The following is a 55,746-nucleotide window of genomic DNA, read 5'->3' as shown; positions in this document are numbered from 1 at the left end:
TAAACCCGGTGAACGAGCTCAGCCACAGCCTTGTAAAAGACTGGTGGAATCACACTATCTACCGAGACTTGCGCAAACATGGAGCGTGCAAGCGGCGGGTCTTCAAAAACGGGGATATTGTTTTCTTCCGCAATCTCGCGGATTTTCAATGCGATAAGGTCCTGACCCTTGGCGACGACGACAGGTGCGTCGCCTTCTTCGCGAACATAACGCAGCGCCACCGCAAAGTGTGTCGGGTTGGCGATGACGAGTGTGGCGCGCGGCACATTGTTGATCATGCGGCGGCGGGCACGGTCGCGGGCGATGGAGCGCTGGCGGGATTTGACCACGGGGTCGCCCTGCGACTGCTTGTATTCTTCCTTCACCTCATGCTTCGTCATCTTCAGCTGGCTGAACCAGTGGTGGCGCGTCCACAAAACGTCGACGGCGGCAAGCAGCGCGGTCGAAAGCAGAATAACGACCATCATCTTTTTGACGATCTCGACGACGCGGACGAAAATCACCTGCGGATCGGAGAACATCAGATCGATGAGGCTGTAAAAATCGCCACGCAGGGCAAGGAACATGATGACCGAAACGATCATGATCTTGAATACGGATTTGCCAAATTCAACGAAGCCCTGCTTGCTATAGATGCGCGTGAAGCCCTTCGCCGGCGAGACGCGCGACCATTGCGGACGCACCCGCTCAAGCACCGGCGACGGCAGGTTCTGGAAAAACGACGAGGCAAGCCCGAAGACGATGAACATGATCATCGCCGGCATGAGCAGATAGGCCATCGAGGTGCCGAGAAAATACAATAGCGACAGGGCATCCGGCCGGGTGCTGAGGTCCCACTGTTCCGGCTGGCCAAACAGGTCCTTCAATGTGACGCCAAGACGACCGGCGCCATCGGGCAGGAAGAAGACCAGGTAACAATAAAAGGCAAGCGAGGAGGCAAAGATCGGCACTTCGCGGGAAAAGGGAAGATTGCCCTTTTCCGCCGCATCGCGGAGTTTTTTCTCCGTCGGGGCTTCTGTTTTACTGTCCTTGTCCTGATCGTCTGCCAAGGCACGTCTCCGGGATCAAAAAAAGGCCCGCCGATCCCGGCAGGCCGTCATCCCCGAAACTAGCGTCCGTGACCGGCCATCGCAATGGCCGCTTCCGCCGTAAGGGCGGGTTATCAACCGGCTTCCGCTCAAGCGGCGGCCGGTTGTTCCTCCGCGGAAGCTTCCTTCAGCTGGATCTGGCCAGAATTGGCCAGCCGGATCGCTTCCTGCGCGACGGCGCGGCGTGCGATTGCCACTTCGCGGGTGTTGATCGAGGCCTGCGGCACCGCAAGGTCCGATTCGATCATGCGGCGCTGGCGCGGGCTGATGCTGGAGAGCACGCATTCCTTGATTTCCATCGTGGCGCCGCGCAGCGCCATCGTCAGAACATCGGCCGAGACATCGTTGAGCAGCAGGACGCGGCTGCGCTGCGGCATGAACATGAGGTCGTCGAAGAGGAAGATCTTCGGCTTGACCTTGTTTGCGGCTTCCTTGCTGAGCGTCTCGAGCGAGCTGAGCAACGTATCGACCTGCGGCTTGTCCAGTTCGTTCATCAGATCGGCAACCTTCGTGGAACCGCCGGCATTACGCTCGGCCTCGATTTCGTTGATGAGGTTGACCACACGCTTCTCGATGATCTGGGCAGCCGTCGGGCTGACTTCCTTCATATTGACGGTACGGTTCATGATATCGGCGCGCTGCTCTTCCGGAATGGTCAGGAGAACCTTAGCGCCGAAGGAAGAAGGCAGCATGGAGAGGATATAGGCGATGGTCTGCGGATGTTCGCGCAGCAGGAACTTGCCGACGAATTCCGGCTCAGCTTCCTGCAGGCGGTCCCAGATCGACGCTTCATAGGCCTGGAAGGCCGCGCGACGGCCAAGAAGGCTGTCCACCTCTTCAGGGGTGAGGCCCTCTTCGAGAATGCTCTCGATTGCCTTGGCATTGTCCATGAGGCCCGTTCCCTCGGTGAACAGGTCTTCGAATTCGGCGACTATCTGGGCAAGCTCATCGGGAGGAATGACACGCAGGGTCTGGGCCGAGGAAATGATCATCTGCAATTCGTGCTGCGTGAAAAATTTCAGCAGCTTGCCGGCGACGCCCTTGCCCATGGCAAGAAGCACCGCGGCCGCCTTGTCGGCCTGAGACAACGGTTTCCCTGCCAGGGGGTTACCGAAATCCTCGAAGTCCATCATGGTCTTTCCTCTCCGTCCCCACAGGGATCAGGCTTTCTTTGTACTCAGTACTTCAATCAATTTTACGCCGAAGCGCGTATCGTCGTCTTCCAGAACCGTTATTTCACCGCGCGCAATACGGCGGCCATTCACCATGATCTCGACCGGCTCGCCGATCTTGCGATCAAGCGCGATCGTTGCGCCCTCTTCAAGGCTCATCAGCCCCGAAACGAGCATTCTGCTGGTGCCAAGCACGATCTGGACATCGATCGGGATGTCCATGATCATTTCCATGTTTTCGGACAATCCGCTGCCAAGCGGCGCCTTAACGCCCGCAACCTGCGGGGCGGCGGCAAAATCATCCATCCCAAAATCGGCCGTTCCGCCACCGAAAGCGGAAAGGTCGGTATCCGTCGAGACCTCGTCCGTGCTGCCGAAATCGCCGAAGTCGCCGAAATCGGAGAGCGAACCTTCCGCATCCGTCTTGAGGACGCCACGCAGATCGCCGATAGCCTGGTCGAGGTCGCCGCCGTCTTCAAACGACGGCAACGCCGCATCATCGGTCACAGGTGTTTTCTTCGTAGCCATGCGCTGATTATTCCCTTTGAAACTTGCGTCAGCCTGCCCAGAACCCGAAAAGGCCAGGCAGGATTTAACCCATCAAATGTCGTAAGATCTCGTCGTCCGTGCTGACATTGTTCTTCACCCGAACCATGTAGCGGTCGCCGGACTTGCCGAATTCGCAATTGTAGAGCTTGGAACCGTTGGCGCTGACCTCGACGCCGATATCGTCCTGCTTCAGAGCCTGGAACGGGATGACATCACCGGCCACCAGCTTGGAAATCGTCCTGAGCGTCAGTGTTTCAAGCTTGATGCGCGCCTCGAGCGTGACCTGCGACCGCTTCACCTGCTCCGAGATCATCTCCATCCATTCCTCCTGCTTCTTCAGCGCCTGGGCTGAAGCCTTGGGGGCAACGATGGAGGTCTTGAGCAGGGGGCGCTGCGGCACGATCAGCGAGAATTCCGAGGATACCTTGCCGATAACGATCTTCATGCGGATGGTCACGCCGTAGAGGCCAGCGATCATCTCGTCGAAGGCGCTCTTTCCGTTGGAATTGAAGGGCGGCTCAATGGTCGCTTCAAAACCGCCCGGCGCGTTGACGCCGGAGCGCAGGACGCCTGCGATGCGGCCAAGAACCATGGCCGCGAGGTCGAGCTCGATATGGGACAGGCTGCGCTCGTCCGGTTCGCCGATCATGTCCGGCGACGCGCCCAGCATGCGCTCCATGAGCGCGATGACGAAGCCGTTGCCGACCGTCATCATGAAATTGGGGCACCAGTTGCGCAGGGAACAATCGGCAACCGCGACATTGCGCCCGACATTGGCGATCAGGTCGGTCATCAGTCCCGATTCGGAGCCGACATATTCGACGTCGATTGCGATGCCGGTCTCGCTGTGGAAGATATCAGGCAGGAATTCGCTGTAGAGATGGCCGATATCGGAACCGATCTTGGCGATTGTCTTGCGGTCGGACAGCCCTCCCGTCAATTTTGCGAGAAGGGCGGTGTCGATGGCGGGTGCTTGTTGCGCTGCAGCTTTTGCCATCGTCATGCCGCCTTGTTTTCGCCGCCGGGGTTCATCATCTCCTGTTCGACGGCGTCAATCGACGGCCGCTCGTAGTTGGAGATGGTCTTGCGGCCGTATTCGAGCGCGACCTGCGGCACCGAGCCGTTCATGTAGGCGATCAGCGTCTGCTTGACGATGATGTACAGGCGGTGCTGCTTGGTGCGGACGATCTTGACCTGGGACGCCAGCGGGTTGCAGATCGAATAGGACAGGATGATGCCGAGCATGGTGCCGACGAGTGCAGCACCGATCAGGCCGCCCAGCACTTCCGGCGATTCGTTGATCTTGCCCATGGCCTTGATGACGCCGAGAACCGCCGCGACGATACCGATGGCGGGGAAAGAATCGCCCATGGTGGTGATCGCGTGGTAAGGTTTCAGCTTGTCGTTCAGGATGGTCTCGATTTCCTCATCCATCAGCGCCTCGATTTCGTGGCTGCGGGCGTTGCCGATGATGATGAGGCGGACATAGTCACAGATGAACGAGGTCAGTTCCTTGTTTTTCAGAACCGAGGGCGCGCTCTGGAAGATCGAGGATTCTTCCGGATTGTCGATATGGGCCTCGATCTCGTTGCGCGATTTCGTGCGCAGATCGCGCATCAGCGAATAAAGCACGCCGAGCACGTCGAGATAGTTTCGCTCCTTCGGGACCGAATGCTTGAAGGCCTCGCCGAGCGCCTTGCCCGAGTCCTTCACGACCTTCATGGGGTTCGCCATGATGAAGCCGCCGAGACCGGCGCCGCCAATGATCATCAATTCGAACGGCTGAACAAGCACGTCCAGATGACCGCCCATCGCCATATAGCCGCCGATGATGCAGCCGAAGGTGATTATAAGTCCAATTACAATATTCATTGATCGACCACGCCCGAACAGTGTTCCATGCCCCCATGTCTAAAAAATGTGGCTTGCGTGAACCTGTCCGCAAAGCCTCTCCCGCGCTGCCGCCTCCAGCCAGTTTCGCACAAGCAAGCCACGGCACTATGCCGGCAAAGGCGGACGTGCGCCTTGAGATCGGGATCAAACGAGAGCGGCGGTTCAGTGACTTCCACCTACACCAGCTACAGACTGATCAGTCAGGATATCGGCAAATCGCTTGAGCGTGTGTCGGAGCAGCCCGACGTGGCGCGCGAGACCGAATATTACCGCGCGAAGATCGGCGATGTGAAATCCATCGACGACTTCATGGCCGATACGCGCCTTTACAATTACGCGCTGAAGGCCCACGGGCTCGAGGATATGGCCTATGCGAAGGCCTTCATCCGCAAGGTGCTGACGGAAGGCACCTCGGACAAGGACGCCTTCGCCAACAAGCTCTCCGACAGCCGTTATGCGGATTTTGCGAAGTCGCTGGATTTTGCCGGCCTGGGGGCCGCGGCGACCTCCACCGAGGCCGCCAAATCGGGCGTCATCGGCAAATACACCCGCCAGACGCTGGAACAGGAAGCGGGCGACGACAATAACGGCGTCCGGCTTGCCCTTTATTTCGAACGCAAGGCGTCAACCATTACATCCGGCCTCGACTTTCTGGCGGACGATGCGCTCGCGCAGGTGTTTCGCACGGCCTACAACCTTCCCGACGAGTTTGCAGCCGCCGATGTCGACAAACAGGCGGCGCTCATCGAAAAAGCCATCGATATCAATGATCTGCAGGATCCCGAAAAGGTCGGCAAGCTGCTCGAGCGTTTCACCATCATGTGGGAAATGCAGAACCCCTCCACGACCTATGATCCTCTTGCCGTTTTCGGCTCCTCCAGCGGCTACGGCATTTCCCCGGACCTGCTGATCTCCATCAACTCCCTGAAACTCGGAGGCAAATGATATGCAATCCGGACTATACGTCGCCCTGTCCTCGCAGATCGCGCTGGAGCGCCGTCTCACCACCATTTCCGACAATATGGCGAATGTGAACACGGTCGGCTTCCGCGGCTCCGAAGTGAAATTCGACGAAATGGTCGCCAAGAACCACAATGACATGAATGCCAGGGTGGCTTTCGTTTCGCAGGGCAACGACTATCTTTCCACCCGTCAGGGCGCTTTCGAGCAGACCGGCAACTCCTTCGATTTCGCCATCAAGGGCGACGCCTGGTTTTCGCTGGATACGCCCGATGGCCAGATTCTGACCCGCGACGGCCGCTTCACCATGCGTCCGGACGGCGCGCTCATCTCCTCGAACGGTTATCCCGTTCTCGATGCCGGCGGCGGTCCGATACAGCTCAATCCGAATGGCGGCCCGATCACCGTCGGTCTCGATGGCGCCATCCGGCAGAACGAAAACATCGTCGCCACCCTCGGCATCTTCCAGGCGGATTTCTCGCAAGGGTTCCTGCGTCATCCCAATAGCGGCGTGAAGCCGGTGGCCCAGCCGGTTCCGGTGATCAACAATCATGAAGTCGGCGTCGTTCAGGGTTATCTCGAACAGTCGAACGTCAACGGCATTTCCCAGATGACCCAGCTCATTCAGGTCAACCGCGCCTTTGAAAGCATCTCCTCGCTGATGCGCGATACCGAATCGACCTTCGGCGAAGGCATCAAGACGCTTGGCGGCGCGCGTTGAGGAACTGAGTAATGACAATGCCGGAATCCATGCTCTCGGCTGACGCCATTTCACCGAAGCTCGCACAGCTCGCCAGCTTGGCCGGGCATTATGCCGATCCGGAGTTTTCGGTGGCGCATGGCGGGCATGTCCGCACCATCGCCGCCGGGCACTATACGGTTTCCGGCCTGTCACGGCATGTGCGGCTCGGAGAATTCGTCGCCCATCGCAGCGCGACCGGCATTCATCTCGGCGAAGTCGTGCGCGTGGAGCCGGACATCTGCTATGTCTGCCCCATCGAGCCCGGCGAGCCGATCGGCATTCACGACACCGTCATCCGCAAGGGCGCCTTCCGCGTCTCGCCCGACGATAGCTGGTGCGGCCGCACCATCAATGCGCTCGGCGAACCGATCGACGGCCAGGGGCCGCTGGCATCAGGCATCGAGCGCCGTTCGATTTCCAACAATGCGCCGCCCTCAATGACGCGCAAAAGGGTGGAGACGCCTTTCAAGACCGGTGTGCGGGCAATCGATATCTTCTCGCCGCTTTGCCTCGGCCAGCGCCTCGGCATTTTCGCCGGTTCCGGTGTGGGCAAATCCACGCTGCTGTCGATGCTCGCCAAGGCAGACGCCTTCGACAAGGTGGTGATTGCTCTTGTCGGCGAACGCGGCCGTGAAGTGCGCGAATTCATCGAAGACACGATGGGCGAGAATATGAGCAAGTCCATCGCCGTTGTCGCGACGAGCGATGAAAGCCCGATGCTGCGCAAGATGGCGCCGCTTTCCGCCGTCACCATCGCCGAGCATTTTCGCGATCAGGGCGACAATGTCCTCTTGATCATCGACAGCGTGACGCGCTTTGCCCATGCCATCCGCGAAGTGGCGGTCGCTTCGGGCGAGCCGCCGGTGGCGCGCGGCTATCCGGCCTCGGTCTTCACCGAACTGCCGCGCCTTCTGGAGCGGGCAGGACCGGGCGCGGAAGGCACCGGCACCATCACCGCTATCGTCTCCATTCTGGTGGATGGCGACAATCACAACGACCCGATTGCCGATTCGACGCGCGGTATTCTCGATGGCCATATCGTGCTTGACCGCAGCCTTGCCGAAGAAGGCCGTTACCCGCCGATCAATCCGCTCGCCTCGATCTCGCGTCTCGCCAAGAAGGCCTGGACACCGGATCAGGAAAAGCTGGTGTCGCGCCTCAAGGCGCTGGTGCATCGCTTCGAGGAAACGCGCGATCTTCGCCTCATCGGCGGTTATCGGCCCGGCACCGATCCTGATCTCGACATGGCGGTGAAGCAGGTTCCGATCATCTACGAAACGTTAAAGCAGCTGCCGAACGAACCGGCGGCGCAGGATGCCTATGCTGATCTGGCGACCGCCTTGCGGAGCGGCGCGCAGAACGGTCAGCCGCAGGTAACTCCCAGAGCGAGAGGCTGACCCGTGAAGAAAAAACGGACCAACGATAGCCATGATGAAGACGTGCTGCCCAAGCCCGCTTTCTTCACGCCTGACCGTATTCTCGCATGGACAGGCATTACGCTTGCTGCCGCAGCAGCCTTCTTTCCCTGGTACGTTTTCTTCAACGAAGAAAAGTTCGGCATGAAAGTGGCGGGCGGCGACCGCACCCGCGATCTGCCCCATACCGGCCCGCGGGAAGTCTTCAGCGTTTCGCCGATGGCCATGACCAATCGCAACAAGGAAGACACCCCGCCGCCGGCGGAGTTGCCCGACATGCTGACGACGGCGACCGTGAACGCAGGCGGCAAGGAAAAGCAGAACAATCTGGCAGCCGGAATCGAGGACCAACCGTTCCCCGGCCAGACCTCCTTCCGTCTGCTGCATGTTTCCAACGGGCGCGCCCTGATCGAGGACGGTTCGGGCATGTATATGGTGAGGGTCGGTTCGACCCTGCCGGACAATGCGTTGCTGACGAAGATCGAACAGCGCAACGGCGAATGGCTGATAGAGACGTCTTCCGGCAAGACCTATCGTCCTGAAAAATAAAAGATTTTTCTCTGGTTCAAAAGGCGCGCCGCATCTGCCGGCGCGCCTTTTTTGTTTTTGGCAGGCCGCATCCATATCGGCGTCTTGCGCCGTTCCACGCCTTCTCCCCTCTCCGCAAGTCTGACGCAAGATTAGCCCCGTAGGTTCGGGCCATACGAGATGGAGAAGTCTATGCAACCGATTCAACTGTTCGATCTGGCATCCCGCCAAGCGGAATGGCTGAGCGTGCGGCAGGAAGTCGTGGCGACCAACATCGCCAACGCCAACACACCCAAGTTCCGCGCCAAGGATGTCAGCCCTTTCGAAGCGGTCATGCAGGCCACCAGCCAGCAGGTCGGCATGGCGAGGACCAACCCTGCCCACTTCGGCGAGAGCACACTCAGCGACAATATCGCGGTGCGCGACAACCCGGTCAATAACGAGATCGGCATGCAGGAATCGGGCAATTCGGTCGCGCTTGCGGAAGAAATGACCAAGACCGGCGAGATCAAGCGGCAGTACGAGCTGAACGCCAATCTCGTCAAATCCTTCCATCGCATGATGCTGATGACGGTTAAGAGGTAAGCCATGGATCCCTTGAGTGCGGCGAGCAAGATTGCCGGCAGCGGCCTGGAAGTGCAGTCCACACGACTGCGCATCGTCTCCGAAAACATCGCCAACGCCCGATCGACCGGCGACACCCCCGGCGCCGACCCCTATCGCCGCAAGACCATCACTTTCGGTTCAGAGCTGGACCGCGTCAGCGGCGTGGAACGCGTGACGGTGAAAAAGCTCGGCGTCGACCGTGGCGATTTCGTCAACGAGTACGATCCCGGCAACCCGGCCGCCGACAGCAACGGCATGGTGAAGATGCCGAACGTCAACATCCTGATCGAAATGGCGGACATGCGCGAAGCAAACCGCAGCTACGACGCCAATCTTCAGGTCATCCGCCAGACACGCGACCTCGTCGCCTCCACAATCGACCTTCTGAAGGCATCGCAATGATCGACGGTATCAAACAAGTCAGTTCCCTTTCGCTCACCCGCGGCGCAAGCGGCATTTCCTCGCTGACGGAAAGCGTTTTCGGCAGCGAGCAGACGACGCCCGCCCAGCAGACGGGCGCAAGCTTCGCCAGCGTTCTCGGCAATATCTCGGTGGATGCGATGAACAATCTGAAGAAGGCGGAAGTCGCTTCCTTCGAAGGCATTCAGGGCAAGGCGAATACGCGTGAAGTGGTCGATGCCATGCTTTCGGCCGAACAGTCGCTGCAAACCGCCATCGCGCTCCGAGACAAGATCGTGTCGGCCTATCTCGACATTACCAAGATGCAGATCTAGCCCAGCAGGAATATTGACATGAGAGCTCTTGCCATCGCTGCCACCGGTATGGACGCCCAGCAGACCAATCTGGAAGTCATCGCCAACAACATCGCCAATATCAACACCACCGGTTACAAGCGCGCGCGTGCGGAGTTCACCGATCTTCTTTACCAGACCGAGCGCATGCAGGGCGTGCCGAACCGCGCCAACCAGGCGATCGTGCCCGAAGGCGCCAATATCGGCCTCGGCGTGCAGACCTCGGCCGTGCGCAACATCCACACCCAGGGCAACCTGATCGAGACCGGCAACAAGCTGGACGTGGCGATCATCGGCCAGGGCTGGTTCCAGATCGAGGCGGCGGACGGTTCGACGCTCTACAGCCGCGCCGGCGCCTTCAACAAGAATGCTGACGGCAATCTCGTGACGATCGATGGCTATAACGTCATTCCGAACATCAATATCCCGACCGATGCGCAGGACATCACCGTTACCCGCACGGGCCAGGTGACCGCCCGTATCGGCAATGCCACGGAATTCACCGAACTCGGCCAGCTCACCATCGCCAACTTTGCCAACGAAGCCGGCCTGAAGCCGCTCGGCGACAACCTCTTTGCCCAGACGCCGGCCTCCGGCGACGCCGTCATCGGCGTGCCCGACGATCCGAGCTATGGCTACATCAAGCAATCCTACCTCGAAGGCTCGAACGTCGACGCCGTCAAGGAAATCACCGACCTCATCACGGCGCAGCGCGCCTACGAGATGAATTCCAAGGTCATCACCACCGCTGACGAAATGGCTTCGATTGTCAGCAAGAACCTGAAGTAAGAACGGAAAGGCAGGCGAACATGAGGTTTGGCCGGAAACATAGCAGCAGCAGAACGGCGCTCGTCCGTATATGCCTTGCGTCTGCCTTTTCACTGGGCGCCCTGACGCCCGCTCTTGCCCAGGCGCCGATGGCGCTGGTTCCCACCCGCACGATCTATCCGGGCGAGACTATCACGCCCGAACAGGTGAAGCCGGTGGAAGTGACCAATCCCAATATTTCCTCGGGTTATGCGAGCGATATCAGCGAAGTGGAAGGCATGATCTCCAAGCAGACCCTGCTTCCCGGACGCACGATCCCCGTTGCCGCCCTGCGCGAACCCTCGCTTGTGGTGCGCGGCACCAGCGTCAAACTCGTCTTCACCATCGGCAACATGACGCTGATGGCTTCGGGAACGCCGATGACCGACGGCTCGCTCGGCGAAATCGTGCGGGTGCGCAACATCGATTCCGGCGTCATCGTCAACGGCACGGTCATGAAGGACGGAACCATTCAGGTGATGGCGAAATGAGAGCGCTTCGTATCCTGGCCGCGGCCATTCTGTTTTCGGCCCAGCCCTTCCTTTCCGTTCCGGCAGCGCACGCGGATACATCCCGCATCAAGGATATTGCATCGCTGCAGGCGGGGCGTGACAACCAGCTGATCGGTTACGGTCTCGTGGTCGGCCTGCAGGGCACGGGCGACAGCCTGCGCTCCTCGCCGTTTACCGAGCAATCCATGCGCGCGATGCTGCAGAATCTCGGCATAACCACGCAGGGCGGCCAGTCGAACGCCAAGAACATCGCCGCCGTGATGGTGACGACCAATCTGCCGCCCTTCGCCAGCCCCGGCAGCCGTGTCGACGTGACGGTCAGCTCGCTGGGCGACGCCTCGTCGCTGCGCGGCGGCACGCTCATCATGACCTCCCTTTCCGGCGCGGACGGGCAGATTTACGCAGTCGCCCAAGGGGCGCTGATCGTCAACGGCTTTTCCGCCCAGGGCGATGCCGCGACGCTGACGCAGGGCGTCACGACCTCTGCCCGCGTGCCAAACGGCGCGATCATCGAGCGGGAGCTGCCGTCCAAGTTCAAGGATTCGGTCAATCTGGTCCTTCAATTGCGCAATCCCGATTTTTCGACAGCGGTGCGCGTCGCCGATGTCGTCAACGCCTTTGCGCGCGCCCGTTATGGCGATCCCATCGCCGAGCCGCGCGATTCGCAGGAAATCGCGGTGCAGAAGCCCCGTGTCGCGGATCTGACCCGGCTGATGGCGGAAATCGAAAACCTGACCGTAGAAACGGATACGCCGGCCAAGGTCGTCATCAACGAGCGCACCGGCACGATCGTCATCGGCGCGGATGTGCGCATCTCCCGCGTCGCCGTCAGCTACGGAACGCTGACCGTGCAGGTAACGGAAACGCCGCAGGTCATCCAGCCGGCGCCCTTCTCACGCGGCCAGACGGCCGTTCAGCCGCAGACGGATATCATGGCATTGCAGGAAGGCAGCAAGGTTGCCATCGTCGAAGGGCCTGACCTTCGCACGCTGGTTGCCGGTCTCAACAGCATCGGGCTCAAGGCGGACGGTATCATCGCCATTCTGCAAGGCATCAAATCCGCCGGCGCCCTTCAGGCGGAGCTTGTGCTGCAATGATGGAAACTCGGAAGAACAACTCTTTCCCGAACGGCCTTGTCCGCTTCGCGGCCGTCGCCTCGCTGCTTTTCCTGCTTCCCGCTGCTGGCGCGGAAAGCCAGCAGAACGTGGTTTCGGAACTCAGCACGCAGGATGAAATCCAGAAATTCTGCACCAACATCGCCGATGCGGCCCGCGACCAGCGCTATCTGCTGCAAAAGCAGGAGCTGGAAAAGCTGCAGTCCGACGTCAATGAGCGCATTGCCGTGCTGGAAGACCGCAAGGCGGAATATGAGGACTGGCTGGCCCGCCGCGAACATTTCCTCAATCAGGCGAAAAGCAATCTCGTCGATATCTACAAGACGATGAAGGCCGATGCCGCCGCGCCGCAGCTCGAAAAGATGCATGTGGAAATAGCGGCCGCCATCATCATGCAGCTGCCCCCGCGCCAGTCGGGCCTCATCCTCAGCGAGATGGATGCGCAGAAGGCCGCCGTCGTCGCCGGCATCATGTCGCAGGCAACCGATAAAAACACTTCGAAGGATCCTTCATGAGCACGCGTCGTCTTCCGGCCCTCCTCCTGCCGCTCGCCTTGCTTGCCGGCTGCCAGAACAACCAGACCCTGAAGGAAATCGGCAACGCACCCGCGATGAGCCCGATCGGCAGCGGCCTGCAATTCAGCCAGACGCCGCAGATGGGCATGTATCCGAAGCAGCCGAAGCACATGGCGAGCGGCTATTCGCTGTGGAGCGACAGCCAGGGCGCCCTGTTCAAGGATCTGCGCGCGCTCAACATCGGCGACATCCTGACCGTCAACATCCAGATCAACGACAAGGCCGACTTCGACAACGAGACCGAGCGCAACCGCACCAATTCCAGTGGGCTGAACTGGAAGGCCAAAGCTCAGATTCTGGGATGGACGCCGGATGCGGATTCCAGCATCAATTACGGTTCCGACACCGACACCCAGGCAAAGGGCAAGACCAAGCGTTCTGAAAAGCTGACGCTGCTGGTGGCCGCCGTGGTGACCGGCATTCTGGAAAACGGCAACCTCATCATCAGCGGTTCGCAGGAAGTGCGCGTCAACCACGAAATCCGCATCCTCAATGTCGGCGGTATCGTCAGGCCGCAGGATGTGGATGCACAGAACATGATCTCCTACGAGCGCATCGCCGAAGCGCGCATCTCCTATGGCGGTCGCGGACGTCTGACGGAAGTGCAGCAGCCCCCGGTCGGGCAACAGGTCGTCGACCTGTTCTCGCCGCTCTGACCTCGGCACACGGGAACGGGACTGACCCATGGAAAACGAACAGGCTGAGGGCAAGAAAAAATCCTCCCCTCTGGTCATGACCATCGCAGGCGTTGCGATCCTCACCCTGCTCGGCGCGGGCGGCGGCTGGCTGGTGGGCGGCATGATCGCGCCGAAGATCGCCGGCGCGGAGGCGCATGCCCCGGCTGCCGCCGGCGGACACGGCGAGAAAAAGGAAGAGGGCATCGAGAAAATCTCGGCCGAGGCCAACGGCATCGTCCAGCTCGATCCCATTACCACCAACCTCGCCTATCCCTCGACGAACTGGGTGCGGCTGGAAGTGGCGCTGATGTTCAAGGGGCCGGTCGAGGTGGGTCTCGCGGAAGAAATCCACCAGGACATCATGGCCTATGTCCGTACCGTCTCCCTTCAGCAGCTGGAAGGGCCGCGCGGCTTTCAATATCTTAAGGATGACATTCAGGAACGAGTTGACCTGCGCTCTCAAGGGCGCGTATCCAAGGTCATGTTCCGGACCTTTGTCATCGAATGATTCGATTTCTTGTAACCATCGCCGTCCTCCTTGCCTTGCCGGGTCTTGCCAGTGCCCAGCAATTCCCGTCCGATCTGTTCAACACGCAGATAGACGGCTCCGTCGCGGCATGGATCATCCGCACCTTCGGCCTGCTGACGGTTCTCTCGGTCGCGCCGGGCATCCTGATCATGGTCACGAGCTTTCCGCGCTTCGTGATCGCCTTTTCGATCCTCAGATCCGGCATGGGACTGGCTTCGACCCCGTCCAACATGATCCTGCTGTCGATGGCGATGTTCATGACCTTCTACGTCATGTCGCCCACCTTCGACAAAGCCTGGACCGACGGCGTGCAACCGCTTCTGCAGAACCAGATCAACGAACAGCAGGCCGTGCAGCGCATCGCCGAGCCCTTCCGCACCTTCATGAACGCCAATACGCGTGACAAGGATCTGAAGCTTTTCGTGGACATCGCCCGCGAGCGCGGCCAGGAAGTGATGACCGACAATGTCGTCGACTACCGCGTGCTGGTTCCCGCCTTCATGCTGTCGGAAATCCGGCGCGGTTTCGAGATCGGTTTTCTCATCATCCTGCCGTTTCTGGTCATCGATCTGATCGTCGCAACCATCACCATGGCGATGGGCATGATGATGCTACCGCCGACCTCGATTTCGCTGCCGTTCAAGATCCTGTTCTTCGTGCTGATCGACGGCTGGAACCTGCTGGTCGGCAGTCTCGTCAGATCGTTCAACTGACGGCCTCTGTGCCTGATTGACACCCGTTAACCCTGTTTTTTAACCCCGCGTGCCCAGCTACGCGGGTTTTGCGCGTTTTTACGTTTTGGTTACCAGTTTTTATGGCGACTTGGTAACTATATTTTTCAATAAAAAAATTACCATTTACCTAAATCAAAAAGTAACTATAAGTATTTTCCAATATTTCTTGGCGCTCAAATTAATAATTGGGCAATTTTTCGCTGCGAGTTTCTTTCTACACGCAGCGGGTTTGGTTTCTGAAACTAAGCATTTCCGAACCGAGTGGCATGAAGCCGAAACGTTGCGACCGGTAATACCAAACCCGGTATGTCCCCACTCCAGTATCTCGTAAAAACAAGGGACACATTTATTATGGCAAGCATTCTCACCAACACCAACGCAATGGCCGCTCTCTCGACCCTGCGTTCCATTGCTTCCGACCTGTCGACCACGCAGGACCGCATTTCTTCCGGCCTGAAGGTTGGTTCGGCTTCGGACAACGCTGCTTACTGGTCGATCGCGACCACCATGCGCTCCGACAACAAGGCTCTCGGTGCAGTATCTGACGCACTGGGCATGGGCGCTGCCAAGGTTGACACCGCATCTGCCGGTATGGACGCCGCCATCAAGGTTGTCACCGACATCAAGGCAAAGGTCGTTGCCGCCAAGGAACAGGGCGTTGACAAGGCCAAGGTTCAGGAAGAAGTCACGCAGCTGCTCGACCAGCTGAAGTCGATCGGCACGAGCGCGTCTTTCAACGGTGAAAACTGGCTCGTTTCCAGCGCCAACGCCACCAAGACGGTTGTTTCCGGCTTCGTTCGTGACGCCAGCGGCAACGTCAGTGTCAAGACGACGGACTACGCTCTCGACGCCAACTCCATGCTTTACACGGAAGCTACGCCCGGCACGATCGACGCCAACTCCGGCATCCTGAACGCCACCGGTGCGACGACGACTGTCGGCGCCAAGACCTACACCCAGATCTCCGTTCTCGACATGAACGTCACCACCGACGATCTCGACAACGCCCTCTACTCCGTTGAAACCGCTCTGACGAAGATGACCAGCGCCGGCGCCAAGCTCGGTTCGCTGTCTGCACGTATCGACCTGCAGACCGACTTCGCCGACAAGCTGTCCGACACCATCGAAAAGGGTGTTGGCCGCCTCGTCGACGCCGACATGAACGAAGAGTCCACCAAGCTGAAGGCTCTGCAGACGCAGCAGCAGCTGGCAATTCAGGCTCTGTCGATCGCCAACAGCGACTCGCAGAACATCCTGTCGCTCTTCCGCTAAGAGCTGAGCTTCTCATAGCCCTTCGGGGCTGGGGGACCCATTTTCTTCCCACATGCATTCGGGGGCTGACCAAATGCATATCCGGGCAGAAAGCATAAAGGTTCGATAGGCTGAATCGAACCGAATGCACCAGACAGGCCGCATCCCGAATAAGGATGCGGCCTTATCTTTTTTTTAAATATTTCGGGATACGCGCGCGCACGCGCGAGAGTTGTAATTTTGAATTTTCATAATGCTGATTTTCTTTTCCCGCTTATCAATTCATTAACCAAACTGGCGTTACCTAAGCTCATCGAAACGGCGAGCTAACGTTAAAAATCAGCCAGTTAGCAGGCATGATGCTGTGCGCCGTTCCCGGTGAAACCGGAATGTCCCTTCTTTAATCAGCCATTCAAGGGGCACACTACCATGACGAGCATTATTACCAATGTCGCAGCAATGTCTGCGCTCCAGACTCTGCGCACCATCGGCCAGAACATGGAATCCACCCAGGCACGCGTTTCCTCCGGCCTCCGCGTTGGCGAAGCTGCTGACAATGCTGCCTACTGGTCGATCGCGACCACCATGCGCTCCGACAACATGGCGCTTTCCTCGGTTTCCGACGCTCTCGGCCTCGGCGCTGCCAAGGTAGACACCGCTTCTGCCGGCATGGAATCGGCAATCGAAGTCGTTAAGGAAATCAAGGCAAAGCTGGTCACGGCAACTGAAGAAGGCGTCGACCGCACCAAGGTTCAGGAAGAAATCGATCAGCTGCAGAACCAGCTCGTATCGATCGCACAGGGCGCATCCTTCTACGGCGAAAACTGGCTCGTAGGCGCGTCGACCCTCGGCGCTACCACGCCCGGCACGGACCCGGACAAGTCGGTCGTTGCTGGCTTCGTTCGCTCCACCGGCGGTGCCGTTAACGTCACGACCACGAAATACGCCCTCGACAGCACCGCTACCGGCAACACTCTTTTCGGTTCGGTTGACTCCGCAGGCGTTCCCGATACGACCGGCATTCTCGGCACGACCGGAACGTTCACGACCGTCGCCGCCCAGTCCGTCTACACGCTGGACATCACCCAGTATGCAGCCGCAGACCGCGCCACCAACATGGCCGAAGCACTGACGCTGGTTGAAAACTCCCTGAAGGCAATGACGAGCGCCGCAGCCAAGCTCGGCTCGCTCTCCATGCGTATCGGCCTGCAGGAAGACTTCGCTTCCAAGCTGTCCGACTCCATCGACAAGGGCATCGGCCGCCTCGTGGACGCTGACATGAACGAAGAGTCCACCCGCCTCAAGGCCCTGCAGACCCAGCAGCAGCTCGGCGTTCAGGCTCTCTCGATCGCCAACAGCAACTCCGAAAGCATCCTGTCGCTCTTCCGTTAATCGAAGACCGAAAGCGAAAAAATCAACCGCGCCGAAAGGCGCGGTTTTTGTTTGTGCAATTGACTGCAAAATTTAGAAATTTCTTGATTAAGACTTCATTAACCAAATCACCGCTAAATCAGGCCATCGAAACGACTCGTTAACCAAGACGAAAAAGAGGTTAACAGGCATCACGCCGCGTTGTCGTTTCCGGCGATCCCGGAATGTCCCTTCCCATTTAGCCAGCTCAGAGGGGCAATTATGACAAGTATTCTGACAAACACCGCCGCCATGTCGGCGCTTCAGACACTGCGTGCGATCAGCGGCCAGCTCGAAGAGACACAATCCAGAGTTTCTTCCGGGCTGCGCGTTAAAACGGCTTCCGACAACGCCGCTTACTGGTCGATCGCGACCACCATGCGTTCGGACAACATGGCCCTTTCCGCGGTTCAGGATGCACTGGGACTGGGTGCTGCGAAGATCGATGTCGCTTATTCCGCAATGGAAAGCGCCGTCGAAGTCGTGAAAGAAATCAAATCGAAAATCGTCGCGGCAACTGAAGAGGGCGTCGACAAGACGAAGATCCAGGAAGAAATCGACCAGCTGAAAAAGCAGCTGGAATCGATTGCGCAGGGCGCATCTTTCAGCGGCGAAAACTGGTTGCTGGGCACCGGCGCAAAGACCGTCGTTTCCGGCTTTGTCCGTGACGGCAGCGGTTCCGTCAACGTTACGAAAACCGATTATACCCTTGTTGACACGACGACCGCGACGGAAACACCCAATGTGATTTTTGGCCTGACCGGCACGCCCGCAACGCTCGATACCACAAAAGGCATCATCGGAGAGGCCGGCGTAGCCTCGGGCATTTCCGTATGGGACATCGATCTCAAGCTTTTCGATAGCGCAACGCCGCCGACCTACACCATCGGCAATCTTCTCACCGATGTCGAAACCGCGTTTCAGTCGCTCAGCAGCGCATCTTCCGCGCTCGGCTCCATCAAGATGCGCATCGGGCTGCAGGAAGATTTCATCTCCAAGCTTACCGACTCCATCGACAGCGGCATCGGCCGCCTGGTGGATGCGGACATGAACGAAGAATCAACCCGCCTCAAGGCATTGCAGACACAGCAGCAGCTGGGCATCCAGTCGCTTTCCATCGCCAATACCAGTTCCGAAAATATCCTGTCGCTATTCCGTCAGTAAGCGGCGCCCGATGGCTACGGGCGGTTTCGTCCCGCTCTGGCAGCAACAGAATATTCGGATATGGAAACCGCGCTTCGCAAGGGGCGCGGTTTTCCATTTGCCGCGAAATGCGTGGCGCGCGCATGCATCAACCGCTGCAGGCGACCGGTTGAACAACCGCGTAAACATTTGAAACTTTGGAAAGAAATGGTGCTGCTAGAGAGATTTGAACTCTCGGCCTCTCCCTTACCAAGGGAGTGCTCTACCCCTGAGCTATAGCAGCATCCGGTGCCGAAGCGTTTGCTTCAGCATCAAGCGTGGCGGCCTATTGCCATAGGTTTTTGACGAGCGCAAGTCGCAAAACGATATTCTTCATCAAGCGGGGCAAAAAAGCGTGCCCCCTGTTGAAAAATACATTTTTCAGATATTGCTGAATCTATGAACGGACATCATGACAAACAGGCAAAGGCAGCGGTTTCCGCCGGCTCTTCCGCGGAAGCATCCGCCCCGGTGGCCGATGGCAAGCCGCAGGCGGGGCCTGGCGAAAAGGCGCGGCAGCGTGAGGCGGAGCGCAAGGCGCGGGCGGCCAAGAAGCTTCGTGAAAATCTTTTGAAGCGCAAACAGCAGGTTCGTGCGCGCCGTGCAGGCGAAGAGGACGAGACGATTGGCCTGCCTGCCGCAAAAACGGACGAATCATCCTCATAGAGAATTCACCAAGCATAAATTGAAACGCCGCGGAAATTCGTCTAAGGACGCGCCTTTCCGCAAGGCACGATAAAGAAAGGCGGGCACAGGCCCGTAGGGACGCATGGATCGCATCAGAATTACGGGTGGCAATAAGCTAAACGGCATCATTCCCATCTCCGGCGCCAAAAACGCCGCCTTGCCGTTGATGATCGCATCGCTTCTGACCAGCGACACGCTGACGCTCGAAAACGTGCCGCATCTGGCGGACGTGGAGCAGCTCATTCGCATTCTCGGCAATCATGGCGTCGATATTTCCGTCAATGGCCGCCGCGAAAGCCAGGGCGAGGCCTATTCCCGCACCGTGCACTTCACCTGCCGCACCATTGTCGATACCACCGCCCCTTACGAGCTGGTGTCCAAGATGCGCGCAAGCTTCTGGGTCATCGGCCCGCTTCTGGCGCGTGAGGGCCGCGCCCGCGTTTCCCTGCCCGGCGGCTGCGCCATCGGCACGCGCCCGGTCGATCTGTTTATCGAGGGCCTCGAAGCGCTCGGCGCAACGATGGAGATCGATGGCGGCTACATCAACGCCACGGCACCCAAGGGCGGCCTGATCGGTGCGGTTTACACCTTCCCGAAGGTTTCCGTCGGCGCGACACATGTGATGCTGATGGCTGCAAGCCTTGCCCGCGGCACCACCGTCATCCACAACGCAGCCCGCGAGCCGGAAGTGGTCGACCTGGCGCAATGCCTGATCGCCATGGGCGCGAAGATCGAAGGCGCCGGCACCTCCACCATCACCATCGAAGGCGTGACCTCTCTCTCCGGCGCGCGCCACCGCGTTCTGCCGGATCGTATCGAAACCGGCACCTATGCCATGGCAGTGGCAATGACCGGCGGTGATGTGGTGCTGGAAGGCACGCGCGCAGCGCTGCTCGACAACGCACTCGATACGCTCAGGCTCGCAGGCGCCACGATCAGCGAGACGGAAACCGGCCTTCGCGTCGTGCGCAACGGCAACGGCATCCAGCCGGTCGATATCGTCACCGAGCCCTTCCCCGGCTTCCCCACCGATCTGCAGGCGCAGTTCATGGCGCTGATGACCCGTTCGCAGGGTGTTTCGCATATCACCGAAACCATCTTTGAAAACCGCTTCATGCATGTGCAGGAACTCGCCCGTCTCGGTGCGAAGATTTCGCTTTCCGGCCAGATGGCACGCATCGAGGGTGTCTCCCGCCTGAAGGGCGCGCCTGTCATGGCGACCGATCTGCGCGCTTCCGTATCGCTGGTCATTGCCGGCCTCGTGGCGGAAGGCGAGACCATGGTTTCGCGCGTCTACCACCTCGATCGCGGCTTCGAACGCCTTGAGGAAAAGCTCACCCGCTGCGGTGCGCTGGTCGAACGCGTCAGCGATTGATCCTGTCTTCGCCGCTCATCCGTTTTCTACCCGTTGCAGAGTGGGCCCGGACTGCCTATTTCCAATGTAAGTCATGGAAATAGCGGTCCGCACCGCAGAAGAAGGAAGAAAAAGATGAGCGGCCTGAAATTGCTCGCGCTGGATACTGAAGATCTCTCCGTCATCTCGACGCATATGCAGGACAGTGTCTTCAAGCTGAAGGATGTTGCCTTCGAGCCGAAGCACGGCCAGTTCACGCTTTCCGCCAACCGTTTCGTCTGGGAAAGCACTGACAAAAAGAACCTGCCGCCGGAACGCTGCCGCAGCGTCGTTTTCCTGAAACGTGTCTCCGCCGTCCGCTCGCACGGCATCAACCGCGCCGACAGGGAACAGGTGCTGTCGCTTCTCGCCATCCGCTTCGTGCAGAACGGCGAAGGACCTGATGGAGCCGTGGAATTGACGCTTTCGGGCGGCGGCGCCATCGCGCTCGATGTCGAATGCATCGAGGCGCAATTGACCGATGTGAGCGGCGCCTGGGAAACGGCTGCCAAACCGCATCATCCAGACAGCGAATAAGCACACCGCACCATTGCAACGGTTGCCTTTCGTCACCGTTTCGATTTATGCCACATACCAGAGCCGCAATTTTTCTGCGGAAGTTCGTGCACCTCGCGGGATCGCCCGCGGGGACAATGAAAGGGTAATGGCGTGGCAATCTGGCTGGAGCAGGCGTCGGCGGATTTCGAACAGAAATTCGCGGCCTTCCTGACAACCAAGAGAGAAGTTTCCGAAGACGTCAACGCAACCGTTCGCGACATCATCAACGATGTCCGCCATCGCGGCGATGCGGCCCTTGCCCATTATTCCCAGAAATTCGACGGCATCGATTTCACCAAGGTCTCGATGCGTGTCACGACGGACGAGATCGATGCGGCCTTCGCCGCCGTCGACAAGAGCGTCATCGAGGCGCTTGAACTCGCCGCCCGGCGTATCGAAAAACACCATGCACGGCAGATGCCGAAGGATGATATTTACGAGGACGATATCGGCGTGGGCCTCGGCTCGCGCTGGACCGCCATCGAGGCCGTGGGCCTTTATGTGCCCGGCGGCACGGCCAGCTATCCAAGCTCGGTGCTGATGAATGCCGTTCCTGCCAGAGTTGCCGGTGTAGAGCGCATCGTCATGGTCGTTCCGGCCAATGGCGGCGCGGTCAATCCGGCGGTGCTGGCTGCAGCGCGTATTGCGGGCGTCGAGGAAATCTATCGCATCGGCGGCGCGCAGGCCGTCGCCGCACTTGCCCATGGCACGGAAACCATCGCGCCGGTCGCCAAGATCGTCGGCCCCGGCAATGCCTATGTGGCGGCCGCAAAGCGCCAGGTTTTCGGCACCGTCGGTATCGACATGATCGCCGGTCCCTCCGAAGTGCTGGTTATTGCCGACAGGGACAATGATCCCGACTGGCTTGCCGCCGATCTTCTAGCACAGGCGGAGCATGATCGCGGCGCGCAATCCATCCTCATCACCGACAATGCCGAACTCGGCAAGGCTGTTGAAGCCGCTGTCGAGCGGCAGCTGAAGCGCCTGTCGCGCTCCGAGACGGCGGCGGCAAGCTGGGCCGATTTCGGCGCGGTCATTCTGGTCGAAAAGCTCACCGACGCCATTCCGCTCGCCAACCGCATCGCTGCCGAGCATCTGGAACTCGCCGTCGATGACCCGGATGCCCTGATGGCGCATATCCGCAATGCGGGCGCGATCTTCGTCGGACGCCATACGCCGGAAGTGATCGGCGATTATGTCGGCGGCTCCAACCACGTGCTTCCGACGGCGCGGTCGGCGCGCTTCTCCTCCGGGCTTTCGGTGCTGGATTTCGTCAAGCGCACCTCGATCCTGCGGCTTGGACCGGAGCAGCTGCGACAGCTCGCGCCCGCGGCCATCACCCTTGCCCGGTCCGAGGGACTGGACGCGCATGCGCGTTCCGTCTCCATTCGCCTCAATCCGGAAAGTTAAGCGATGGCTTCAGGCGATTTCCGGCTTTGCGACGTGGTACTGGACGACAGCATCGGCCGGTCCACGCCCGACGTGGAGCATGAACGCGCCGTCGCCATTTTCGACCTGATCGAAGAAAATAGCTTCGAACCCTTCGGCCATGATGGCGGCCCCTATCGGCTGCATATATCGCTGGTCGATGCCAAGCTGGTTTTTTCAATCCGCACCGAAGACGAGAAGGATGTCGCGACCCATATTCTGTCGCTGACGCCGTTCCGCCGCATCATCAAGGATTATTTCCTGATCTGCGAAAGCTATTACGAAGCGATCCGCTCCTCTACGCCGAGCCAGATCGAGGCGATCGACATGGGCCGGCGCGGCATTCACAATGATGGCTCGCAGACGCTGATGGACCGGCTTTCGGGCAAGATCAGGATCGATTTCGACACGGCGCGCCGCCTCTTCACCCTTGTCTGCGTGCTTTATTGGCGGGGTTAGAGATGATCGATCCTGCCGCAGCGCCAAACGAGGGACGAGCGCCCAAATCGGTCCTCTTCATGTGCGGCATGAACTCCATCCGTTCCCCCATGGCGGAGGTCATCGCCAAACGGCTGGTGGCGCCCGGCATCTACATCCAGTCCGCCGGCGTGCGGGCCGGCGAGCGCGATCCATTCGTGGATGCGGTGCTGGAAGAACAGGGTTTTTCGCTGGGCAAGCACAAACCACGCACTCTGGACGAGATCGAGGATGATTTTTTCGATCTGATCATTACATTGACGCCAGAAGCCCATCACGCCGCACTGGAACTGACGCGCTCAAATTCGCTGGACGTGGTCTATTGGCCGACCATGGACCCAACGGTGATCACAGGCACGCGCGAGCAGATTCTCGACGCCTATCGCGAGGTGCGGGACCACCTGGCAAAGCTGATCTCGGAACGACTGCCGAGGCGGCAGCAGCCGGTGGCGGATACGCTTTCAAAAGACTGAAAACTGCCTCGGCCTGTTAAAATCAATCGCGATTTTCAAGCCGATGCTTTAGAGGTTCACAAATGTGCCGGGATTGTGTAGTTTCCGCGCAATTTTCCCGGACTCGATATGTCCGGCACTATCAACAGGAAGAAAACCCTTACATGACAAAAGAAGAAGTCCTTGAATTCCCGGGCATCGTAACCGAATTGCTGCCGAACGCAACATTCCGCGTGAAGCTTGAGAACGACCACGAAATCATCGCCCACACGGCGGGCCGCATGCGTAAGAACCGTATCCGCGTTCTGGCAGGCGACAAGGTGCTGGTCGAAATGACGCCTTACGACCTCACCAAGGGCCGCATCACCTATCGCTTCAAGTAATCCACGTTCCGCATCGGACGCCCGGGCAGCGCAATGACCAATTCAAAACAAAAGCTCGTTCTGGCATCCGGCTCGCCGCGGCGTCTGGAGCTGCTGCATCAGATCGGTATCGAACCGGCACGTCTGATGCCGATGGATATCGACGAGACGCCGGCCAAGCTCGAGCATCCGCGCACGCTCTGCCGCCGTCTGTCATTGCAGAAGGCGGAAGCCGCGCAGGCCGCGCTGAAGAACGAACAGGCGTGGAAAGACGCCTATGTTCTGGGATCCGATACGGTGGTCGCCGTCGGTCGCCGCATCGTCGGCAAGGCCGAATATACGGAAGAGGCCTCGGCGGCGCTGCATCTTCTCTCGGGACGCAGCCATTGGGTCTACACCGGCATCTGCCTTGTGACCCCCGGCGGCAAGATCCGCCAGAAGGTGGCGGAGACCAAAGTTCGCTTCAAGCGACTCTCCACGCGGGAGATCGAGGCTTACATCGCGTCGGGCCAGTGGCGCGGCAAAGCGGGAGCCTATGGCATCCAGGGCATTGCCGGCGCATTCGTGCAGAAACTGACCGGCTCCTATACCAATGTCGTCGGCCTGCCGCTTTATGAAACCATGTCGCTTCTTTCCGGAGAAGGATTTGAGGTGACTTCGGGCTGGCTCGAAGGATAGGCCATGGCAAAGTCCCCCACCGAAGGCGCTGGAAACGTCACCCCGCTTCGCAAATCCCAGCCATGCCCTGAATGCGGGCGGCCCTCGACGCGCGAAGACTATCCTTTCTGCTCGGATCGCTGCCGCTCGCTCGATCTCGCCCGCTGGCTGAACGGCTCCTACGCCATTCCGGTTGCGGACGATGAAAGCAGCGCCGGCGGACAGGACAGCGGCAAGAATAACGCCGAATGAGAACCTGCACCGCCGGAAACTTCGGCGGTGATTGCATAAGATTTTCAGAGCAACCGCTCGCACCACATATTCACCGGGTTGCCGACAGCCCGAAAAACCATATCAGAACCGGCTGACGCCTTTTTCCGCCAGCCCCTTAAGGTCTTGCGATGGACGCAGGCTTGCAGAAGAGAGTGAGCCATGGCGCGCTGCTGTTTGCGGTGCTGGCCGTTTGCCTTGCCATAGGCGCAACCGTGCTGCTGGCCAATGACAAGAAGCACCTCAAAAGCCTGCTGGCCTATCTCAATCTGACGCCCGCCATACAATCCGCCACGCCACCGAAGATGAACCCCGTCAAACGGCAGAAACTCGCCACCCAGAAAGTCTCGCTGCCGCCGCATCTGCTGAAGTTCGAGCAAGTGGGCGACAGAGCATCTTTTGCCCGCGATTTCGTTGTTTCCGGCAAGGAGCTTTGCGAACGCTTTACAGCCGCAGGTTTCTCAAACCCGCAGGGCTGGCACGCGAGCCCGGTCAACATCCGCAGCTTCGAATGTATGGCCGATCTTGCGGCAGGAAACGCATCGGACCCGGCCGAGCGGGCATCGCTCTTTCTTGAAATCAGGGGCGAAGCGTCCGGAGAAATTCGCTCCATCAGGATGAAGGCCGTTGCGCCCAAAACGCCGGACGGAGCGGCCGTTCTGGCGAAGCTCGATGAAGCGCTCGCCATGATTATCGGACAGACACGCTGGGCCGATCTGGCGGACATGCTTGAGCCGGCACGCCGGATGCAGCCCTATCACGCACAACATTTCGGTATTTCGGTTTCCATGAAACCGGAACCGACGGCGCCGCATCGCCTGAACGTGATTTTGCTCGCAAGCGAACAATCGCCGGGATTGAAGCTGACACGCAGCTTCTTCGACAGGGATCGCTGGCTTAGCCCAGCCGCTCCACTGGATCGGCCGGCGCCCTATGCGTCCGTCACGAAAGACCTTATCCGGTGAGGCGAAGGCCGCTCAGCCTATTGCAGCCAGCTTGCGCCGCACCGGCGGAATCCTGTCGCTTTGCTGGGCCTGACGTTTGGCCTCCCACTGGAGCGCTGTGCGAACGATTGTCGCCAGATCGTCGAAGCGGGGACGCCAGCCCAGTTCCGACTGGATACGCGACGAATCTGCTACCATGGTCGCAATATCGCCCGCGCGGCGCGGACAATGGATGATCGGGAAATCACGTTCCGATTCCCGCTGTACGGCCTGCAGGACGTCCAGGACCGAATAACCGACGCCATAACCGCAATTGAGCGTGCGGGTGCCGCCACCGGCGCGCAGATGCGCCATGGCCAGCATATGGGCGTCGATCAGGTCGCTGACATGAATATAGTCGCGGACGCCGGTGCCATCGGCGGTCGGGTAATCCGTTCCGTAAACTTCCACCTGGTCGCGGCGACCGGTTGCGGCTTCACAGGCGACTTTGATGAGGTTGGCCACGCCCGTGGGCGAAGGCCCGGCGCGGCCCTGCGGGTCGGCTCCGGCGACGTTGAAATAACGCAGCGCCACATAGTTGAAGTCATGCGCCTGCACGACATCGCGCAGCATGATTTCAGAGGCGAGTTTCGACAGGCCGTAGGGGTTTTCCGGGCTGAGGATCGCGGTTTCAGGAACCGGGCCATCAAAGGGCTGGTTTCCATAGACGGCGGCTGTCGAGGAGAAGATGAAATTGCGGATGCCATGGGCGACCGCCGCAGCGACGAGGGCGCGGGTCGTGCCCGTATTGTTTTCGTAATATTCGAGCGGCTGGCTGATCGATTCAGGAACGCTGACAGAGCCTGCGAAGTGGAAAATGGTCTCGATCTGGTTTTCTTCGAAAATCTGGTCGAGCAGGGCGCGGTCCGCCGCATCGCCCAGATAAAAACGCGCCGCCGGCGCAACAGCCCAACGCGACCCCGTCGAAAGCCGGTCGACAACAACGACCTCTTCCCCGGCATCGAGCAAAGCCCACACCATGTGGCTTCCTATATAACCGGCCCCACCCGTGACCAGAACAGCCATGACACTACTTCCCTGTTTGCTTTTCTTGAGCTCATCAAAGCCAATAATTCTTCATCATTGATTACTTGCACAGCGAATACGCGACCAATGCCCCGCCCCATTTAAAAGGTGGCTTACGATTGGTTAGCGCAATGAAGTGCTTTTTATCTATTAGTGAAAATGTTCTCATAAATGGAACAAGGAGCGCATATCACAGAAAATCCCCCACGTCGATGGTTGCGCCGTGGGGTTGCAGTTTTAGGTCTTCGCTGTGATTTTGTTGTCGATTTCCCTACCGCAGCGCGATCCCGGCGCGGCAGGAGAAACCATTGCACGGAAAGCCGACGCTTACCTGCCGAGGATATAGGATGCCAGCCGGCCGGCCGCGTCTTCTATCTGCCTGGGGTTGCGCAGGAAACAGGCGCGGAGAAACAGTTCTCCTCCCGGGCCAAAGGCCGTGCCGGGCGCAAGACCAACCCCGGTCTTGTCGACGATATCCAGCGCCGTCGCCCGGCTGTCCGTCACGCCGTCAATCTTGAGGAAAGCATAAAGGGCGCCGTCCGGCTTAAGGGTTTCCACACGGTTCGTCGCGATGAGCGCATCGCAGAGAATGTCGCGGGATGTCAGAGCGCGTTCGTAATTCTCCCGGACGAAACCATCGCCGTGATCGAGGGCGGCGACCGCGCCGCGCTGCATGAATTGCGCCACGCCTGAGGTGGAATATTGAATGAGATTCTCGATCACCTGACCGATGGCAGGCGGGGCGACAAGCCACCCGACGCGCCAGCCGGTCATGGACCAGTTCTTCGAGAAGGAATTGGCGAAGACGATCTTGTCGTCCGGCTCCATGACGTCGAGGAAGGACGGCGCACGGCTGCCGGAATAATGATAGAGCGCATAAATCTCGTCAGCGACGATCCACAGATCGTGTTTGCGGGCGAGAGCCAGAACGTCGCGGAGATTGTCGAGCGTCGCCGTCCAGCCGGTCGGGTTGGAAGGCGTATTGATGAAAAGCGCCTTCGTCTTATCCGTGATCGCGCTTTCCAGCCTGTTGATGTCGAGATCCCAGCGGCCGTCGCGGAAATCGATACCGACCGGAACCGCCTTCGCACCCGCCACGCCGATGGCGGCGACGATATTCGGCCATGTCGGAGACAGATAGACCATTTCGTCGCCCGGCGAGGTCAACGCCTGCACGGCTAGCACGATGGCCTGCATACCGGAACCGGCAGCGTAGAAATGCTCCGGCGGCAGCGACGCTGCGAAATGGCGCTCGTAATAACGGCTCAGCGCCTGGCGCAATTCGGGAATGCCGCGCTGCCAGGTATAGAAGGTTTCGCCTTTGTTCAGCCCATCGATGGCGGCCTGATTGATGAAGTCTGGGCTCGGCAGATCGCCTTCGCCAACCCAAAGCGGCAGGAGATTGTCCCGCCCCCGGGCATAATTCACGACTTCAACAATGCCGCTCTCGGGAGCCGCCAGAGAGCGCGCACTCAGACTGTTCAAAATGGACATTAAAGACACTCCGTTTGGTGCCTTCTTATCGCATCGAACCAGCCGTGTGCATGATATTCCGTGAGGAGATCATGGATTTTCTTTATGGGTCATCCCCGGTAGGAACAAGCCGGCCGCATGGGCCGGCACATCAGGCCGGAGACGATGGCGACAATCAACGCGTCTTCAGCAGATCGCGGATTTCGGTGAGGAGCTTGACGTCTTCCGGCGGCGGTGCCGCTTCCGCCTTTTCTTCAACTTTCTTGCGCTCAACGGAGGTGCGCAGCGTGTTAATGCCCTTCACCATGAGAAAGATGATCCAGGCCAGGATAAGGAAGTTGATGACGGCGGTGACGAAGCTGCCGTAAGCAAAAACGGCACCCTGAGCCCGTGCGGCTTCCAGCGAAGGCGCGGTGACATTTGCACTCAAGGGCAGGAAGTAGTTCGAGAAATCGAACCCTCCGAAAATCGCGCCCACGATTGGCATAATCAGATCGTTCACGACAGACTCAACGATCTTGTTGAAGGCTGCGCCAATAATCACTGCCACGGCCAGATCCATGACATTGCCGCGGGCAATGAAGGTTTTAAATTCGTTAAGCATTCAGATTGTCCCTCTCTCCTGCTTCGCGAGCTGAAGCTATGTGACTGTCCCTACGGGTTAAACCATATAGGGTACGGGCTTCATTTGGAATCCGCGGGATTGCATTTATTAGCTTTTTTGCACGCTCGCCTTGAACTTTATGCTCAGACCGCGCTCATTCTCAACGGCGCGGAATTCGCCTATGCTTGATATCAGGGAATTCTTGCATGGGGAGGATGCGTGCTTCCTGGGTGGATCATATTCGGTTCGGCCTTCGCTTATGTCCTGCTGCTGTTTGCGGTTGCAAGCTATGGGGACAGGAAGAGCCGCAAAAGAAACGCTCCGAACAAGGGGCGTCCGTTCGTCTATGCGCTCAGCCTGGCGATCTATTGTACCTCCTGGACGTATTTCGGCGGTGTGGGGCTTGCGGCAGACAGGGGGCTGGAATTTCTCGGCATCTATACCGGCCCGATCCTTGCCTTCACCATCGGCATGCCGATCATCCGCCGCATCGTCGAACTGGCGAAAACGGAAAAGCTGACATCCGTTGCGGATTTCATCGCCGCCCGTTACGGCAAGAACTCCACAGTGGCGATGATCGTCGCCATCATCGCTCTCGTCGGCGCCATTCCCTATATCGCTCTGCAACTGAAAGCCGTTTCCAGCTCGGTGGCGACGATGGTCGATCCCGGCGATTACGGCATTGGCAGCGGCAATCTTTATTTCCTCGATCTGCCGCTGGTCGTCACCATCGTGATGGCGGGGTTTGCCGTCATGTTCGGCACCCGCCACACCGATGCCACCGAACATCAGGACGGGCTCATTCTGGCGATCTCGATGGAATCGCTGGTCAAGCTCGTCGCCATGTGCACCGTCGGCTTTTATGTGCTCTTCGTGCTCTTCGACGGTCCCGTGCATCTGTGGCAGCTCGCCTCCGATAACGAACAGGCCATGCGGGCCATATCCTATCACACGCCCGTCAGCCGCTGGATCGTTATGACACTGCTTTCCGGCTTCGCCATCATCCTGCTGCCGCGCCAGTTCCACGTCACCGTGGTTGAAAACCGCACGCCGCAGGAGCTGCGTATGGCGGGGTTCCTGCTGCCGCTTTATCTCATCGCGATCAACATCTTCGTGCTGCCGATAGCGCTGGCCGGCATTCTGACGCTCGGCGCCAATGGCGATGCCGATCTCTATGTGCTGCAATTGCCGCTCAATCACCAAATGCCGGTCGTGTCGCTGATCACCTTCATCGGTGGATTTTCGGCGGCGACCGCGATGGTGATCGTCGCCTCGGTGGCGTTATCGATCATGATTTCCAACGATATCGTCATGCCGATCTTCCTGCGGCAGAAGCTCCTGAACCGTTCTCCGCACCGGGACGACTTCGCCAAGACGCTGCTCAACATCCGCAGGACGGCAATCTTTGCGGTGCTGCTTCTGGGCTATGGCTATTATCGCGCCGCCGACAGCGCCACGGGCCTCGCCTCCATCGGCCTTCTGGCATTCGCCGCCATTGCGCAGATGGCCCCTGCCTTGTTCGGCGGGCTGTTCTGGCGGCGCGCCAATGCGCGCGGCGCAATCGCCGGCTTAAGTTCCGGCTTTTTCGTCTGGGCCTATCTGCTGTTCCTGCCAAGCTTCGGCGGGCCGGATAATTCCGAGGTCGCGGCGAATATTCTCGGCTTCCTGTTTTCCGGCAGCACGGTGTTCAATGGGCCTGAAGCCGACCCGTTCGTGAATGCGGTCATTCTCAGCCTGCTCGTCAACAGCCTTGCCTTCGTGCTCGGCTCGCTTTCGCGCAATCCGAGGCCGGTGGAGCGCATCCAGTCCGGCATCTTCGTCAAGCGCCACTCGAAATCGCAATTTGCGACACGCGGCTGGAAAACCCGTGTCAGCGTCGGCGACCTCAAAAGCGCGGTGGCGCGCTATCTTGGCGAAGAGCGCATGCTGCGGTCACTCGCGACCTATGAAAAGACGGCGGGCAGGAAGCTCAATGACGATCAGCCGGCGGACATGGCGCTGATCCATTTCTCCGAACAGTTGCTGGGCAGCGCCATCGGCTCCTCCTCAGCCCGCCTGGTCCTTTCGATCATTCTTCAGAAGGCGGAAGATACCAGTGCGGACACGGCATGGCTGCTCGATCAGGCAAGCGAGGCCCTGCAATATAATCAGGACATGCTGCAAACGGCGCTCGCCCAGATGGATCAGGGCATTGCGGTTTTCGACAGTTCGCAGCAGCTGACCATCTGGAACCGGCGCTTCCGCACGCTGCTGGATTTGCCCGAGCAATTCGGGCAGGTCGGCGTACCGCTGACGGATATCGTTTCGATGCTGCAGGAACGGGGCGATATGCCTGATGGCGACACGAATGAGCTGATTACCAGCTTCCTGACCATGGACCTGCCCTTCTCGCTGGTGCTGGCGGGCGGCGAGCGCATCATCGAAGTGCGCTCCAACACCATGCCGGACAAGGGCATCGTCGCCACCTTCACCGATATCACCCAGCGTGTGGCGAGCGATCAGGCGCTGAAACAGGCAAACGAGACGCTGGAGCAGCGCGTGGCGGAGCGAACCGTGGAGCTTACCCGCGTCAACCGGGAACTGGCAGAAGCGCGAGCATCCGCCGACGAGGCTAATATCGGCAAGACACGGTTTTTCGCCGCCGCCGGCCACGATATTCTCCAGCCGCTGAATGCCGCCCGCCTCTATTCCTCCTCCCTGGTCGAACGGCTTGGCGCATCGGGAGAAAGCGATCTCGTCCACAATATCGATTCGGCGCTGGAATCGGTCGAAACCATTCTCGGCGCGGTTCTCGATATTTCCCGTCTCGACACCGGCTCGATGAAGGCGCGCATGACATCCGTGCCGCTGAATGAGCTGCTGAAACGCATCGAAACCGATTTCGCGCCGATGGCGCAGGAAAAGAACCTCGACCTTGTGGTCATGCCAACCTCGCTCACGGTCCGCTCCGACCCCAATCTCCTGCGGCGTCTGATACAGAATCTCGTTTCCAACGCCATCAAATACACCTTGAAGGGCAAAGTGGTCGTCGGTGCGCGCCGCCGGGGCGGCGAAGTGGTCATTCAGGTGACGGATTCCGGTATCGGCATTCCCTCTTCCAAGTTTCGCACTGTCTTCAAGGAATTCGCCCGATTGGACGAGGGCGCAAGAACAGCATCCGGCCTCGGGCTCGGTCTTTCGATCGTCGATCGGCTGTCGCGCATGCTGCACCATCCGGTACAGCTGATTTCCACCCCCGGAAAAGGCACGACCTTTCGCATCCACCTGCCGCGCGAGGCGGATCGCCTCGTACCGGCCAAAGCCGATAGTGGAATAACCCGTCGGGCAGCCAGCGACCGCCTTCAGGGCGTCCGGGTGCTCTGCATCGACAACGAGCCGAAAATCCTCGAGGGCATGACGCTGCTCTTGACGGGATGGGGTTGTGAGGTTTTACCCGCAGGTTCCGTGGCGACGCTTGAGGAACCCTTCCTCACTTTGACCCAAGCTCCAGACGTCATCGTCGCCGATTACCATCTGGACGATGGCGACGGCATCAGCGCCATCCGCCTCATCAGGACATTTTACGGCAAGACGATCCCTGCCCTGCTGGTGACGGCGGATCGCAGCCCGGAAGTGCGCAGTGATGCCGAAAAATACGGGATTTCGGTTCAGCACAAACCGGTCAAACCGGCGGCGCTGCGGGCCTATATCAACCAGATATCCAGTACGGTGCGCGCAGCGGCCGAATAAAAACTCCCGGACCTTGCGATCCGGGAGCGGTTTTTGACCTTCAAAAAACAGACCTATCAGGCCGCCTGATTGTACCGATCCCTGCCGGTCGCCGAACCCTGCTCCATCTGGAACCGCTGCACCAGATCGAGCAGCGCTTCCACCTCGCCGGAAAGCACCCGGCTGGCCGCGCTCGACTGTTCGGCAAGCGCCGCATTCTGCTGCGTCATCTGGTCCATCTGGTTGACGGAGCTGTTGACGTTATGAAGCGCGGAGGACTGGTCCTGCGTCGCCGTCGCGATGGTTTCGACATGCTGGCTGACGGTAACGATCTGCTGGCTGATGGCGGAAAGAACCGTGCCCGCCTCCTGCACCAGCTTCGAACCGGAGCTGACCTCATGCGTCGACTGGTTGATGAGCTGCTTGATCTCGCGGGCCGCGTCGGCGGAGCGCTGGGCAAGCTCGCGCACTTCCTGCGCCACCACGGCAAAACCCTTGCCCGCCTCACCCGCACGCGCCGCCTCGATGCCGGCATTGAGCGCAAGAAGATTGGTCTGGAAGGCGATGTCGTCGATGACCTCGATGATCTGCTCGATCTTGCGCGAGGCGTCTTCGATGCGGCCCATGGCGTCGACGGCGTTGCTGACGACCGAACCGGAGCTGTCGGCGCTCTGCTTGGTGATGCGCACGGCCTCATTGGCCTCCCGCGCCCGCTCGGCCGACGATCTGACTGTAACCGTGATTTCGTCCACGGCGGCGGCGGTTTCTTCCAGCGAGGCGGCCTGATTTTCGGTGCGCTTCGACAGATCGACCGACGATTGCTCGATTTCAAAGCCGCTATGCTGGATGATGAGCGTGCGCTCGCGGATCTGCCCCAGCGCATCGCGCAGGTTGAGAAGAGATTCGTTGAAATCCGTGCGCAGACGATCAAGACGACCAGCGAAAGGCGTCTCGATCGTGCGGCTCAGATCGCCACGCGAGAGCCTGCCGAGACCCGAAGCAATCTCACTGACCGCAAACTCGATCTGTCCGTCGAGCTCCTGTTTCTCGGCGTCGTTGCGGTGACGTTCGGACTCGGCTGCGGAGCGTTCCTCGGCGCTTTTGCCTTCAATCGCCAGTTTCTCGATCGCATTCTCGCGGAAAATCACCAGCGCACGGGCGATGTTGCCGAATTCATTGGTGTTGGTGGCATAGGGGATCGGCGTGTCGAGATTGCCGTCCGAAAGGGACTTCACCGCATCGGTCAGCTTGCCAAGCGGCTGAAGCGTGCGCTTGATGACGAAATAGGCCAGCAATCCGACGCCAAGCATGGCGAGCGCGCCGCAGATCAGCATCATGTCGCGCAGGCTGTATATCTGCGCATCGTAGACATCCATGGGAACGCCCACGAACAGGATGCCGACGGTTGCGCCGGTCTTGTTCGTAACCGGCATATAACCGGTCATGTAGCTGGTGCCGAACAGCGTGGCGGTGCCAAAATAGGCCTCACCCTTGGAGACTTTCGCAAAAGCGGGATGATCGGTAGCAAGCTTGGTGCCGGCTGCTCTCTCGCCCTTTTCGTTCTTCAGATTGGTGGTCATGCGAATGAACTCGCCGCCCTTGGCTTCAAACACGGTAGAAATACCGCCGTTACCGGCTGCGGTGCGGTCGACGAGATCATTGTCGCGCATCGTTCCGATGCTGGCGCGACCCACACTTTTGAGGTCCCCATCCACCATTTCGAGGGCGACGCCGCCGACCTTCAGTTCGTAAAGGATCGCCATGCTGCGCATTGCGCTGTGCGTATCACGCAGCGCGGTGGTGATGATGTTGTCCTTCAAGCGAATGTAGGTCGAAAAACCAACTGCCGCCACGCTGAGCGTGATCAGGCCGATCGTCAACGCGACGACCTTGCCGGCAACGGACTTAAAGAGCCGGTTGTGCATGAAACAGTTCCCCAAAGCCAAACTTATAAAAGTTCTAGTAGGCAACTGTTAAAAAAACGCGAAGCGTCGATAGCGCCTTTTAGGGTGGCACAAGCCGGCCGGCCTATGAGGGACGGGAAAACCCGTCCGCCATCAGTGGATATAACCGAGCCGGATGGCCTTGGCGATCGCCTGGATACGGTTGACGGAATCGAGCTTGATCGTCGCCGAACCGAGATAGGCGTTGACGGTGTGCACGGAAAGCCCGAGCTTGACCGCGATTTCTTCGCTGATACGGCCGTCCCCCGCCAGTTGCAGACAGGCGATTTCCCTCTCGCTCAGCGCTTCCGAAGGCGCCGCCTTGCGCTCGTCCAGCGCCAGCATGTCCACCATGATCTCGCAGCATTTGATGTGCTGTTCGATCACGACCTCATTGTCGAGAACGAGGTTGGTGCCGCAGAAGACGATGTAACCATTGCCGATGGTGCCGAGCCGCACCGGGAGCGCCAGCCCCGCATAGGGCAATGTGTCATTTTCGATGCGGCGCAGAAGTGCGGGCACATCGGGAAGATCGGCAAAGCCGCCGGCATTCTTGTTGCGCCAGATGACCGGCAGGAGCGATGTCTCGATATGATCGAGAAGAATGTCGCCGACGGCGCGGATGAACTGCGCGCTCTGCTCTGCGGCATTCATGCCCCAGTTTTCCAGCTCGCAGGTCAGCTTCTTCTTGTTCGGGAAACCGGAAGCCGCAGCCTTCGTCACCACGAAATTTCGCGCGCCGACCAGCTTCTGCATGGCGACGAGCTTCGGAAAAAGATCTGACCGGCTCGTCACGACAGGGCTGCGGTAAAACATGCCAGTCTGACCTGAACCCTCATTGTCTTTCGTCTGTACCATCCGTCCGACCATTATACGAGGTTGTTGCGCACGGCGTAGGCAATTGCCTCCGAGCGGGTTTTCGTCGCGGTTTTACGCATCACGCTTGTAATGTAATTATTGATCGTATTGCGCGAAATGCCAAGGATCATCGCAATTTCATCGCTCGTCTTGCCTTCCGCGATCCAGAACAGGCATTCGAGCTCGCGCTCCGTGAGATCGATATCGCGCACGGTTTTTGCTTCGCTGGCAATGCCGAAGCTGACGCAATAGCCCGTCAGCAGGGCGATTTCGCGCAGCCGTTCCGGCGAAGGCACCGCTTCTTCGGGAAACAGCAGCAGCAGCGAAAGCCGGATGCGTCCCACACAGAAAGACAGCGCCGAATATTGCCGGTCTATGCCGTAGGGGACAGAAACATCGTCTGGAAGGAAGAGCAGCCGCGGCTGCAGAAGCGAAAGGCATTTCTCCATTTCGCTCGATCTGTTCTGGCTGTTGGCCAGTTCGACACCAAGCCTGCGGACCAGATCGAAAGGCCAGTCGGAGGTGACGATGAATTTCAGTCCGGTTTCTTCGAGAAGATCATCCCGCGCCAGCAGATAATGCGAGGCGCCAGCGTAGGTTACGAGCAGATCCAGTGCGCCTGCAACGTTACCGGCAGCAGCCGTGGCTGCGACGTTTTTAGCAAGCTGATCGCGCGGCAAGGGTTTACCCATGCCCTCCATAGGCTTGGCAGACAGCCTGCGGATATCAACATCGACTTTCAATCGCCTACGCCCTCTTGCTCCCAGTGGGAGATTATACCTCGGGATGGAATCATTCCATTCGAGAAGCTTACCAAAATGGGACGGCAAGCCCCCGGAGACCGAATCACTTCATTTTATGGAACGGACTGGGATTTGCCATTACCTGACACCAGCCTTTCCACGTATTTCCCTGCTCGTCTATTACTAAAAAAACATACTGAAAAGCTGTTCAATCCATAAACGGCATTCTCAGCCAATTCCCAGCAAACTGTATCGTTGCTGAATTTTTTGTAAACACTGTCCTGAAACGAGATTGCCACGGCTCGCCCCCCAAGCATAGCGAAAAGCCCAAAAACGGAAAAAAGGCCGGGTAAAACCGGCCTTTTCGATATTATGCTGCTTTTTCCACCGCCCATTTGCGCAGGATCTTGGCGGCTCTTTCCTCGCTGATTTCCACCATGCGGGAGAGCCTGCGTTCCGGTCCTTCGCGAACCCGGCGGTTGAATGTGCCCTCGCCATCGCCGCCCGCCAGAAGGTCGTCGGTGCTGTCGAAGCCGAAATCCGCCCCGAAACCTTCCATGAGACCGCCTGCGCCCGCATCCATGCCGGGAGAGAAATCCGGCAGTTCGAGACCGGCGGCCTCCTGGCTGAGCTGACCTGCGGCGGCACCGTTGCCGCTCACCGTACGGACCAGAGGGCGTACACCGAGCCAGACGACAAGGAAGGCGACCGCGACAAAGGCGAGCGAGTTGATGATGCCGGCGGAATTGCGGCTCAGCACTTCCATGATGCCCGGGCCGGTTGCGGCCTCATCCAGCAATTGCGTTTCGAGGAAGTCCATCGCCGTCAGCGAGACGATGTCGCCACGGTCGGAGGAAATGCCCGCTGCCGAGGTGACGATCTTCTGCATTTCGGCAAGATAGGCGTCGATCTTCGCCTGATCGGCGGGCTCGCCGACCATCTTGGCGATCCGGCCCTTGTTGACGACGACCGCGACCGAAATCTTCTCGACGGTGTAGCCGTTCTTGACCGTGGCTACCGTCTTGGAATTGATCTCGTAATTGGTCTGCTCTTCCTTCTTGGCCGACTGGTCGGAGGACTGCGGACCGCCGCCGCCGCCCTGGGGCGCTGCCTGCGGTACGTTCTGTTCCACGGTCGCCGCCGTATCCGGCTGCGTTTCCTGGGACTTCTGGTCTTCCTTTACCGTGCGCACGGAGCGCTCGACGCGCGATTCCGGATCGTAGACGGTTTCCTGAATCTGACGGCTGTCGGTATTCAGCTGCGCCGTGACGCTGGAGCGGAAATTGTCCATGCCGAGGAAAGGCGCCAGCGCCTTGTCGATATTGGTTTCGATTTCCTGCTGCACATTCTGCGCCAGCGTCAATGAGCGGTTCATGGCTGCATTGGTGACATCATCGCCGGAAGCGAGAAGCTGGCCGGTCGAATCAAGCAGGGTCACATCATCGACTTCAAGGCCGGGAACGGCCGAGGCGACGAGGTGGCGGATGGATGCGGACGCCTTGCGGCCGGCCGAAGCACTGGCGCGAATCATCACCGATGCGGTGGGCTTCTGTTCGCCACGGCGGAAATTGCCGACGTCAGGCATGACGATATGGACGCGTGCGGCCGCAATGCCGTCAATCTGCTGGATGGAGCGGCCGATCTCGCCCTCAAGGGCGCGAACGCGCGTCACTTCCTGCATGAAGGAGGTCAGGCCGAGAGAGCCGACATTGTCGAAAAGCTCATAACCGGCATTGGCGCTGTCGGGCAGGCCGCGCTCAGCCAGAAGCAATCTTGCCTTGCTGGTGAGGCCGACGGGAACCTGAAGGCTGGAACCATCGGTCCCCACCTGAAAGTCCAGACCCGATTCGGCAAGCGCAATGCTGATCTTGTTAAGGTCGCTTTTTTCAAGCCCCACGTAGAGGGTCTCGTAAGCGGGACGGTTCACGTAAAGAGCTGCGGCAAGGATGATGGCCATGGACACAACGCCCACGCCGCCCAGCATCAGCAGCCGTGTCTGCCCCAGCGCCGCGACATTCTTTAAGACCTGAGGGATTTGATTTAACAGATTCATTCTGTTCCGCACCGTCATTCATAGAGTCCGAGACCTTTTGGCCCCGTCGTGACAATAGGGTGCGAAGCTTGCGCGAGCGTTGCCTTTCTCCGCATTCCGCGAAGGACGGCAACGCTGGCCGAAATAGTTCTAGAAGAGGTCGAAGTCGCCCGATGCCTTGTCGAGCGGCTGGGCATGGCCATGGCGGAAGGCCGCGCCGAGCGCCTTCTGCATTTCGGCCAGCTTGACGAGGCTTAGGGCGGTGGAAACATCCACGATCCAGTCTCCGGGGATGGAACCGGTGATGGTATCGATGAATTCCGCAAGGCCGCGGGTTTTCTGGACGGCAAGGTCGATGCCCTGCAACAGCTTGACGCCTTCACTGGACAATTGACCGCTGGTCACTTCAAGCAATTGCGGCTCGATGCGCTCGATGAGATAAGCGACGTCGTGCAGTTCCGATACCACGCGCATCAGAACGTCCGGCAGGGCTTCTTCGAACGGAGTGGCGGCGGTGTGCTCTGCAAGCTGCATTGGAAACTCCGTGACTAGAAAAATTCGATGTCGTTGGCGACTGGCTTGGGGGCCGGCACCGGACGCGTTTCCATGGCAACCGTCTTCTGGGTTTCCGCACCGCTGAGCGGATGCTGACGCGCGCGCCCGGAGACCGGCCAGAATTCGATCTTGCGGCCGTGGTCCCCGCCCGTGGAGGAGCTCAAGACCGGAATACCTTCGTCCTTCAGAAACTGCATGGCGAAGATGGCATTCTGCTCGCCGACATTGGAGAAGCTGGCAATCGTCTTTGCGCCGCCGAAAACCTTGGCTTCCAGCCGGTCGCGCCGCGCCCCCTGCTTCAGGAGGCCGTTGATCAGGAGCTCCATGAGATGCACGCCGTAACGAGTGGCATCTCCGCCGGTCACATTTCCCGTTCCCGGCAGCAGGAAGTGATTCATGCCTCCCAGGCCGGCAACGGGGTCTCTCAGACAGGCAGCCACGCACGAACCGAGTATCGTCGTCAGCACCACATCGGGATCGCTGACGACCTTATACTCGCCCTGAATGATATGTACGCGCTTGGCCGCAGCTTCAATCATTTCAGCGATCCGAAAACCGCCTCGATGGCAGCGCGCATTTTGTCGATCGTGAAGGGCTTGGCCAGCACGTTGTTGGCGCCGAGCTGGGCTGCCTTCTGCACCAGTGCGCGGTCGCCCTGCGCGGTGAGGATGATGAAGGCGGCCTTCTTGGTGGTCGGGTTGGCCCTGACGGCGTGCAGGAAACCGAGACCGTCCATTTTCGGCATGTTGAAATCGGAAATGACGAGATGATGGGGCTGCTGCTCCATGATCTTCATTCCCTGCTCGCCGTCACCGGCGGCGGTGATCTGCTTGAAGCCGAGCTGTGTCAGCGCATCGCTGAGGAGCAGCCGGCTGGTCACCTGATCGTCGACGATCAGAACTTTGATCTTTTCTGCGAGAGACATTAGTCAGCACCTTCTTTACGGGCAGTGGTTAGTTTCAGGATTTCTTCGCCGATGGAGGCCAGCGGGAGTTGCTGTTCCACGGCGCCAAGTTCATAGGCCACGCGGGGCATGCCGTAGACGACACATGTTTTTTCGTTCTGGCCGACGGTGCGCGCGCCGGCATGACGCATCTTCAACAGCCCGGCTGCGCCATCGCGGCCCATGCCGGTCAAAATGACGCCGACGGCGTTACGGCCGGCAAGCTCGGCCACCGAATCGAACAGCACATCGACGGAGGGGCGATGGCCGTTGACGGGATCACGCTCGACAAGCCGGCAGCAGGGTGCGGACCGGTTGGCGATCTGCAAATGGCGCTCGCCGCCCGGCGCAAGATAGATCTTGCCGGTCTGAAGACGTGCACCGTCCGTCGCCTCTTCCACCACGGGGGCGCAGATGCGGTTCAGCCGTTCGGCAAAACTCTTGGTGAAGGTCGGCGGCATGTGCTGGGTGATGACGGTCGGCGGGCAATTGGCCGGGAATTTCTGCAGCACGGCGATCAGCGCTTCGACACCGCCCGTGGAGGAACCGATGGCAACGACCTTGCGCCCAGCCCGATATTCACTGACCGGGACCGGCTGCGGCACGGCTGCGGCTTCCGGGCGCGCCGCGCGGTAGGCGGCGTGTTGAGAGCGGGCAGCGGCCTTCACCTTGTCGGCGAGATCACCAAAGGGGCGTGCATCGCCCGGCGCCGGCTTGCCGACACAGTCGAAGGCGCCGATTTCAAGCGCAGCCAGCGAAGCATCCGCGCCGCGATGGGTCAGCGACGAGACCATGATGACCGGCATGGGCCGCAGGCGCATGATCTTTTCGAGAAATTCCAGCCCGTTCATTTCCGGCATCTCGATGTCGAGCGTCACGACATCGGGGTTGAGCTGCTTGATGGCCGCGCGTGCTTCCATGGCGTTGCCGGCCTGCCCAACCACCTCGACTTCCGGATCGGCCTTGAGGACAGCCGAAATCAGGCCGCGCATAGTGGGGCTATCATCGACGACGAGTACCCGTGCGAGTGCGCTCATGCCTTCCTCCCCGAAGCGTGGCCAGTGAAGCGGTAGGTGGTGATGCCCGTATTGTCGAACAGGTTCTTGGCGTCACCGGAGACGCGTTCGGAATGCCCGATATAAAGATGACCGCCTTCCGGCAGCAGCCCGGCAAAACGCGACCAGATGCGCATCTGCGTCGGCTCGTCGAAATAGATGACGACGTTGCGGCAGAAAATGACGTCGAAATTGCCTTTGAAGGGCCATTGCGTCATCAGGTTCAATTCGTTGAAGGTGATGAGGCGCTTGACCTTGTCATCGATGCGGAACTTGCGGCGACCGCCGGCATCGACTTCCGTGAACCATTGCTTGCGCATGGCGGGAGACACGGTTTCGAGCGCATTGTCATCATAGACCCCTGCCCGGGCCTGCGCCAAAATCTTGGGGTCGATATCCGTCGCCAGGATTTTGAAATCGTAATCCGCCGCATTCGGGAACATGGCAAGCACGGTAAGCGCGATGGAATAGGGCTCCTGCCCGTCCGAGCAGGCGGCCGACCAGATGCGGACACGCCCGCCGCTCTTCGCCCGGGCGATGAGGCCCGGCAGGACCTCGTCACGCAGATGTTCGAAATGATGGTTCTCGCGGAAGAAGCGGGTGAAATTCGTCGTCAGGTGCGACAGCATTTCGCGCCGCGCCTGCGCGCCATCCGGCGAGGACACCAATGCGCAATATTCGCGAAAACCCGACAGGCCGAGATTGCGGATATGCTTCGACAGGCGGGAATAAACCAGCGACGCCTTGGTGTCGTTGAGATAGATGCCCGCATCGGCATAGATCATCGCCGCGATTTCCGACAGGTCGCGTCTCGTCAGCGGGTATTCGCCGCTGGCAAGAACCTCGTCGGGAGACTGGCGCTGATCGCTGAAATTAAGTGCTGCCATGAACGATCCGCTCTCAACCCGTCGCCGCAAGCGACATTTCCTGCTTCAGGGGCTGTCCGCGCGAGGCGCTGACGATGGCATCGACATCCAGGATGAGCGCAACGCGGCCGTCACCGAGGATGGTGGCGGCGGCAATGCCCGGAACATGGGTATAGTTGGCTTCCAACGACTTGATGACAACCTGGCGCTGGCCCTGGATCGCGTCGACCATCAGAGCGCGCTGGCCGCCGCCTTCCGATTCCACCAGAAGGGCGACACCTTCGACCGGATCGGCCTGGGTCGGGCGGAAGTTCAGCACGCGGCCGACGTCGACCAGCGGGCAGAAGGAGTTGCGGATGGAGATCAGCCGCTGGTTCGCGCCGAAGGAATGAATGTTCTTCGCTTCCGGCTGCAGGGTTTCGACGATTGCCGTCAGCGGCACCACCAGCGTCTGGCCGGCAACGGTCACCACCATGCCGTCGAGAACGGCAAGCGTCAGCGGCAGGCTCATGGTGAAGGTCGAGCCATGGCCGGGGCGCGAGGAGATGCTGATACGGCCGCCAAGCGCCTGAATGGAGCGCTTGACCACATCCATGCCGACGCCGCGGCCGGAAATGTCGGAAATCTTGTCGGCGGTGGAGAAGCCCGGCGCGAAGATCAGATTGTCGATTTCTTCATCCGTCAGGTTCGCATCGGCGGCGATGAGATCGTTGTCGATTGCCTTCTGGCGAACGCGCTCGCGGTTGATGCCCGCGCCATCGTCCTGAAGCTCGATCAGGATACGGCCCGAACGGTGCTTGGCCGAAAGCTTGATGGTGCCTTCCGGGTTCTTGCCCGCCGCTTCGCGCTTTTCCGGTGTTTCGATGCCGTGGTCGACGGCGTTGCGGATCATATGCGTCAGGGGTTCGGCCAGCTTGTCGATGACCGTCTTGTCGACTTCCGTGTTCTCGCCTTCGGTGACGAGGCGGATCTGCTTGCCGATCATGTCGGCGACTTCGCGGACGATACGGGACATGCGCTGGAACACCGGCTTCACCGGCTGCGCGCGGATCGCCATGACGCTGTCCTGAATTTCGCGCGTCAGCTGCTGCAGCTCGTCGAGGCCCATATTGACGGCAGACGTGCCGCTCGCATCGTTTTCGATGACGCTCTGCGACAGCATCGCCTGATTGATGACGAGTTCGCCGACGAGGTTGATCAGACGGTCGACACGGTCGAGGTCGACGCGGATGGTCTGGCCGGCGCTGGCATTGGCCGCCGCATTGGCATTCGCCTGGGCTGCGGCGGGTGCTGCTGCCGCCTCACGCTTTTCGATGGCCGCATTGACGCTCTGGGCGATCTGCGTCGTCGCAACGGCCGTTTCGACGGCTGCGGCAACGTAGGACGCTTCAGCCGTGGCGGTTTCAACAGCGGGCTGCTCTTCCGGTCCGCTATCGAGGGCCGAAAGATCGAACGGCACCGGGATCATCGGAAGCTCTTCCGCGTCGTCTGCGGCATCCGAAACAACCGGCACGATTTCCAGATCGCAATCCCATTCGGCAAATTCGAAGACGCTGCGGATGCCCTCTTCGCCCTTGTCGGTCGCAATCGAAACCGTCCAGGAAAGATAGGATGCTTCAGGATCGAGCTTGTCGAGCGAAGGCAGCTCCGACATGTCGCAATTGATGCTCATTTCGCCGATGCGCGAAAGATCGCGCAGGAGAAGTGCCGCCTCGTTGCCTTTCGAATAAAGCGACGCATGCGGCTTGAAGGTGATCTGGAAGGACGGCGCTTCCATCAGCGGTGTGGTTTCGTCGGCAAAGTCCGTGAAGGAGAACGGGATCGGCTCGAAACCGCTCTCATCCGTCGGCTTGAGTGCGACGGGTTGCGGCGCCTTGACGGCGGCCGGCGCTGCCACAGGCGCGGAAACCTGCACGGTTTCGCCGTTTGCCAGCGCTTCCAGTTCCTTGACGAGGCCGCGGGTGCGGCTTTCATCGACGCTGCCGCCGTCTCTTGCCGCATTGGTCAGGTCCGCCAGCACGTCGGCGGAGCGTAGCATGACTTTCAAAACATCCTGTGTCGGCTCCAGCTTGTTGGAGCGAACGCAGTCGAGGGTCGTTTCAAAAACGTGGGCGAAGGCCACGAGATCATCGAGACCGAAGGCACCCGCCCCGCCCTTGATGGAATGAACGGCACGGAAAACGGCGTTGACGGTTTCCGGATCGCGGTCGCCGTCATTCAATTTAAGAAGCCCCGATTCCAGTTCCGCGAGCTGCTCCTCGCATTCCTGGAAAAAGATTTCCTTGATTTCGTTCATATCCATCGTGAAATGTCCCGTATCAGGCGGTTACGCGTTCAATGGCATCGATGAGTTTCGCAGGGTCGAACGGCTTGACGATCCAGCCCGTCGCACCGGCCTGACGGGCGCGGTTCTTCTTCTCTGCGTCGCTTTCGGTCGTCAGAACGAGGATCGGGATCGCACGATACTTTTCGTTGCGCCGTACACCCTCGATGAAGCCGAAACCATCGAGACGGGGCATGTTGATGTCCGTCACGATAACATCCGGGTTGCTCTGCTCGAGCACTTCGAGGCCCTCGATGCCGTCTTCAGCCTGAATGGTTTCGAAACCGGCATTGTTGAGCGTGACCAGGAGCATGTTCCTGATCGTCCGGGAATCATCCACGGTAAGAACTTTTTTCTTCACTTTTGCATCTCCTTGGGGAGCAAATGGTCAATATCGACGCCTATCAGTTTCATCGTCTTGTCGAATGCATCGGACACCCTGGCAAAACCGAAGGGCTTGCCATCCTCTTCCCAGGATTTCGCGCCGGCCATGAGGACCTGGGCGCAAAGCGCACCGATACGCTCCACCTCGGACGCATCTACCGACAAAGGTGCTCCCCTCAACGTCATCAGCTTGCCGTGCAGGGCCGATGCTTCGTTGAGATCCAGCACCGGTGACAGTTTCAGCGTCGCCTCAGCTGCTTTTCTGGCTGCCATTACATGACTCCCTGACGTCTGAATTGTTGGTAATCCTGGCCGTAATCCGTGCGATTATCCGCACGGGCCATAAATAAAGTGTCCTGCCGGTCCGCACCGGACGCCGCTCTCGCCTGTACCTGACGGGCAATGCGGAATTCGCGGATGGTGCGGCCGAGTTCGAGGATGACGGTTTGAAGCGCGTCCGCCTCGGAGGCGCTCGCGCTGATATCGACGGCGTTCCGGCCGGCCTGCCTTTGCTGCTCGCCAACATCGGCGGCAACCGATTGCAGTTCGCCGGCCTGCTCGGCCGTATGCCGGGAGACTTCCGCGATCATGTCGTTGATGCCAGAGACCTGCCGGACGACACCGCCGATTGCATCCTGCGTGCGGTTGACCATGCGTACGCCGCCCTCAACCTGCGTCTTCGTGGTGCCGACAAGGCTCTTGATCTCCCTTGCAGCATCGGCGGAACGCTGGGCGAGCGCCCGGACTTCCTGCGCGACGACAGCGAAACCACGTCCGCTTTCACCCGCGCGCGCCGCCTCGATGCCAGCATTGAGGGCGAGAAGGTTGGTCTGAAAAGCGATCTCGTCAATCGTGCCGATGATCCTGCCGATCTGTTCGGCGGATTGTTCGATATCCGACATGGCGTCAATCGCCTCGCCGATAGCCTTGCCGCTTTCGACCGCCGCCTCGCGGGCGCGGGAAACAGCCGTTTCCGTGGCCGATATGCGCGCACCGTTTTCAGCAACGTTCCCGATCATCGTCTGGATGGCGCGGGAGGTTTCGGCAAGGGCTTCGGCCTGCTGGCGGGAGCGCTCGGCCATGGAGCGGCCCATATCGGCAAAGCGCGCGCCGAGCGCCTCGGCCTCGCCGATGCTGTTTTGCGCCGCGATCAGCGATGCGCCAATCGTTTCCAGGGCCGTATTGAAGGACGCTGCAACATCGCGATAGGCTTCCGGCACTTCGCCGCTGATGCGGGCCTGCAAATCGCCTGCGGCAAAGGCCGTCAGCGCTGTGCCCAGCAACTTCGCCGCTTCGGAGCGGTCATTGTCGCGCTGTTCCGCCAGTTCGCGGCCATGGCGCAGGCGCAATTCGTTGAAGCGCAGCGAGACAGCGATTTCGGTATCGACCATCACCAGACGGACGACATTCTTGACGGCTTCCGCCAGTTCACGGGTTTTCTTGCGGTTGCCGGGCAGGATGGAGCGCGGCGCGTGTTCGGCCACCAGCCCGCCGACGAGATGTTCCAGAACCACCGCGTGGCTGGCGATCTGCCAGCGCGGATCGAGCCCCATGCGGCTGGCATTGTCGGAAAGAACCTTCACCCGCTCGGCATAGAGCGCGTCGAAACGCGCATCGGTCAGAACGCTCCAATGCGAGGATTGCAGATCGTGCAGCCGGTCGAGCTGGTTTTCGCTTTCGAAAGACGGAGAACAGTCCGGCATAGACTGGAAACGGGTCATCACATCCCGCAGGCCGGCCTTGACGTAAGGCTCCAGCATGCTGCGATAGCTGCGCAGGAAATCGGATTGCGTCTCGTCGAGGCCGGCAAAACGCAACCGTCCCGCCAGGCTTCCGCCTGCCGATCTGCGCGCTTGATCTGATGGCAAATCCTGCCCCAACCGACGTCCCCAACAACATGACGGCCGGTAAAACCCGGCCAAATTGGCCAAGGTTCAGAACGCCAGCACCCTAAGGGGATTTTTGAACGAACATACCCATCGCGGACGATGCGGCATCGACGCTTGCCAGACCTTCTTGAACCAAGAAACGAAAATACCGGATCGGCACCGGTACGGCAGTGCGGCGTCATGCCTGGAAGGGGAGAGAACCCCATTCCGCCGTGGAAATACCATCAATCTTTATGGTTAATTCCTTGCTTGAAAGTTAAGAAACACAGGCGTCGGCGTCAAACGGTAAAATTTGTAAAAGCTTTTAGCCAATGCCGCCCTCACTTTGCCGCAAACGGGCAAAAACGAAAAGGAATCGGACGCTGCGGGCGGTTTTTCCCGCATGCGCGCTGGACAAGCATGTCCGGCTTCCCCTAAAACAAATCAACAGGATATTCGCTCAACGGTGATGCTTTAAAGAGACCTTTACGATCAAGGAGATGCCAACTTGCCATGGATGGAGAAAAGCCGCAGTTCAAGGCGCCATCCGCAAGTGTTGATCGGCCTCGTGGTCGCGAGCCTGCTGGTCATGATCGGCTTTCAGGCGCCGGCCGGCGTCAAGCCCCTTTCCAAAACCAGCCGTCTCGAACGATTGCAGAGCGTCGATCCGGGCCGTTCCCTTTCTCTTCGCCAAAAGGATTGCGATAGCGGCAATGATTTCGGCTGCAGGACCGGCGATGCTGGTTCAGGCCTTCGCCTGGACGCGTTTGCCTCACCCACGCCAAGCCTCAGGGATAATGCCGACGTCTCGCTCGTTGCTGTTGCCATCGTGCCACAAGCTTTCCGAGACTTTGCCAGCGTGGTTCCACGCGCGCCTCCGCATATTATGTATTAGTCATTCCGGCGGTCCTCATCATTCGGTTCATTGCGAACCTTGAGGGATCGGAGTCGTCGGAAACCCGCCGTAGGCTCCCATTCCAGAGAGAAAACCGCCGCCGCATATGACACTTGCAACCATTCTTCCATTCATTGTCGCATTGCCCTTCGTTGGCGCGCTTCTGACGGCCTTCATGCCGCGCGAGGGTGCGGCCGCCGGTCCCGCCTCCGTTGCGGGCGCAGTCGCCCTTTTCGGCCTTGTCAGCAGCATTTTTCTTTATACGAGCGTCAGCGGCGGCGCAGTTCTAAAGTATGATGTGGAATGGCTGCCCCAGCTCGGCCTGAACTTTACCCTGCGGCTGGACGGATTTGCCTGGATTTTCACGATGCTCATTACCGGCATCGGTCTGCTGGTGGTGCTCTACGCGCGTTATTATATGTCGGCCGAAGACCCGATTCCCCGTTTCTTCGCCTTCCTTCTCGCCTTCATGGGCTCGATGCTTGGCGTCGTGCTCTCCGGCAACGTCATCCTGCTGTCGATCTTCTGGGAAATGACCAGCATCTTTTCGTTCCTGCTGATCGGCTACTGGCATCAGAACGCCGGTGCGCGCGACGGCGCACGCATGGCGCTGACCGTGACCGGCATCGGCGGCTTCAGTTTGCTGGCGGGCCTGCTGATCCTCGGCCATATGGCGGGAAGCTATGATCTCGACAAGATCATCGAGGCCGGTGCGGCCATCCGCGCCCATTCCCTCTATGTGCCCGCGCTCATCCTCATCCTCGGCGGCGCGCTGACCAAGAGCGCGCAGTTTCCGTTCCATTTTTGGCTGCCCAACGCCATGGCGGCGCCCACACCCGTTTCCGCCTATCTGCATTCGGCCACCATGGTGAAGGCCGGGGTTTTCCTGCTTGCGCGGTTCTGGCCGGTGCTGGCGGGCACGCCGGAATGGTTCTGGCTGGTGGGCGCGGCCGGCATCATAACCCTGCTGCTCGGCGCCTATTTCGCCATGTTTCAGCAGGACCTCAAGGGTCTGCTCGCCTATTCCACCATCAGCCATCTCGGCCTCATCACCACGCTGCTCAGCCTCGGCAGCCCGCTTGCGGCAGTGGCGGCCATCTTCCACATGGTCAACCACGCCACCTTCAAGGCCTCGCTCTTCATGGCGGCCGGCATCATCGACCATGAAACCGGCACGCGCGACATGCGGCGCTTAAGCGGGCTTTATACCTATATGCCCGCAACCGCGACGCTCGCCATGGCGGCAAGTGCGGCCATGGCCGGCGTGCCGTTGTTCAACGGCTTCCTTTCCAAGGAAATGTTCTTTGCCGAGGCCGTTGAAACCCATGCCGACTCGCTGCTGGACCGGGCCCTGCCCTATGTCGCGACGCTGTCGGGCGCATTTGCCGTCGCCTATTCGCTGCGCTTCATCCATACGGTCTTCTTCGGCCCCAAGCCCGTCGATCTGCCGAACCCGCATCCGCACGAGCCACCGCGCTGGATGCGTTTCCCCATCGAATTCCTCGTCTTCGCCTGCCTGATCGTCGGTATCGTTCCGAGCCTCTCCATCGGCCCGTTCCTGCACTCGGCCGTGCTTTCAGTGCTTGGTGCGCAAACGCCGGTCTACAGCCTGTCGATCTGGCACGGTTTCAACCTGCCGCTGATCATGAGTATCGCGGCGCTGATCGGCGGGGTTACGATCTATGCCCTGCTCGGCGGTTATTTCTCGCGCTGTGATGACGGACCGCCGGTCTTCCGGCATTTGCGGGGACAGCGCATCTTCGAGCGCATTCTCGTCACCGTGTCCTGGAAATGGGCGAGGTGGCTGGAAAGCACACTCGGCACGCGGCGTCTGCAGCCGCAGCTGAGGCTTCTTATCCTTGTGGCGCTTCTTGCCGGTTTCTCGCCTCTCTTCCTTTCGGAATTCTCCCTGTCGCTGCCGCGCGTCACGACCTTCGATCCGATCTTCGCCATTCTCTGGCTGATCGGCATGATCGCGGCCATGGGTGCGGCCTGGCAGGCGAAATATCATCGCCTCGCCGCGCTCGTCATGCTCGGTGTCTCGGGCCTCGTCACCTGCCTTACCTTCGTCTGGCTTTCCGCGCCGGATCTCGCCATTACCCAGCTTCTGGTGGAAATCGTCACCACGGTTCTCATCCTGCTCGGCCTCAGATGGCTGCCGAAACGCGTCGAGAAGGTCGACAGCAGCGATGAGCTGCCAGCGCAGCTTCGCCGCGCCCGCGACTTCCTGCTCGCCGCAGGCAGCGGTATCGGCATGTCCGTCATCGCCTATGCCGTAATGACGCTGCCTGTGCCGAACGCGATTGCGACCTATTTCCTCGAACGCGCCTATACCGAAGGCGGCGGCACCAATGTCGTCAACGTCATCCTCGTCGACTTCCGTGGCTTCGACACCTTCGGCGAGATCGCGGTGCTGGCCATCGTGGCGCTCACGGTCTTTGCGCTGCTTCGCCGTTTCCGCCCCGCCCATGAAAGCATCGGGGTGCCAGAGCAGCAGCAGATGCAGAACGCCTTCGATGCCGAACGGCCGGACCGCAGCAATGGCGATACGGTTCGCGACTATCTCTATGTACCGTCCATCGTGATGCAGTGGATGTTCCCGGTCATCATCACCTTCTCGATCTTCCTATTCATGCGCGGGCACGACCTGCCGGGCGGCGGCTTTGCGGCCGGCATCACCATGGCCATCGGCTTCCTGCTGCAATATCTTGCCGGCGGGGCGCGCTGGGCGGAGGACCGCATCCGCATCCTGCCACTGCGCTGGATGGGTTTCGGCCTTTTGATGGCGGCGGCGACGGGTATCGGCTCCTGGTATTTCGGCTACCCGTTCCTGACCTCCTATTTCCAGTATACGGAGATACCCTATATCGGCAAAATGCCGACGGCATCCGCCCTGCTGTTCGACCTCGGCGTCTTCTCGCTGGTCGTCGGCTCCGTTGTTCTTATCCTGATAGCACTGGCACACCAATCGTTGCGTAACTACCGCGTTCGCACGCCTGAAGCCGCAAAAGCGGAGGACGTGTAATGGAACTCATTCTTGCCATCGGCATCGGCATCATGACCGGCTCCGGCGTTTGGCTGGTGCTGCGCCCGCGCACCTATCAGGTCATCGTCGGGCTTTCGCTGCTGTCTTACGCCGTCAACCTCTTCATCTTCGGCGTCGGCGGCATCAAGACCAATGCGCCGCCGGTGCTGGTCAACGGCGTCGACAGCTCCACGCTCGCCGACCCCGTGCCGCAGGCGCTGGTGCTGACGGCCATCGTCATCGGCTTTGCCACCACCGCATTGTTCCTTGTCGTGCTGCTTGCCGCCCGCGGCCTCACCGGCACCGACCACGTGGACGGGAGGGAGACGAAATGATGTCGTTCCCCTTCCACATCGTCATCGCGCCTATCCTGCTGCCGCTGATTACCGCGGCCCTTCTGCTGTTCTTCGACGAGCGCCAGCGCGTGGCGAAAGCCGCCATCAGCCTCACCTCGACCGTGCTGTTGCTGGTGGTCGCCATATTGCTGTTCCGCGAGGTCAACTCGACGGTCAATACCGAGATCGCCGCCGTGGTGTCGAGCGGTGTCTATCTGCTCGGCAACTGGCCGGCGCCCTTCGGCATCGTGCTCGTCGCCGACCGTCTTTCGGGCCTGATGGTGCTATTGACGGCGCTGCTTGCCATTCCATCCTTGATCTATTCGATGGCGAAGTGGCACAGGTCGGGGGCGCATTTCCATTCGCTGTTCCAGATGATGCTGATGGGCGTCAACGGCGCGTTCCTGACCGGCGACCTCTTCAACCTCTTCGTCTTCTTCGAAGTGATGCTGGCCGCGTCCTATGGTCTGCTGCTGCATGGTTCCGGCCAGCAGCGCGTCAAGGCCGGGCTGCATTATATCGCCATCAACCTCGTCGCCGCCCTGTTCTTCCTGATCGGCGTCAGCCTCATCTATGGCGTTACCGGCACGCTGAACATGGGCGATCTCGCCCATCGCATCGAGGGGCTCAACCCCGATCAGCGCATGCTCTTGGAAACCGGCTCGGCCATCCTCGGCATCGCCTTTCTGGTCAAGGCCGGCATGTGGCCGCTGAATTTCTGGCTGCCCTCTGCCTATGGCGCGGCATCGGCCCCGGTGGGCGGGCTCTTCGCCATCATGAGCAAGGTCGGCATTTATGTCATCGCCCGCCTGTCCTTCCTGCTTTTCGGACAGACGGCCGGGGAATCGGCCGGTTTCGGCCATGATGCCCTGCTGGTCGGCGGCATCGCCACCATCATCTTCGGGGCTATCGGCGTTCTGGCGTCGCAGGCGCTGGGGCGGCTGGCCGGCTTTTCGGTTCTCGTCTCGTCGGGAACGCTGCTTGCCGCCATGGGCACCGGCAATCCCACGGTTGCGGCCGGCGCGCTTTATTACATGGTCAGCTCCACCCTCACCATCAGCGCCTTCTTCATGCTGATCGAACTGGTGGAGCGTGGGCAGGATGCCGGCGCGAACGTTCTTGCCGTGACAATGGAGGCCTATGGCGAGGGCGACGAGGAAGAGGAGGAAGAAGAGGTCGGCGTGACCATGCCTGCCACCATGGCGGTGCTCGGCGCCTGTTTTGCCGCCTGCGGCATTCTTCTGGCCGGCCTGCCGCCGCTTTCGGGCTTCATCGCCAAATTCTCGATGCTGACCGCCATTCTCAACCCTTCCGGGCTCGGTGCCAATGACAGCGTGTCCACGCTGTCCTGGTGGCTGGTTTTCCTGATCGTCTTTGCCGGTTTCGCCTCGCTGATCTCGATGACGCGCGCCGGCATCCGCACCTTCTGGGCCTCCATCGAAGGCACTGTGCCGCGCGTGCTCGTCATCGAAATCGCCCCCGTGATGCTGCTGCTCGGCCTGACGCTTGCCATGACCGTGCAGGCAGGACCGGTAATGCGATACATGCAGGAAACGGCGCGTATTCTCGACCTGCCGGCAAGCTATATTCAGGGCGTTATTTCCGCGCCCCGGGCGGGAAGCAACCCGGAGGCAGAGCCATGATAAGCCGTGTCCTGCCCTACCCGTTGCTGACAATCTCGCTGATATTCTTCTGGATGACGATCAACAGCTTTTCGCCGGGGCATCTGCTGCTCGGCACCGGTGTCGCGCTCATCGCCTCCTGGGCGATGGCGTCGCTCAGGCCCGCCAAGCCGCGCATCCGCAACTGGCACAGGCTGGTGCAACTGATCCTGATCGTGCTTTACGATATTGTCAGATCCAATCTCTCGGTCGTGAAGATCATCCTGTTCAAACGCGAGAGGGACCGCAAATCCGGCTTCCTGGCCGTGCCGCTCGATATTCGCGATCCGATGGCGCTTGCGGTTCTGGCGACGATCCTGACCTCGACGCCGGGAAGCGCATGGCTCGAATATAATTCCAGCCAGGGTACGCTGCTGCTTCACGTTCTCGACGATGTGGATGAGGCAGCCTGGATAAGCCTCATCAAGAACCGTTATGAAAAACTGCTGATGGAGATATTCGAATGAGTTCGATTATCCTTTTCTGGTCCTTTTCGCTGGCGCAGTTCATGCTCGCCATCGCCATGGCGATCTCGGTCTATCGCATCGCCATCGGCCCGCGCGCGCAGGACCGGGTGCTGGGCATGGATACGCTTTATGTCAACGCCATGCTGCTTCTTTTGACCTTCGGCCTGCGCACCGGCAATGACATCTATTTCGAGGCATCGCTGCTGATCGCCATCCTCGGCTTCGTCTCCACCGTCGCCCTTTCCAAATTCCTGATGCGCGGTGAGGTGATCGAATGAGCGAGGCGCACGAATTTCCCCTCTGGGCCGCCATTGCCGTGGCCTTCTTCGTCCTGCTCGGCGCCTCGCTGACACTGATCGGCACCATCGGCTTTGCCAGGCTCAACAGCTTCTATGAGCGCCTGCATGCGCCCACACTGGGCACCAGCTGGGGCACCGGCGGCATCGTCATGGCCTCGATCATCTATTTTTCCGTCTCCGGCGACCGTTTCGCCTTCCACGAAATCTTCATCGGTATTTTCATGACGGTGACGACGCCGGTTTCCCTGATGCTGCTGGGGCGCGCTGCGCTTTATCGGGACCGAGCGGAGCAGAATACGGATAATCGGGAGCATCTTTAGAGCGCCGGGCTACTTTGCCCGGCTGTTCGCCACTGCCTCAATTGCGATGGCCACGACTTCCAGATCGCTTTCCGGCAGTGCATTTGCTGCCGCAGCGATCTTTGCTTTCAGCAGATCATGGCCCGTCAGCGCGGCTGTTTTCTTTTCAAAATCAAGCAATGCGTTCGGAGTGCTATCCAGAACGGTGGCTATCCGAACGAGTGTCGCCAGATCAGGCTCCCTTCGGCCCATGATGTAATTGCCGTAACGACGCTCCGTAAGCCCCGCTCGGCGGGCAACTTCCGCATTGGAGAGACCAAGCTCCTTCGCGCGCTTTTTCAGATTTGCTGCAAATGATTCCATAGGAACAGATTGTTCCTGACAGAAACCACGGGTCTATGTACATTATGGCGTCAACTATCACGTCATTATAGGTAGGCCATGCCGCTCAGCGTCGATTATCTCTATCTCATCGCGGGCTGCAGTTTCGTTCTGGCGGCTTACCTCTGGCTCGAATGGCAGACCCGCATTCGACCCATGCTCTTACCAAGCTCGGAGATTAAACGCCTTGCCGATGACCTGATTGAACGACATGGCGAGCGCGCGGAGGAATTCGCCGCAATGGAAGAAGACCGGGCGTGGCGCTATTCGCGAAGCTTCGAGCAGGGCAAATGGCGGCGTGTGCGCAGAGAACTTGAGTGCCGCGACAATATCTCATAGCAGGATAACTCAGGATCGAACCTCGGCACTGCGATTTTGAGATTTTTCGGCACATGACAAAGTCTATGCATACACCCGAGTATCGGCTTCTTGTTGAGATACTGACCGACACGCGGCGAAAAATGGGGTTAACCCAGCAGCAAGTCGCAGACCGGCTGGGTAAGCCACAGTCCTATGTCGCAAAGGCTGAAGGGGCTGAAAGACGCATAGATGTCGTTGAGTTTGCAAAACTGTCGGCGGCAATGGATCAAGACCCGATAGCGCTTCTCCACCTTTTGCTCGAGCGGATAAAAGAGGAACCCTCTCCTCTCTGATCAAGACTGTTTCGAAGCCATGACCTTGCGAAAAGTGAGGGAAATTCGCCTGTCTCGGGCTTTCCTAACTCCGTTCACGATATCCGATTTGCGAGCCGGAATTTCATGGGTCCAGCCGTAGCGGCCAGCGTCTCTCAGCAAGACGCCGGAGCGAGGTTGAAGTAAGACGCCGCATATGGCTGACCCACGCAATTCGCGGAAAACCATCTCGCAGGCAGATAGAAGGCTTAGCGATACGATCCCATCGTCAAAACAGGGCACACAATCGACATGCGCACTGATGCCCTGCCCCGGAAGATATTCGTTCGCGATAACCTGATCGGGCAAATCCCGACAATAACCTGTGGTAACCAATCGCTCCGCGAACACGCCAAGCCATGGCGGCAACGGCCCGATATATGCATCTGCGGTAACAGCGCGCGCCTTATAGTCGTACCGATAACCGAAATGCTGCACGCGGCGTTTCAACTCCGTGCTCCACACACCCGCATCCAGTTTGTCGGCAACGGAGGTCTCCTCCTCTGGAGAGAGAAAGCCGCCAAAATAGACTATGCCGGGCGGTAGAAGAGGTAGGCTTGTGACACGATCCATTTGCGGGCTGCTCTCCAACTGCCTGCAACAAACAGGGTTGGCCTATGGTTACACCGGGCCTATCAAAAGCATAAGATGGCGGTAGCTACTCATCGAAATTTGCCTGCAAATGGACAAGCCGTCCATGCGCACAATTCATCAACAATGCTATTGAGATAAATGGTGCCCGGAGGCGGATTTGAACCACCGACACGCGGATTTTCAATCCGCTGCTCTACCAACTGAGCTATCCGGGCACTTCAGGTCCTTGAAGAACCTCCGCTTTTGGCGGGCGGGGCTGTTTGGCGCCCCGAAAGTGAGCGGGGTTATAACATCTTGTTCGGACATGGCAAGCGCCATCGCGAAGTTTTTTGACAGTTTTTTCACGGCGCCTGTGGATGGTTGAAATCTATGCCCGGCGAAGGCGGGATTGCGGCGGAAAACCAGCTCCTGGCCATCCGCCGGGCCAGCGGGCGGCGGCGCGGCAGGGGACGGCTTACGCCCCCTCATTGCGCCGTGTGGCAAGGCCGAGCGCAATTGGCACCACAGCCACCAGCGCCGCCATGACGGGCGAGGAGGCGAAGATGCGGCTTGCCAGCGAGGTGACGGCAACGGAGCGCACCACCGTCATCAGGCGCGAATTCTCACGGTCGCGCTCATGCCGGGCATCGGTGGATTTATGATGCGGCGTGTTGGAGGCGGCTTCCAGCCGTTTGACGTCGCGGCGAATTTTTTCGAGCTGTTTGCGAAGGTCTTCCAACTCCGCCCGCAAGGATGATTCCGCCGGGGCGGCGGCACGCGCCCTTCGGGCAGCAGCGGGTTTTGCAGCCTCCTTCTCCGCGGCCTCTTCGTCCAGTTCGGCCAGATGGTCGTCAAGGTCCGAGGGCTTGTCGAAACCGTGGGATCGCAGTGGTGCTTTCATCGCTGTCTCCTGAGGCGTGCTGAATTGCGGCGGCGGGCGCTTTTGCCCGGTCAGCCTTTTCAACGCCTCAGCCGGGCAAAGGATGCACGAAAAG

General features: G+C 59.7%; 60 protein-coding genes, 2 tRNA genes and 1 pseudogene (1 of these 63 cut by a window edge). 37 read left to right on the top strand and 26 right to left on the bottom strand.

The genetic code is table 11. The annotated features are described in order from the left end of the window. The 5 genes from flhB to motA all read right to left on the bottom strand — a co-directional run. Positions 1–1,049 carry the 5' portion of a flagellar biosynthesis protein FlhB gene (flhB, locus tag ACQZ40_RS02575; RefSeq protein ID WP_004432517.1) on the bottom strand. The gene continues 34 nt to the left of window position 1, outside the view, so 1,049 of the gene's 1,083 nt are visible here — the first part of the coding sequence; the start codon lies at positions 1,047–1,049; its stop codon lies beyond the left edge, outside the window. 128 nt (positions 1,050–1,177) lie between these two features. After that, on the bottom strand, positions 1,178–2,221 hold the full coding sequence (fliG, locus tag ACQZ40_RS02570) for a flagellar motor switch protein FliG (protein ID WP_020811423.1): 1,044 nt from the start codon (positions 2,219–2,221) through the stop codon (positions 1,178–1,180). 27 nt (positions 2,222–2,248) lie between these two features. Further along, positions 2,249–2,788 (bottom strand): flagellar motor switch protein FliN, encoded by a 540-nt coding sequence (fliN, locus tag ACQZ40_RS02565; RefSeq protein ID WP_065654454.1) that lies wholly within the window; start codon positions 2,786–2,788, stop codon positions 2,249–2,251. Between the two features lie 64 nt (positions 2,789–2,852). Continuing rightward, positions 2,853–3,812, bottom strand: a complete 960-nt coding sequence (locus ACQZ40_RS02560) for a FliM/FliN family flagellar motor switch protein (RefSeq protein WP_065654455.1) — start codon at positions 3,810–3,812, stop codon at positions 2,853–2,855. Then, on the bottom strand, positions 3,809–4,681 hold the full coding sequence (gene motA / locus ACQZ40_RS02555; RefSeq protein WP_020010426.1) for a flagellar motor stator protein MotA: 873 nt from the start codon (positions 4,679–4,681) through the stop codon (positions 3,809–3,811). The genes ACQZ40_RS02560 and motA overlap by 4 nt, the downstream gene beginning before the upstream one ends. A gap of 186 nt (positions 4,682–4,867) precedes the next feature. Here motA and ACQZ40_RS02550 point away from each other — a divergent pair, with 186 nt between their 5' ends. From ACQZ40_RS02550 to ACQZ40_RS02470, 17 genes and pseudogenes are all read left to right on the top strand, one after another. Further along, entirely contained in the window at positions 4,868–5,647 is a 780-nt protein-coding gene (locus ACQZ40_RS02550; protein ID WP_448747376.1) for a DUF1217 domain-containing protein, read from the top strand. Between the two features lies 1 nt (position 5,648). Further along, the gene (flgF, locus tag ACQZ40_RS02545; RefSeq protein ID WP_448747342.1) at positions 5,649–6,383 is read left to right on the top strand and encodes a flagellar basal-body rod protein FlgF; all 735 of its coding nucleotides are present in this window, start codon (positions 5,649–5,651) and stop codon (positions 6,381–6,383) included. Positions 6,384–6,394: 11 nt separating this feature from the next. Further along, positions 6,395–7,801 (top strand): flagellar protein export ATPase FliI, encoded by a 1,407-nt coding sequence (fliI, locus tag ACQZ40_RS02540; RefSeq protein ID WP_078051257.1) that lies wholly within the window; start codon positions 6,395–6,397, stop codon positions 7,799–7,801. 42 nt (positions 7,802–7,843) lie between these two features. Then, positions 7,844–8,368: a hypothetical protein gene (locus ACQZ40_RS02535; protein ID WP_374996852.1), complete on the top strand. Its 525-nt coding sequence runs from the start codon at positions 7,844–7,846 to the stop codon at positions 8,366–8,368. 171 nt (positions 8,369–8,539) lie between these two features. Continuing rightward, positions 8,540–8,932, top strand: coding sequence for a flagellar basal body rod protein FlgB (gene flgB / locus ACQZ40_RS02530; protein WP_004432502.1), 393 nt, complete (start codon positions 8,540–8,542; stop codon positions 8,930–8,932). Positions 8,933–8,935: 3 nt separating this feature from the next. After that, on the top strand, positions 8,936–9,355 hold the full coding sequence (gene flgC / locus ACQZ40_RS02525; RefSeq protein ID WP_004432501.1) for a flagellar basal body rod protein FlgC: 420 nt from the start codon (positions 8,936–8,938) through the stop codon (positions 9,353–9,355). After that, positions 9,352–9,687, top strand: a complete 336-nt coding sequence (locus ACQZ40_RS02520; RefSeq protein WP_020811276.1) for a flagellar hook-basal body complex protein FliE — start codon at positions 9,352–9,354, stop codon at positions 9,685–9,687. The genes flgC and ACQZ40_RS02520 overlap by 4 nt, the downstream gene beginning before the upstream one ends. A gap of 18 nt (positions 9,688–9,705) precedes the next feature. After that, the gene (gene flgG, locus ACQZ40_RS02515) at positions 9,706–10,494 is read left to right on the top strand and encodes a flagellar basal-body rod protein FlgG (protein ID WP_004432499.1); all 789 of its coding nucleotides are present in this window, start codon (positions 9,706–9,708) and stop codon (positions 10,492–10,494) included. Between the two features lie 20 nt (positions 10,495–10,514). Further along, positions 10,515–11,003: a flagellar basal body P-ring formation chaperone FlgA gene (flgA, locus tag ACQZ40_RS02510; RefSeq protein ID WP_059760559.1), complete on the top strand. Its 489-nt coding sequence runs from the start codon at positions 10,515–10,517 to the stop codon at positions 11,001–11,003. A 62-nt stretch (positions 11,004–11,065) separates the two neighbouring features. Beyond that, a pseudogene (locus tag ACQZ40_RS02505) lies at positions 11,066–12,121 on the top strand (flagellar basal body P-ring protein FlgI); the annotation flags it as partial. Next, positions 12,118–12,654, top strand: a complete 537-nt coding sequence (locus tag ACQZ40_RS02500; protein WP_078051261.1) for a MotE family protein — start codon at positions 12,118–12,120, stop codon at positions 12,652–12,654. The pseudogene ACQZ40_RS02505 and the gene ACQZ40_RS02500, both read left to right, overlap by 4 nt. After that, entirely contained in the window at positions 12,651–13,370 is a 720-nt protein-coding gene (gene flgH / locus ACQZ40_RS02495; RefSeq protein ID WP_078051262.1) for a flagellar basal body L-ring protein FlgH, read from the top strand. Before ACQZ40_RS02500 ends, flgH begins: the two co-directional genes overlap by 4 nt. Before the next feature lie 28 nt (positions 13,371–13,398). After that, entirely contained in the window at positions 13,399–13,899 is a 501-nt protein-coding gene (locus ACQZ40_RS02490; protein ID WP_065654462.1) for a flagellar basal body-associated FliL family protein, read from the top strand. Further along, the gene (gene fliP / locus ACQZ40_RS02485) at positions 13,896–14,633 is read left to right on the top strand and encodes a flagellar type III secretion system pore protein FliP (protein WP_059760555.1); all 738 of its coding nucleotides are present in this window, start codon (positions 13,896–13,898) and stop codon (positions 14,631–14,633) included. Before ACQZ40_RS02490 ends, fliP begins: the two co-directional genes overlap by 4 nt. A 372-nt stretch (positions 14,634–15,005) precedes the next feature. Then, positions 15,006–15,926, top strand: coding sequence for a flagellin N-terminal helical domain-containing protein (locus ACQZ40_RS02480; RefSeq protein WP_065654464.1), 921 nt, complete (start codon positions 15,006–15,008; stop codon positions 15,924–15,926). Between the two features lie 408 nt (positions 15,927–16,334). Next, positions 16,335–17,297, top strand: coding sequence for a flagellin N-terminal helical domain-containing protein (locus ACQZ40_RS02475; protein WP_020810650.1), 963 nt, complete (start codon positions 16,335–16,337; stop codon positions 17,295–17,297). A gap of 240 nt (positions 17,298–17,537) precedes the next feature. Next, entirely contained in the window at positions 17,538–18,479 is a 942-nt protein-coding gene (locus ACQZ40_RS02470) for a flagellin N-terminal helical domain-containing protein (RefSeq protein WP_065654466.1), read from the top strand. A gap of 187 nt (positions 18,480–18,666) precedes the next feature. Here ACQZ40_RS02470 and ACQZ40_RS02465 read toward each other — a convergent pair. Next, a tRNA-Thr gene (locus ACQZ40_RS02465) sits at positions 18,667–18,741 on the bottom strand. A gap of 155 nt (positions 18,742–18,896) precedes the next feature. On the opposite strand from ACQZ40_RS02465, the gene ACQZ40_RS02460 reads away from it, so the two are divergent. From ACQZ40_RS02460 to ACQZ40_RS02415, 10 genes are all read left to right on the top strand, one after another. Further along, the gene (locus tag ACQZ40_RS02460; protein WP_448747341.1) at positions 18,897–19,163 is read left to right on the top strand and encodes a hypothetical protein; all 267 of its coding nucleotides are present in this window, start codon (positions 18,897–18,899) and stop codon (positions 19,161–19,163) included. A 103-nt stretch (positions 19,164–19,266) separates the two neighbouring features. Further along, a complete protein-coding gene (gene murA / locus ACQZ40_RS02455; RefSeq protein WP_004432483.1) occupies positions 19,267–20,559 on the top strand; it encodes a UDP-N-acetylglucosamine 1-carboxyvinyltransferase in 1,293 nt (430 codons plus the stop codon). Between the two features lie 114 nt (positions 20,560–20,673). Further along, positions 20,674–21,114, top strand: a complete 441-nt coding sequence (locus tag ACQZ40_RS02450) for a DUF2948 family protein (protein ID WP_004432481.1) — start codon at positions 20,674–20,676, stop codon at positions 21,112–21,114. Between the two features lie 132 nt (positions 21,115–21,246). Beyond that, entirely contained in the window at positions 21,247–22,545 is a 1,299-nt protein-coding gene (gene hisD / locus ACQZ40_RS02445; protein ID WP_448747340.1) for a histidinol dehydrogenase, read from the top strand. Positions 22,546–22,548: 3 nt separating this feature from the next. Then, the gene (locus ACQZ40_RS02440; RefSeq protein WP_004432477.1) at positions 22,549–23,022 is read left to right on the top strand and encodes a UPF0262 family protein; all 474 of its coding nucleotides are present in this window, start codon (positions 22,549–22,551) and stop codon (positions 23,020–23,022) included. 2 nt (positions 23,023–23,024) lie between these two features. Next, on the top strand, positions 23,025–23,513 hold the full coding sequence (locus ACQZ40_RS02435) for an arsenate-mycothiol transferase ArsC (RefSeq protein WP_004432476.1): 489 nt from the start codon (positions 23,025–23,027) through the stop codon (positions 23,511–23,513). Between the two features lie 143 nt (positions 23,514–23,656). Continuing rightward, positions 23,657–23,875, top strand: a complete 219-nt coding sequence (gene infA / locus ACQZ40_RS02430; RefSeq protein WP_003503453.1) for a translation initiation factor IF-1 — start codon at positions 23,657–23,659, stop codon at positions 23,873–23,875. 33 nt (positions 23,876–23,908) lie between these two features. Further along, positions 23,909–24,532, top strand: coding sequence for a Maf-like protein (locus tag ACQZ40_RS02425; RefSeq protein WP_020010410.1), 624 nt, complete (start codon positions 23,909–23,911; stop codon positions 24,530–24,532). Between the two features lie 3 nt (positions 24,533–24,535). Continuing rightward, positions 24,536–24,763: a DNA gyrase inhibitor YacG gene (yacG, locus tag ACQZ40_RS02420; RefSeq protein ID WP_448747339.1), complete on the top strand. Its 228-nt coding sequence runs from the start codon at positions 24,536–24,538 to the stop codon at positions 24,761–24,763. A 149-nt stretch (positions 24,764–24,912) separates the two neighbouring features. Next, positions 24,913–25,746, top strand: coding sequence for a DUF6030 family protein (locus ACQZ40_RS02415; protein WP_448747338.1), 834 nt, complete (start codon positions 24,913–24,915; stop codon positions 25,744–25,746). 12 nt (positions 25,747–25,758) lie between these two features. Here ACQZ40_RS02415 and galE read toward each other — a convergent pair whose 3' ends face one another. The 3 genes from galE to mscL form a co-directional block, all read right to left on the bottom strand. Continuing rightward, positions 25,759–26,790: a UDP-glucose 4-epimerase GalE gene (galE, locus tag ACQZ40_RS02410; RefSeq protein WP_065654470.1), complete on the bottom strand. Its 1,032-nt coding sequence runs from the start codon at positions 26,788–26,790 to the stop codon at positions 25,759–25,761. 327 nt (positions 26,791–27,117) lie between these two features. Further along, the gene (locus ACQZ40_RS02405; RefSeq protein ID WP_448747337.1) at positions 27,118–28,284 is read right to left on the bottom strand and encodes a pyridoxal phosphate-dependent aminotransferase; all 1,167 of its coding nucleotides are present in this window, start codon (positions 28,282–28,284) and stop codon (positions 27,118–27,120) included. A gap of 154 nt (positions 28,285–28,438) precedes the next feature. Beyond that, the gene (gene mscL / locus ACQZ40_RS02400) at positions 28,439–28,867 is read right to left on the bottom strand and encodes a large conductance mechanosensitive channel protein MscL (RefSeq protein WP_448747336.1); all 429 of its coding nucleotides are present in this window, start codon (positions 28,865–28,867) and stop codon (positions 28,439–28,441) included. Positions 28,868–29,086: 219 nt separating this feature from the next. On the opposite strand from mscL, the gene ACQZ40_RS02395 reads away from it, so the two are divergent. Next, a complete protein-coding gene (locus tag ACQZ40_RS02395; protein ID WP_448747335.1) occupies positions 29,087–32,596 on the top strand; it encodes a PAS domain-containing hybrid sensor histidine kinase/response regulator in 3,510 nt (1,169 codons plus the stop codon). Between the two features lie 56 nt (positions 32,597–32,652). Here ACQZ40_RS02395 and ACQZ40_RS02390 read toward each other — a convergent pair whose 3' ends face one another. From ACQZ40_RS02390 to ACQZ40_RS02330, 13 genes are all read right to left on the bottom strand, one after another. Beyond that, the gene (locus ACQZ40_RS02390; protein WP_078051270.1) at positions 32,653–34,500 is read right to left on the bottom strand and encodes a methyl-accepting chemotaxis protein; all 1,848 of its coding nucleotides are present in this window, start codon (positions 34,498–34,500) and stop codon (positions 32,653–32,655) included. Between the two features lie 132 nt (positions 34,501–34,632). Continuing rightward, entirely contained in the window at positions 34,633–35,334 is a 702-nt protein-coding gene (gene visR / locus ACQZ40_RS02385; protein WP_003522758.1) for a transcriptional regulator VisR, read from the bottom strand. Positions 35,335–35,387: 53 nt separating this feature from the next. Beyond that, positions 35,388–36,119: a transcriptional regulator VisN gene (gene visN, locus ACQZ40_RS02380; protein ID WP_065654475.1), complete on the bottom strand. Its 732-nt coding sequence runs from the start codon at positions 36,117–36,119 to the stop codon at positions 35,388–35,390. A gap of 370 nt (positions 36,120–36,489) precedes the next feature. Then, on the bottom strand, positions 36,490–38,172 hold the full coding sequence (gene fliF, locus ACQZ40_RS02375) for a flagellar basal-body MS-ring/collar protein FliF (protein WP_065654476.1): 1,683 nt from the start codon (positions 38,170–38,172) through the stop codon (positions 36,490–36,492). A 129-nt stretch (positions 38,173–38,301) separates the two neighbouring features. Then, the gene (gene cheT, locus ACQZ40_RS02370; protein ID WP_448747334.1) at positions 38,302–38,685 is read right to left on the bottom strand and encodes a chemotaxis protein CheT; all 384 of its coding nucleotides are present in this window, start codon (positions 38,683–38,685) and stop codon (positions 38,302–38,304) included. A gap of 14 nt (positions 38,686–38,699) precedes the next feature. Further along, positions 38,700–39,245 (bottom strand): chemoreceptor glutamine deamidase CheD, encoded by a 546-nt coding sequence (gene cheD, locus ACQZ40_RS02365; RefSeq protein ID WP_003522762.1) that lies wholly within the window; start codon positions 39,243–39,245, stop codon positions 38,700–38,702. After that, positions 39,242–39,631, bottom strand: coding sequence for a chemotaxis response regulator CheY2 (cheY2, locus tag ACQZ40_RS02360; protein ID WP_003503467.1), 390 nt, complete (start codon positions 39,629–39,631; stop codon positions 39,242–39,244). The genes cheD and cheY2 overlap by 4 nt, the downstream gene beginning before the upstream one ends. Then, entirely contained in the window at positions 39,631–40,686 is a 1,056-nt protein-coding gene (cheB, locus tag ACQZ40_RS02355) for a protein-glutamate O-methylesterase CheB (protein ID WP_065654478.1), read from the bottom strand. The genes cheY2 and cheB overlap by 1 nt, the downstream gene beginning before the upstream one ends. Next, positions 40,683–41,591: a protein-glutamate O-methyltransferase CheR gene (gene cheR, locus ACQZ40_RS02350; protein WP_003522764.1), complete on the bottom strand. Its 909-nt coding sequence runs from the start codon at positions 41,589–41,591 to the stop codon at positions 40,683–40,685. Before cheR ends, cheB begins: the two co-directional genes overlap by 4 nt. Before the next feature lie 13 nt (positions 41,592–41,604). Beyond that, positions 41,605–43,872 (bottom strand): chemotaxis protein CheA, encoded by a 2,268-nt coding sequence (locus tag ACQZ40_RS02345; protein ID WP_448747333.1) that lies wholly within the window; start codon positions 43,870–43,872, stop codon positions 41,605–41,607. Between the two features lie 16 nt (positions 43,873–43,888). Further along, on the bottom strand, positions 43,889–44,254 hold the full coding sequence (cheY1, locus tag ACQZ40_RS02340; protein WP_003493773.1) for a chemotaxis response regulator CheY1: 366 nt from the start codon (positions 44,252–44,254) through the stop codon (positions 43,889–43,891). Then, on the bottom strand, positions 44,251–44,550 hold the full coding sequence (locus ACQZ40_RS02335; protein WP_003503483.1) for an STAS domain-containing protein: 300 nt from the start codon (positions 44,548–44,550) through the stop codon (positions 44,251–44,253). Before ACQZ40_RS02335 ends, cheY1 begins: the two co-directional genes overlap by 4 nt. Continuing rightward, on the bottom strand, positions 44,550–46,157 hold the full coding sequence (locus tag ACQZ40_RS02330; protein WP_448747332.1) for a globin-coupled sensor protein: 1,608 nt from the start codon (positions 46,155–46,157) through the stop codon (positions 44,550–44,552). The genes ACQZ40_RS02335 and ACQZ40_RS02330 overlap by 1 nt, the downstream gene beginning before the upstream one ends. 505 nt (positions 46,158–46,662) lie before the next feature. On the opposite strand from ACQZ40_RS02330, the gene ACQZ40_RS02325 reads away from it, so the two are divergent. The 7 genes from ACQZ40_RS02325 (at position 46,663) to mnhG (ending at position 53,147) form a co-directional block, all read left to right on the top strand. Continuing rightward, positions 46,663–47,040, top strand: coding sequence for a hypothetical protein (locus ACQZ40_RS02325; protein ID WP_078051275.1), 378 nt, complete (start codon positions 46,663–46,665; stop codon positions 47,038–47,040). 106 nt (positions 47,041–47,146) lie between these two features. After that, positions 47,147–50,065 (top strand): monovalent cation/H+ antiporter subunit A, encoded by a 2,919-nt coding sequence (locus ACQZ40_RS02320; protein WP_003522769.1) that lies wholly within the window; start codon positions 47,147–47,149, stop codon positions 50,063–50,065. Beyond that, positions 50,065–50,400: a Na+/H+ antiporter subunit C gene (locus tag ACQZ40_RS02315; RefSeq protein ID WP_020810384.1), complete on the top strand. Its 336-nt coding sequence runs from the start codon at positions 50,065–50,067 to the stop codon at positions 50,398–50,400. Before ACQZ40_RS02320 ends, ACQZ40_RS02315 begins: the two co-directional genes overlap by 1 nt. Then, a complete protein-coding gene (locus ACQZ40_RS02310; protein WP_035239397.1) occupies positions 50,397–52,043 on the top strand; it encodes a monovalent cation/H+ antiporter subunit D in 1,647 nt (548 codons plus the stop codon). Before ACQZ40_RS02315 ends, ACQZ40_RS02310 begins: the two co-directional genes overlap by 4 nt. After that, entirely contained in the window at positions 52,040–52,528 is a 489-nt protein-coding gene (locus ACQZ40_RS02305) for a Na+/H+ antiporter subunit E (RefSeq protein ID WP_198939050.1), read from the top strand. The genes ACQZ40_RS02310 and ACQZ40_RS02305 overlap by 4 nt, the downstream gene beginning before the upstream one ends. Continuing rightward, the gene (locus ACQZ40_RS02300; protein WP_078051276.1) at positions 52,525–52,806 is read left to right on the top strand and encodes a K+/H+ antiporter subunit F; all 282 of its coding nucleotides are present in this window, start codon (positions 52,525–52,527) and stop codon (positions 52,804–52,806) included. The genes ACQZ40_RS02305 and ACQZ40_RS02300 overlap by 4 nt, the downstream gene beginning before the upstream one ends. Next, entirely contained in the window at positions 52,803–53,147 is a 345-nt protein-coding gene (gene mnhG / locus ACQZ40_RS02295) for a monovalent cation/H(+) antiporter subunit G (RefSeq protein ID WP_003522773.1), read from the top strand. Before ACQZ40_RS02300 ends, mnhG begins: the two co-directional genes overlap by 4 nt. Positions 53,148–53,156: 9 nt before the next feature. Here the strand turns inward: mnhG and ACQZ40_RS02290 are convergent, their stop codons facing one another. Then, positions 53,157–53,489 carry a helix-turn-helix domain-containing protein gene (locus tag ACQZ40_RS02290; protein WP_448747331.1) on the bottom strand — a complete coding sequence of 111 codons (333 nt, stop codon included), beginning with the start codon at positions 53,487–53,489 and terminating at the stop codon, positions 53,157–53,159. A gap of 78 nt (positions 53,490–53,567) precedes the next feature. Between ACQZ40_RS02290 and ACQZ40_RS02285 the strand changes: the two genes are divergently transcribed. Next, entirely contained in the window at positions 53,568–53,846 is a 279-nt protein-coding gene (locus tag ACQZ40_RS02285) for a hypothetical protein (protein ID WP_448747330.1), read from the top strand. A gap of 53 nt (positions 53,847–53,899) precedes the next feature. Continuing rightward, positions 53,900–54,160 carry a helix-turn-helix domain-containing protein gene (locus tag ACQZ40_RS02280; protein ID WP_142844041.1) on the top strand — a complete coding sequence of 87 codons (261 nt, stop codon included), beginning with the start codon at positions 53,900–53,902 and terminating at the stop codon, positions 54,158–54,160. Here the strand turns inward: ACQZ40_RS02280 and ACQZ40_RS02275 are convergent, their stop codons facing one another. From ACQZ40_RS02275 to ACQZ40_RS02265, 3 genes are all read right to left on the bottom strand, one after another. Then, positions 54,161–54,751 carry an alpha-ketoglutarate-dependent dioxygenase AlkB gene (locus tag ACQZ40_RS02275; protein ID WP_448747329.1) on the bottom strand — a complete coding sequence of 197 codons (591 nt, stop codon included), beginning with the start codon at positions 54,749–54,751 and terminating at the stop codon, positions 54,161–54,163. Between the two features lie 160 nt (positions 54,752–54,911). After that, a tRNA-Phe gene (locus ACQZ40_RS02270) sits at positions 54,912–54,987 on the bottom strand. Positions 54,988–55,226: 239 nt separating this feature from the next. Continuing rightward, positions 55,227–55,652, bottom strand: coding sequence for a hypothetical protein (locus ACQZ40_RS02265; protein WP_448747328.1), 426 nt, complete (start codon positions 55,650–55,652; stop codon positions 55,227–55,229). Positions 55,653–55,746: the final 94 nt, after the last annotated feature.

The organism is Agrobacterium sp. 16-172Ci (genome assembly GCF_053522725.1).
This window is presented reverse-complemented; position numbering and strand designations above follow the sequence as displayed.

Coding starts and splice junctions, on each gene's coding strand:
- fliG (WP_020811423.1), bottom strand. CDS start 2,221: ATGATGGACTTCGAGGATTTCGGTAACCCCCTGGCAGGGAAACCGTTG.
- fliN (WP_065654454.1), bottom strand. CDS start 2,788: ATGGCTACGAAGAAAACACCTGTGACCGATGATGCGGCGTTGCCGTCG.
- ACQZ40_RS02560 (WP_065654455.1), bottom strand. CDS start 3,812: ATGACGATGGCAAAAGCTGCAGCGCAACAAGCACCCGCCATCGACACC.
- motA (WP_020010426.1), bottom strand. CDS start 4,681: ATGAATATTGTAATTGGACTTATAATCACCTTCGGCTGCATCATCGGC.
- flgF (WP_448747342.1), top strand. CDS start 5,649: ATGCAATCCGGACTATACGTCGCCCTGTCCTCGCAGATCGCGCTGGAG.
- fliI (WP_078051257.1), top strand. CDS start 6,395: ATGACAATGCCGGAATCCATGCTCTCGGCTGACGCCATTTCACCGAAG.
- flgB (WP_004432502.1), top strand. CDS start 8,540: ATGCAACCGATTCAACTGTTCGATCTGGCATCCCGCCAAGCGGAATGG.
- flgC (WP_004432501.1), top strand. CDS start 8,936: ATGGATCCCTTGAGTGCGGCGAGCAAGATTGCCGGCAGCGGCCTGGAA.
- ACQZ40_RS02520 (WP_020811276.1), top strand. CDS start 9,352: ATGATCGACGGTATCAAACAAGTCAGTTCCCTTTCGCTCACCCGCGGC.
- flgG (WP_004432499.1), top strand. CDS start 9,706: ATGAGAGCTCTTGCCATCGCTGCCACCGGTATGGACGCCCAGCAGACC.
- flgA (WP_059760559.1), top strand. CDS start 10,515: ATGAGGTTTGGCCGGAAACATAGCAGCAGCAGAACGGCGCTCGTCCGT.
- ACQZ40_RS02500 (WP_078051261.1), top strand. CDS start 12,118: ATGATGGAAACTCGGAAGAACAACTCTTTCCCGAACGGCCTTGTCCGC.
- flgH (WP_078051262.1), top strand. CDS start 12,651: ATGAGCACGCGTCGTCTTCCGGCCCTCCTCCTGCCGCTCGCCTTGCTT.
- ACQZ40_RS02490 (WP_065654462.1), top strand. CDS start 13,399: ATGGAAAACGAACAGGCTGAGGGCAAGAAAAAATCCTCCCCTCTGGTC.
- fliP (WP_059760555.1), top strand. CDS start 13,896: ATGATTCGATTTCTTGTAACCATCGCCGTCCTCCTTGCCTTGCCGGGT.
- ACQZ40_RS02480 (WP_065654464.1), top strand. CDS start 15,006: ATGGCAAGCATTCTCACCAACACCAACGCAATGGCCGCTCTCTCGACC.
- ACQZ40_RS02475 (WP_020810650.1), top strand. CDS start 16,335: ATGACGAGCATTATTACCAATGTCGCAGCAATGTCTGCGCTCCAGACT.
- ACQZ40_RS02470 (WP_065654466.1), top strand. CDS start 17,538: ATGACAAGTATTCTGACAAACACCGCCGCCATGTCGGCGCTTCAGACA.
- ACQZ40_RS02460 (WP_448747341.1), top strand. CDS start 18,897: ATGAACGGACATCATGACAAACAGGCAAAGGCAGCGGTTTCCGCCGGC.
- murA (WP_004432483.1), top strand. CDS start 19,267: ATGGATCGCATCAGAATTACGGGTGGCAATAAGCTAAACGGCATCATT.
- ACQZ40_RS02450 (WP_004432481.1), top strand. CDS start 20,674: ATGAGCGGCCTGAAATTGCTCGCGCTGGATACTGAAGATCTCTCCGTC.
- ACQZ40_RS02440 (WP_004432477.1), top strand. CDS start 22,549: ATGGCTTCAGGCGATTTCCGGCTTTGCGACGTGGTACTGGACGACAGC.
- ACQZ40_RS02435 (WP_004432476.1), top strand. CDS start 23,025: ATGATCGATCCTGCCGCAGCGCCAAACGAGGGACGAGCGCCCAAATCG.
- infA (WP_003503453.1), top strand. CDS start 23,657: ATGACAAAAGAAGAAGTCCTTGAATTCCCGGGCATCGTAACCGAATTG.
- ACQZ40_RS02425 (WP_020010410.1), top strand. CDS start 23,909: ATGACCAATTCAAAACAAAAGCTCGTTCTGGCATCCGGCTCGCCGCGG.
- yacG (WP_448747339.1), top strand. CDS start 24,536: ATGGCAAAGTCCCCCACCGAAGGCGCTGGAAACGTCACCCCGCTTCGC.
- ACQZ40_RS02415 (WP_448747338.1), top strand. CDS start 24,913: ATGGACGCAGGCTTGCAGAAGAGAGTGAGCCATGGCGCGCTGCTGTTT.
- galE (WP_065654470.1), bottom strand. CDS start 26,790: ATGGCTGTTCTGGTCACGGGTGGGGCCGGTTATATAGGAAGCCACATG.
- ACQZ40_RS02405 (WP_448747337.1), bottom strand. CDS start 28,284: ATGTCCATTTTGAACAGTCTGAGTGCGCGCTCTCTGGCGGCTCCCGAG.
- mscL (WP_448747336.1), bottom strand. CDS start 28,867: ATGCTTAACGAATTTAAAACCTTCATTGCCCGCGGCAATGTCATGGAT.
- ACQZ40_RS02390 (WP_078051270.1), bottom strand. CDS start 34,500: ATGCACAACCGGCTCTTTAAGTCCGTTGCCGGCAAGGTCGTCGCGTTG.
- visR (WP_003522758.1), bottom strand. CDS start 35,334: ATGTTTTACCGCAGCCCTGTCGTGACGAGCCGGTCAGATCTTTTTCCG.
- fliF (WP_065654476.1), bottom strand. CDS start 38,172: ATGAATCTGTTAAATCAAATCCCTCAGGTCTTAAAGAATGTCGCGGCG.
- cheT (WP_448747334.1), bottom strand. CDS start 38,685: ATGCAGCTTGCAGAGCACACCGCCGCCACTCCGTTCGAAGAAGCCCTG.
- cheD (WP_003522762.1), bottom strand. CDS start 39,245: ATGATTGAAGCTGCGGCCAAGCGCGTACATATCATTCAGGGCGAGTAT.
- cheY2 (WP_003503467.1), bottom strand. CDS start 39,631: ATGTCTCTCGCAGAAAAGATCAAAGTTCTGATCGTCGACGATCAGGTG.
- cheB (WP_065654478.1), bottom strand. CDS start 40,686: ATGAGCGCACTCGCACGGGTACTCGTCGTCGATGATAGCCCCACTATG.
- cheR (WP_003522764.1), bottom strand. CDS start 41,591: ATGGCAGCACTTAATTTCAGCGATCAGCGCCAGTCTCCCGACGAGGTT.
- ACQZ40_RS02345 (WP_448747333.1), bottom strand. CDS start 43,872: ATGGATATGAACGAAATCAAGGAAATCTTTTTCCAGGAATGCGAGGAG.
- ACQZ40_RS02335 (WP_003503483.1), bottom strand. CDS start 44,550: ATGGCAGCCAGAAAAGCAGCTGAGGCGACGCTGAAACTGTCACCGGTG.
- ACQZ40_RS02325 (WP_078051275.1), top strand. CDS start 46,663: ATGGAGAAAAGCCGCAGTTCAAGGCGCCATCCGCAAGTGTTGATCGGC.
- ACQZ40_RS02320 (WP_003522769.1), top strand. CDS start 47,147: ATGACACTTGCAACCATTCTTCCATTCATTGTCGCATTGCCCTTCGTT.
- ACQZ40_RS02315 (WP_020810384.1), top strand. CDS start 50,065: ATGGAACTCATTCTTGCCATCGGCATCGGCATCATGACCGGCTCCGGC.
- ACQZ40_RS02310 (WP_035239397.1), top strand. CDS start 50,397: ATGATGTCGTTCCCCTTCCACATCGTCATCGCGCCTATCCTGCTGCCG.
- ACQZ40_RS02305 (WP_198939050.1), top strand. CDS start 52,040: ATGATAAGCCGTGTCCTGCCCTACCCGTTGCTGACAATCTCGCTGATA.
- ACQZ40_RS02300 (WP_078051276.1), top strand. CDS start 52,525: ATGAGTTCGATTATCCTTTTCTGGTCCTTTTCGCTGGCGCAGTTCATG.
- mnhG (WP_003522773.1), top strand. CDS start 52,803: ATGAGCGAGGCGCACGAATTTCCCCTCTGGGCCGCCATTGCCGTGGCC.
- ACQZ40_RS02290 (WP_448747331.1), bottom strand. CDS start 53,489: ATGGAATCATTTGCAGCAAATCTGAAAAAGCGCGCGAAGGAGCTTGGT.
- ACQZ40_RS02285 (WP_448747330.1), top strand. CDS start 53,568: ATGCCGCTCAGCGTCGATTATCTCTATCTCATCGCGGGCTGCAGTTTC.
- ACQZ40_RS02280 (WP_142844041.1), top strand. CDS start 53,900: ATGACAAAGTCTATGCATACACCCGAGTATCGGCTTCTTGTTGAGATA.
- ACQZ40_RS02275 (WP_448747329.1), bottom strand. CDS start 54,751: ATGGATCGTGTCACAAGCCTACCTCTTCTACCGCCCGGCATAGTCTAT.
- ACQZ40_RS02265 (WP_448747328.1), bottom strand. CDS start 55,652: ATGAAAGCACCACTGCGATCCCACGGTTTCGACAAGCCCTCGGACCTT.